At 45.5% G+C, this 57,671-nt stretch carries 44 protein-coding genes (1 of these 44 running past the window's edge); 24 read left to right on the top strand and 20 right to left on the bottom strand.

Features of this window, described 5'->3' with window-relative positions:
* On the top strand, positions 1–288 hold the end of the coding sequence (locus A37S_RS0112330) for a LytR/AlgR family response regulator transcription factor (RefSeq protein ID WP_028297247.1). It extends 450 nt beyond the left edge of the window; 288 of the gene's 738 nt are visible here — the last part of the coding sequence; its start codon lies beyond the left edge, outside the window; the stop codon is at positions 286–288.
* A gap of 114 nt (positions 289–402) precedes the next feature.
* Here A37S_RS0112330 and A37S_RS0112325 read toward each other — a convergent pair whose 3' ends face one another.
* Positions 403–1,149, bottom strand: a complete 747-nt coding sequence (locus tag A37S_RS0112325; RefSeq protein ID WP_028297246.1) for a hypothetical protein — start codon at positions 1,147–1,149, stop codon at positions 403–405.
* A 208-nt stretch (positions 1,150–1,357) separates the two neighbouring features.
* On the opposite strand from A37S_RS0112325, the gene A37S_RS0112320 reads away from it, so the two are divergent.
* Entirely contained in the window at positions 1,358–2,053 is a 696-nt protein-coding gene (locus tag A37S_RS0112320) for a PAS domain-containing protein (RefSeq protein ID WP_245586374.1), read from the top strand.
* A gap of 85 nt (positions 2,054–2,138) precedes the next feature.
* Here A37S_RS0112320 and A37S_RS0112315 read toward each other — a convergent pair whose 3' ends face one another.
* The 6 genes from A37S_RS0112315 to A37S_RS0112290 form a co-directional block, all read right to left on the bottom strand.
* On the bottom strand, positions 2,139–3,194 hold the full coding sequence (locus A37S_RS0112315) for a 2,3-butanediol dehydrogenase (protein WP_211229784.1): 1,056 nt from the start codon (positions 3,192–3,194) through the stop codon (positions 2,139–2,141).
* Positions 3,195–3,346: 152 nt separating this feature from the next.
* On the bottom strand, positions 3,347–4,801 hold the full coding sequence (locus tag A37S_RS0112310; protein ID WP_028297243.1) for an L-lactate permease: 1,455 nt from the start codon (positions 4,799–4,801) through the stop codon (positions 3,347–3,349).
* Between the two features lie 246 nt (positions 4,802–5,047).
* A complete protein-coding gene (locus tag A37S_RS0112305) occupies positions 5,048–5,626 on the bottom strand; it encodes a carboxypeptidase-like regulatory domain-containing protein (RefSeq protein WP_028297242.1) in 579 nt (192 codons plus the stop codon).
* A 531-nt stretch (positions 5,627–6,157) separates the two neighbouring features.
* The gene (locus A37S_RS0112300; RefSeq protein ID WP_036602376.1) at positions 6,158–8,332 is read right to left on the bottom strand and encodes a glycoside hydrolase family 97 protein; all 2,175 of its coding nucleotides are present in this window, start codon (positions 8,330–8,332) and stop codon (positions 6,158–6,160) included.
* A gap of 335 nt (positions 8,333–8,667) precedes the next feature.
* Positions 8,668–10,353 (bottom strand): RagB/SusD family nutrient uptake outer membrane protein, encoded by a 1,686-nt coding sequence (locus A37S_RS0112295; protein ID WP_028297240.1) that lies wholly within the window; start codon positions 10,351–10,353, stop codon positions 8,668–8,670.
* Between the two features lie 21 nt (positions 10,354–10,374).
* Positions 10,375–11,361: a TonB-dependent receptor domain-containing protein gene (locus A37S_RS0112290; protein ID WP_028297239.1), complete on the bottom strand. Its 987-nt coding sequence runs from the start codon at positions 11,359–11,361 to the stop codon at positions 10,375–10,377.
* On the opposite strand from A37S_RS0112290, the gene A37S_RS27770 reads away from it, so the two are divergent.
* Positions 11,356–11,838: a glycoside hydrolase domain-containing protein gene (locus A37S_RS27770; RefSeq protein ID WP_028297238.1), complete on the top strand. Its 483-nt coding sequence runs from the start codon at positions 11,356–11,358 to the stop codon at positions 11,836–11,838. The genes A37S_RS0112290 and A37S_RS27770 overlap by 6 nt on opposite strands.
* A 106-nt stretch (positions 11,839–11,944) precedes the next feature.
* Here A37S_RS27770 and A37S_RS0112280 read toward each other — a convergent pair whose 3' ends face one another.
* Positions 11,945–13,180 (bottom strand): MFS transporter, encoded by a 1,236-nt coding sequence (locus tag A37S_RS0112280; protein ID WP_028297237.1) that lies wholly within the window; start codon positions 13,178–13,180, stop codon positions 11,945–11,947.
* Positions 13,181–13,547: 367 nt separating this feature from the next.
* Here A37S_RS0112280 and A37S_RS26285 point away from each other — a divergent pair, with 367 nt between their 5' ends.
* The gene (locus tag A37S_RS26285; protein ID WP_051293103.1) at positions 13,548–14,306 is read left to right on the top strand and encodes a PIG-L deacetylase family protein; all 759 of its coding nucleotides are present in this window, start codon (positions 13,548–13,550) and stop codon (positions 14,304–14,306) included.
* On the top strand, positions 14,303–14,881 hold the full coding sequence (locus tag A37S_RS0112270; RefSeq protein ID WP_028297236.1) for a class I SAM-dependent DNA methyltransferase: 579 nt from the start codon (positions 14,303–14,305) through the stop codon (positions 14,879–14,881). The genes A37S_RS26285 and A37S_RS0112270 overlap by 4 nt, the downstream gene beginning before the upstream one ends.
* On the opposite strand, the gene A37S_RS24570 is transcribed toward A37S_RS0112270, so the two are convergent.
* The 3 genes from A37S_RS24570 to A37S_RS0112255 form a co-directional block, all read right to left on the bottom strand.
* Positions 14,862–16,022, bottom strand: coding sequence for an acyl-CoA dehydrogenase family protein (locus A37S_RS24570; protein WP_051293100.1), 1,161 nt, complete (start codon positions 16,020–16,022; stop codon positions 14,862–14,864). The genes A37S_RS0112270 and A37S_RS24570 overlap by 20 nt on opposite strands.
* Before the next feature lie 15 nt (positions 16,023–16,037).
* Positions 16,038–17,198, bottom strand: coding sequence for a glycosyltransferase family 2 protein (locus A37S_RS24565; protein WP_051293098.1), 1,161 nt, complete (start codon positions 17,196–17,198; stop codon positions 16,038–16,040).
* Positions 17,199–17,330: 132 nt separating this feature from the next.
* Positions 17,331–18,599: an alkaline phosphatase family protein gene (locus A37S_RS0112255; protein ID WP_028297235.1), complete on the bottom strand. Its 1,269-nt coding sequence runs from the start codon at positions 18,597–18,599 to the stop codon at positions 17,331–17,333.
* 216 nt (positions 18,600–18,815) lie between these two features.
* Here A37S_RS0112255 and A37S_RS0112250 point away from each other — a divergent pair, with 216 nt between their 5' ends.
* The 4 genes from A37S_RS0112250 (at position 18,816) to A37S_RS0112235 (ending at position 22,125) form a co-directional block, all read left to right on the top strand.
* Positions 18,816–19,580: a PASTA domain-containing protein gene (locus tag A37S_RS0112250; RefSeq protein ID WP_028297234.1), complete on the top strand. Its 765-nt coding sequence runs from the start codon at positions 18,816–18,818 to the stop codon at positions 19,578–19,580.
* A gap of 85 nt (positions 19,581–19,665) precedes the next feature.
* Positions 19,666–20,715: an endolytic transglycosylase MltG gene (gene mltG / locus A37S_RS0112245; protein ID WP_028297233.1), complete on the top strand. Its 1,050-nt coding sequence runs from the start codon at positions 19,666–19,668 to the stop codon at positions 20,713–20,715.
* A 4-nt stretch (positions 20,716–20,719) separates the two neighbouring features.
* Complete coding sequence (locus A37S_RS0112240; protein ID WP_028297232.1) at positions 20,720–21,136, top strand: acyl-CoA thioesterase; 417 nt, start codon at positions 20,720–20,722, stop codon at positions 21,134–21,136.
* Positions 21,133–22,125: a YihY/virulence factor BrkB family protein gene (locus A37S_RS0112235; protein ID WP_028297231.1), complete on the top strand. Its 993-nt coding sequence runs from the start codon at positions 21,133–21,135 to the stop codon at positions 22,123–22,125. Before A37S_RS0112240 ends, A37S_RS0112235 begins: the two co-directional genes overlap by 4 nt.
* An 11-nt stretch (positions 22,126–22,136) precedes the next feature.
* Here A37S_RS0112235 and A37S_RS0112230 read toward each other — a convergent pair whose 3' ends face one another.
* The gene (locus tag A37S_RS0112230; RefSeq protein WP_028297230.1) at positions 22,137–22,544 is read right to left on the bottom strand and encodes a hypothetical protein; all 408 of its coding nucleotides are present in this window, start codon (positions 22,542–22,544) and stop codon (positions 22,137–22,139) included.
* A gap of 407 nt (positions 22,545–22,951) precedes the next feature.
* Between A37S_RS0112230 and A37S_RS0112225 the strand changes: the two genes are divergently transcribed.
* From A37S_RS0112225 to A37S_RS28320, 7 genes are all read left to right on the top strand, one after another.
* On the top strand, positions 22,952–25,363 hold the full coding sequence (locus tag A37S_RS0112225) for an ABC transporter permease (RefSeq protein WP_028297229.1): 2,412 nt from the start codon (positions 22,952–22,954) through the stop codon (positions 25,361–25,363).
* A gap of 216 nt (positions 25,364–25,579) precedes the next feature.
* Complete coding sequence (locus A37S_RS0112220; protein ID WP_051293096.1) at positions 25,580–26,029, top strand: hypothetical protein; 450 nt, start codon at positions 25,580–25,582, stop codon at positions 26,027–26,029.
* A complete protein-coding gene (locus A37S_RS0112215) occupies positions 26,001–26,816 on the top strand; it encodes a tetratricopeptide repeat protein (protein ID WP_157278616.1) in 816 nt (271 codons plus the stop codon). Before A37S_RS0112220 ends, A37S_RS0112215 begins: the two co-directional genes overlap by 29 nt.
* Before the next feature lie 466 nt (positions 26,817–27,282).
* Entirely contained in the window at positions 27,283–28,119 is an 837-nt protein-coding gene (locus A37S_RS26280) for a hypothetical protein (protein WP_051293094.1), read from the top strand.
* A complete protein-coding gene (locus tag A37S_RS26275; protein WP_051293091.1) occupies positions 28,119–28,754 on the top strand; it encodes a S41 family peptidase in 636 nt (211 codons plus the stop codon). The genes A37S_RS26280 and A37S_RS26275 overlap by 1 nt, the downstream gene beginning before the upstream one ends.
* A gap of 245 nt (positions 28,755–28,999) precedes the next feature.
* Positions 29,000–29,230: a hypothetical protein gene (locus A37S_RS0112205; RefSeq protein ID WP_028297226.1), complete on the top strand. Its 231-nt coding sequence runs from the start codon at positions 29,000–29,002 to the stop codon at positions 29,228–29,230.
* A 76-nt stretch (positions 29,231–29,306) separates the two neighbouring features.
* Positions 29,307–29,570 carry a type II toxin-antitoxin system PemK/MazF family toxin gene (locus tag A37S_RS28320; protein ID WP_211229786.1) on the top strand — a complete coding sequence of 88 codons (264 nt, stop codon included), beginning with the start codon at positions 29,307–29,309 and terminating at the stop codon, positions 29,568–29,570.
* Here the strand turns inward: A37S_RS28320 and A37S_RS27495 are convergent.
* The gene (locus tag A37S_RS27495) at positions 29,505–29,708 is read right to left on the bottom strand and encodes a hypothetical protein (RefSeq protein ID WP_028297225.1); all 204 of its coding nucleotides are present in this window, start codon (positions 29,706–29,708) and stop codon (positions 29,505–29,507) included. The genes A37S_RS28320 and A37S_RS27495 overlap by 66 nt on opposite strands.
* A 170-nt stretch (positions 29,709–29,878) precedes the next feature.
* Between A37S_RS27495 and A37S_RS0112195 the strand changes: the two genes are divergently transcribed.
* The 7 genes from A37S_RS0112195 (at position 29,879) to A37S_RS0112160 (ending at position 45,203) form a co-directional block, all read left to right on the top strand.
* Positions 29,879–31,273 (top strand): HTTM domain-containing protein, encoded by a 1,395-nt coding sequence (locus A37S_RS0112195; protein WP_342663599.1) that lies wholly within the window; start codon positions 29,879–29,881, stop codon positions 31,271–31,273.
* Between the two features lie 367 nt (positions 31,274–31,640).
* Positions 31,641–33,998: an ABC transporter permease gene (locus A37S_RS0112190; RefSeq protein ID WP_028297223.1), complete on the top strand. Its 2,358-nt coding sequence runs from the start codon at positions 31,641–31,643 to the stop codon at positions 33,996–33,998.
* A gap of 540 nt (positions 33,999–34,538) precedes the next feature.
* Complete coding sequence (locus A37S_RS0112180; protein ID WP_157278614.1) at positions 34,539–35,276, top strand: peptidase associated/transthyretin-like domain-containing protein; 738 nt, start codon at positions 34,539–34,541, stop codon at positions 35,274–35,276.
* Between the two features lie 21 nt (positions 35,277–35,297).
* The gene (locus A37S_RS0112175; RefSeq protein WP_028297221.1) at positions 35,298–37,667 is read left to right on the top strand and encodes an ABC transporter permease; all 2,370 of its coding nucleotides are present in this window, start codon (positions 35,298–35,300) and stop codon (positions 37,665–37,667) included.
* Positions 37,668–37,816: 149 nt separating this feature from the next.
* Positions 37,817–40,186: an ABC transporter permease gene (locus tag A37S_RS0112170; protein WP_028297220.1), complete on the top strand. Its 2,370-nt coding sequence runs from the start codon at positions 37,817–37,819 to the stop codon at positions 40,184–40,186.
* A gap of 158 nt (positions 40,187–40,344) precedes the next feature.
* Positions 40,345–42,768, top strand: a complete 2,424-nt coding sequence (locus A37S_RS0112165) for an ABC transporter permease (protein WP_028297219.1) — start codon at positions 40,345–40,347, stop codon at positions 42,766–42,768.
* Positions 42,769–42,836: 68 nt separating this feature from the next.
* Positions 42,837–45,203, top strand: coding sequence for an ABC transporter permease (locus A37S_RS0112160; RefSeq protein ID WP_028297218.1), 2,367 nt, complete (start codon positions 42,837–42,839; stop codon positions 45,201–45,203).
* 89 nt (positions 45,204–45,292) lie between these two features.
* On the opposite strand, the gene A37S_RS0112155 is transcribed toward A37S_RS0112160, so the two are convergent.
* Together A37S_RS0112155 and A37S_RS0112150 are read right to left on the bottom strand one after the other, a co-directional pair.
* Positions 45,293–47,569, bottom strand: a complete 2,277-nt coding sequence (locus A37S_RS0112155) for a TonB-dependent receptor (RefSeq protein WP_028297217.1) — start codon at positions 47,567–47,569, stop codon at positions 45,293–45,295.
* A gap of 233 nt (positions 47,570–47,802) precedes the next feature.
* The gene (locus A37S_RS0112150; RefSeq protein ID WP_028297216.1) at positions 47,803–48,609 is read right to left on the bottom strand and encodes a response regulator transcription factor; all 807 of its coding nucleotides are present in this window, start codon (positions 48,607–48,609) and stop codon (positions 47,803–47,805) included.
* 196 nt (positions 48,610–48,805) lie between these two features.
* Between A37S_RS0112150 and A37S_RS0112145 the strand changes: the two genes are divergently transcribed.
* Positions 48,806–50,008, top strand: a complete 1,203-nt coding sequence (locus A37S_RS0112145; protein ID WP_028297215.1) for a Bcr/CflA family multidrug efflux MFS transporter — start codon at positions 48,806–48,808, stop codon at positions 50,006–50,008.
* 70 nt (positions 50,009–50,078) lie between these two features.
* Here A37S_RS0112145 and A37S_RS0112140 read toward each other — a convergent pair whose 3' ends face one another.
* The 5 genes from A37S_RS0112140 to A37S_RS24555 form a co-directional block, all read right to left on the bottom strand.
* A complete protein-coding gene (locus A37S_RS0112140; protein ID WP_028297214.1) occupies positions 50,079–51,617 on the bottom strand; it encodes a RagB/SusD family nutrient uptake outer membrane protein in 1,539 nt (512 codons plus the stop codon).
* Positions 51,618–51,647: 30 nt separating this feature from the next.
* Positions 51,648–52,532 (bottom strand): SusC/RagA family TonB-linked outer membrane protein, encoded by an 885-nt coding sequence (locus A37S_RS0112135; RefSeq protein ID WP_028297213.1) that lies wholly within the window; start codon positions 52,530–52,532, stop codon positions 51,648–51,650.
* Positions 52,504–55,161, bottom strand: coding sequence for a SusC/RagA family TonB-linked outer membrane protein (locus A37S_RS0112130; RefSeq protein ID WP_169719488.1), 2,658 nt, complete (start codon positions 55,159–55,161; stop codon positions 52,504–52,506). The genes A37S_RS0112135 and A37S_RS0112130 overlap by 29 nt, the downstream gene beginning before the upstream one ends.
* A gap of 240 nt (positions 55,162–55,401) precedes the next feature.
* Complete coding sequence (locus A37S_RS0112125; protein ID WP_036602370.1) at positions 55,402–56,592, bottom strand: FecR family protein; 1,191 nt, start codon at positions 56,590–56,592, stop codon at positions 55,402–55,404.
* A 70-nt stretch (positions 56,593–56,662) separates the two neighbouring features.
* Positions 56,663–57,256: an RNA polymerase sigma-70 factor gene (locus tag A37S_RS24555; protein WP_157278612.1), complete on the bottom strand. Its 594-nt coding sequence runs from the start codon at positions 57,254–57,256 to the stop codon at positions 56,663–56,665.
* Positions 57,257–57,671: the final 415 nt, after the last annotated feature.

Genomic DNA, 57,671 nt, shown 5'->3' with positions numbered 1-57,671 from the left:
TTCATTGAAGGGCTCGGAAACTATGTCATCATCCACACGGACGATGGGCAACGTATCCCTGCTTATCTCAACCTAAAAGATGTAGAGCGTCAATTGGTAAAGAGCGACTTCCTACGGATACACAAATCCTTTATCGTTTCGCTGAAACAAATAACCGCTGTGGAGGGGAATGTTGTCAGCGTATTGCATGGCGACAAAAATATCCCTATCGGAAACGCATACAGAGAAAATTTTTTTAAATCGATCAGCTCAAAAATACTTTCGTTTCCTCCCAAACCAAGTATGTGACGTCCCGTCCTCCTCCCCAATATATACCCGTTCACATGGTACAAGCATCAAGGTAAATCGGACCGCATAGGCCCCTGCCCGACACCAAAAGGACCCGGTTCGTGACGAGAGAATTTACTTTTGGTCAGTTTCTAGCTTGATTTTTTTCTTTTGTGCTTCGGTCAGCTTGTTGAATTTGCCATAAGAATCGATGACGTACAGACGCAGATCATCATCGGTCGCCTTTTTAATGAAATTGACCTTAGGTCTATAATTGACCATAAACAGCTCCAGGTCCTCGCCTTTCAACGGCGTGAAGCTCTGGACCAGAGCAGGGGTAAAACGCGCATCGATATCCCTGTTACTGGCTTCTTCCTCCATGAGCCTATAACTTCTTCGCGCATTTCTTCCTTCCTTGCCAAACATGCGGGATGGAGACAGGGCTATGCCGCCGCCGCTTACCGTCGTAGCCACCTGCCCTTGCGACTGGGCCTTTGCCCGCTCCTCTTCCAGACGCGAATTGGTCATGGCCGTTACGTTCACTTCGGAAAGCAGGCGCGGATCGTCCACGCCGGTAAGGTACACACGTTTGAAAGCAAAATCGGTCACCACCAAGCTGTCCGTTCTATAGCCCGGAAATGAAAACACCAGTATCTCATTGCTTTTTACGGCAATCGAAAAATCACCGTTACGGTCACTCCCTACCACGACACCGCTAGCCAGGTTCTTTATGTCCACTTGAGGCATCACCTCATTGCTGCCTAGTTCCAGCACCTTTCCCTTGAGCAATTGCTGGGCTGTACCTGATGTGCAAACAAAAAGTAAAGGTAAAGCAAATAATATAATGTAAATCGTTCTGTAGGTCATGCGTATTGGCTTCATGCGATAAATTTCTTATTCCGGTGTAAAGATGCAATTTTCTGTACTCTATTGCAATAAACAAGGGAAACTCCCTTTTGTGTGGACGTCACGACAAGTGATATGTGGCTTTTATGTGATAACAATCACATTTTAACATGACTAATATAAATATTTTGACAATCAATAGATTATATCTTTGGCCAAACGGAAATTCTAAAACACCCCTGTTATGGACATAGCGAACAAAGAAAATCACGAAAGTATGGAAAACGAACAAACACTATCGAAGGTATTCCCGGAGGGGGCATCTGAAAACACAAGGAACAGGCCCACCCCTATCGACAAGGAGGTAGCATGGGACAAAACCAAAACCATCATGAGCAAAACAGATCAATACGGCACCATCGAATATGCCAATGATGTGTTTATTGATGTATGCGGATACGAAGATTACGAACTGATGGGACAGCCACACAATATTATCAGGCATCCGGATATGCCTAAGGTCATTTTCAAGGTACTATGGGAAAATCTCAAAGAAGGGAACAACTTTCACGCCATCGTGAAAAACCTAGCGAAATCTGGCCGCTATTACTGGGTTATGACCGATTTTGAAGTAACACGCAATACTGATGGAGAGATAACCAACTATATTGGAAGGAGGAAAGCCGTGCCTACCGAGATAATTGACAAACATATAGCCCCATTATACAAAAGACTGTTACAAATAGAACAAACAACTAGTGTAGATGCCAGTGAGAAATACCTGATTGGTTTTCTAGAGGAACAGGGCAACACCTATGTAGGCTTCATCCAATCTATCTTGGAGGAGTATGAAGAACGCCATAAACCTAAAGTGGAGAAGGAACCGGAAGTAGTTAATGAACCCGTCAAAAGAGGTTTTTTCAGTCGCTTTTTCGGTTAACGATGGAAATGAGGCCAATGGGCAAACCCACTCTCTCTTTGTCTTATTGGCCTCTCTCCATCGAATCAATCAAAATCCACAGCTATTAACTGGCCGCGATATCTACCAATACCTTGATCTCGTTCCCTCCCAAAAGTGCTTCAAAGCCCTTATCGACGATATCATCCAGCTTGATCTTATTTGAGATTAACTTGGCAACGTCCATTTTCCCTTCATTTATCAACTGGATGACCTCTGGGAATATGTTCTTATAAGCCAGGCAGCCTATTATCTTCAACTCTCGCACAGCAATGTCAAACGCATCTACCTCTAGCGGTTTGGCAAATAGGGCAATGATGACACAGGTGCCGCCATTGCGTAGCGATTTCATTAAATTGGTAAACGTAGGCTGGACACCGGCCACCTCAAAACCGTATTGTACGCCACGTGCACCGGTAATCTCCTTGATCTGATCCACTAGATCCGTGTCCTTACCATTGATCACATGGGTAGCACCTACTTCTTCGGCTTTCTTCAAACGTGCCTCTGAAACATCTATGGCGATAATCTTGGATGCGCCAGCAGCTTTGACCGCTTGAATGGTAAGCAGACCGATAGGCCCCACGCCAAATACCGTACACGTATCGCCGATCTGCAAGCCGCTGTTTCTAACGGCATGCACCGCTACGGCAGCCGGCTCCACCAGTGCACCCAATTCGAAGCTCATGGAATCTGGTATCTTATTGACCATGTAGTCTTCTACAACCACATACTTGGCAAATCCACCATTGCTCGACAAACCTACGAAGCCAAAATGTTCGCCCAGATTATAATTCCCCTCTACATAAAAAGCACTTTCCTTATTGCGGTACATAGGTTCAATGGCGACCCGATCGCCTACCTTTATATCTTTTACACCCTCTCCTACCGCAGAGACCACTCCTGCAAATTCATGCCCCATTGTGGTCACACCCTTATGTCCCGTAAGTGGATAGGGCTCGTTAAAAGGGATAATCATGGGGCCATGGGTATATTCGTGCAAGTCCGATCCGCAAATACCGGCATATTTTACTTCTACCTGAACTTGATGTTTGCCCGGTTGCTCAATTTCGACTTCTTCCACGCGAATATCTTTCTCCCCATGCCATCTTGCAGCTTTCATTTTTTCCATGTTTTTTCTTTCCGTTATAAGTTAACTAGTTACTTCTATGTATATAGCAAAGTAACGACACGTTGACGGCAAAGTTTTGCGATTGACACAAAATGGTAAATTCTAATCTTGTTTTAATTCTCGGTCAACTTTATATCCCTAGACTAACCAACAAAGACCATAATGCCCATACCCAGCAAGCCAAGAAGCAGGCCAACGAGCAGCGTAGGCAACAGATTGTTCTTGAGGACTCCACTGTAATCCTTGATATCGGCGATGGCTGCTGCCGCAATGATATTAAACAGGCAAATGGCATTGCCCGTGCTGGCGCCGCTCAATTGCAAGGATAGAATGATATGTCTATTGAGCTCTAGATAATTGGCGGTTTCGTACTGCGTAGGGGCAAACACCAGATTGGAAATAGTAGTGCTACCGGTAATGAACGTACCAATAAGGCCAACAAAGGGAGCCAGCAAGGTATAGCTACGACCTATTTTGTTCATCATGTTGGCAATATACCCCACCATGGAAAGTTGCCCCACCCCCGAGTGTATCATCAGATTGGCAATTACTATGGTAGGCAGCAAGATGACCGATACGTTGGCCACTTTCTGCAGGGATATTTTCAAATGCAGGGATTTGCTCTTTTGTAGCCACGCCACACCTAGGCCTACCAGCAAGAAAGGCAAAAGCGGGGATTGCAATGGCCTTAGTTCACCGCTTATTCCCGTGTCAAGCATATTGGTCAATGTCAATTCCCAAGCCAGCCATTGTTTTAGGTCGGGGATCAGTTTGGGCAATAGCAAGAGCGAAGCTAGCACTGCATAGGGCAGCCATGGCCTTAGGTCAACTTTTCCACTTTTGCCTCTCAGATAGACTACCGATAACAGCAGCATCACCAATGCGCCCAGAACAGTTGCCAATTCTGGGGAAAACCAGGCGAACACGACATAGGGAACAGCAAAAAAGAGATACAATACCATCATTTTCCGTTTATTTTCGAGCGGACTGCGCTGTTTCCTGATCAGTCGAAAGATGAAAAACAGAAAAACAAGCCCTCCCAGCAGTATGAGTATAGCTGCCAATAGACTTATTTTCTGTATATCTATATGAGCAAGACGAAGTGGAATCTGAAGGCCCGTAACGATGGGCGTGCCCACCGCTCCGAACATGGAAAATAGACTGTCCAGCAACAATACCACCGAAACGGAAAGGATGGCCTCAAAGCCCATGGCAATCAGAATAAGCGGCACAATGGCTCCTGGCGTACCAAAGCCGGCTACTCCTTCAAAAAAAGCGGTGAGTCCAAAAGCGAGCAGAAAGAAACGGATATCGCGGGAAGCGTGCAAATCGTCCAGTGAGTGGCTGATTTTATGAATCTGCCCCGTCCGTGCCATTATGTTATAGAGAAAAGTCGCTCCCAGCACGATCATCAGGATGTTTGTAGTGGTAAGCAAAGATACCCCTAGCACGGCCACCAAATGGGAAAAACCTGCACCCCAGTAGAAAAACAGAGCCAGCGAGATGGTCAGTGCTATCATTACAGCTGTTTTCACGCCTTTCGTCAGGGAAAAAACCATTAGGGCAAGAATGGGTAAAAGCGCCAATATATAAATCATATTTTGTTAGGTATTATTAATCTCGCCTCGCAAAATAAGCACTTAAATCTATTTCATCCGTTTATAATTTCATTTTTAATAGTCAGATCGAGCTTACCATAATAATATCTCCTTGTTGGATACCATGGTCATTTGAGCCAGATATTAGACCGCATTGTCTTCCATACCTGTCTCTTGACCAATAGTCGAATAGGTCTCCAAGTTCATTGCTCAAGCTATTGGATATTCCCAATAGCCTATCCTCCCCTAGCTTTTAGTGGGTACTGGCGGTGCTACGCCGTCGACCAATATCAATGGATTTTGCGCACCACCCGCATAGGTACCGAAGCCGCGTATCACGATCCTTGCGGCATCTGCACCTGGTTCCCCGCTGTTCTGCACGGACAAAAGACCTGGCAGTCTCCCCGCCAAGGCATTGCTCAGATTGGCTACCGGGCTTTGCTTAAGCTGTTTGGAGGAAACCGTAGAAACAGATCCCGACAACGTGATGCGCTTTTGGGCACCATAGCCTATCACCACTACTTCGTTCAGGTCATTGTTCGATTCTACCAAGGTCACGTTGATCACGTTTTCTTTGTTCACGTTTATTTGTTGGGAGACATAGCCTACCATATAAAACTCTAAGGTGCTATTATGGGCTACCTCGATGATATACTCCCCATTTGTGTTGGTGACAGCCAACTTCGTACTGTCGGAAACGACCCGTACGGTAGCGCCCGGTAAAATGCCATTCTGATCTCGCACCACACCGCTTACGGTGATTACCGTATCTTGTAAGGAAGCAATAGCAGTATGGGCATGAACAGACGGCAAAAAAAAGATCAACGATAATAAACATAATATTATCAGTTGACAGGCAAGAGCACAAGACATCGTACCCTTATTGGGATCCCTCAGACCCTCATTAGTCACATATTCATTCATTATTGAACAATTGATTGATAAAATAATTAGGTTGTAGTTCATAAAATGGCCTAAAGGCCATTTAGATTGGTCGGTAATTTAGTATGCTATTCTTCCATAGGTTTGTTTTTTGGTTTACGTTAAAAATCGTTTTTTGTTCGGGAAATAAAGTCTATATGGATATGTTAGATTGGCTGAAGTAAACTCGTATGGAAAATTATTTAATTTGTTATACAATTGGTCATAATCACAATTTGGTTAAGCGTCCTATACGGCTAACTATACGACTGCTCAAATTTGACCAACAGGAAATTAATTGATAAATCAGATTGTATCAATTTAAAATCAAATCGTATCAATAAACGACAAACAGCTTTATTATCCCTTTAGCTAAACAAAAAAAGGGCGCCGCTCTAATTGAACAGCCCCCTTTCTCATACTTAAAGTAAGTTGCTAAAGCTTTTTCAGTCCTTTCGCCTGTCCCTTCTCTCCCACTTCAGTAATACTGATTGCATAGCCTCCACCTGGCGCGCTTTTTTGTTTCAAATGAGATTTGCTATTGACCAAGACTTTCCTAATGGCATAGGCTTGGGGATTGTCTTTATAGTGGGCACCTTCGGCATCGGCATATATAGTGGCAATATAGGATTTGCCAGGTTCCAGAAAATCAAAATTTATCTCTGAGGTGAAACCGTTCTCACCGGCAACATTCCCCACAAACCATTCATTTTTCCCCTTAGCCTTCCTTGCAACGGTAATATATTTCCCTGGTTCTGCCTCCAGATACCTGCTTTCATCCCAATCTACGGCAACGTCTTTGATAAACTGAAAGGCATCCATAAATCGCTCATAATGCTCAGGAAGATCGGCAGCCATTTGTAGCGGGCTATAAAGCGTCACGTACAATGCCAGCTGATTGGCCAACGTGCTGTTCACATGGGAGGTGTTTTCCGGGTTTATTTTGGAAATATCCATTTCAAATATACCCGGCGTATAGTCCATGGGGCCACCTATCAGGCGCGTAAAGGGTAGTACCGTCACGTGATTGGGCATACTCCCCCCAAAGGCCTGGTATTCCGTCCCTCTGGCAGATTCATTGCCTATCAAATTGGGGTAAGTCCGCGCAATGCCGGTGGGCCTTACGGCTTCATGCGCATTGACCATGATTTTATAGTCGGCGGCTTTTTCAATGGCATATTGATAATGGTTTACGATCCATTGGCTGTAGTGGTTCTCGCCACGAGGCAATATATTTCCCACATAGCCGCTTTTTACTGCGTCATAGCCATGTTGCTTCATAAATTTATAGGCAGTATCTATGTGCCGTTCATAATTTCGTATGGAGGAAGAAGTTTCGTGATGCATGATCATTTTCACGCCCTTGCTCTTTGCATAGTCATGTATTTCGTGCAGATCAAAATCGGGATAGGGTGTCACGAAATCGAAGACATAATCTTTTGAATTGCCAAACCAATCTTCCCAACCTTCGTTCCAGCCTTCTACCAATACCCCATCAAAACCATGTTTTGCCGCGAAATCTATGTAACGCTTTACATTTGCGGTATTTGCGCCGTGTGTTCCATTTGGTTTCAGGATTTTGTAATCGGTCTTTCCCAATTGTACGCTTGGCACGTCATTGGTATATGACCAAGAACTTTTTCCCGTAATCATTTCCCACCAAACGCCCACATACTTTACAGGTTTGATCCATGATGGGTCACCTATTTTGCTAGGTTCGTTTAGGTTGTAAGTAAGCTTGGAGGCCAAAATATCCCTGGCATCGTCGCTCACCATGACCGTACGCCAAGGCGTCGTACAGGGTGTTTGCATATACCCTTTGTCGCCGTTCACGTCGGGCGTTAGCCACGATTCAAAGACCATGTTTTTATCGTCCAGATTGAGGTGCATACAGGGATAGTCAATCAATGCAGCCTCGTGAAGATTGATATACAGGCCATCGCTGGTTTTCATCATGAGCGATGTTTGTACACCGGTAAGAGAGAATGAAGTCTGGGAAAGATTCTCCGTAATGGATTTTTCCATCAGCCCTCTTATTTCGGAAAGCTTCGATTCAGTGTAGTCATATTCTTGGGTATCGTAATCGCCAGGTATCCAAAAAGCGGTATGATCGTCTGCCATCGCAAACTGTGTACGCTCTTCCTTAATGACGAAATATATGAGCTTTTCCTGTTGGGGAAATTCATATCGGAAACCCAACCCATCGTTGAACAGACGGAAACGGATCAACACTTTTCGGGCTGTGTTTTTTTGCCGTATGGTGACGGCAAGCTCATTGTAATGATTCCGGATTTCGCTCACTTCTCCCCATACAGGTTTCCATGCTTCATCAAAAGTACTTGTTGCCTGATCGACAATTTCAAAATCGTCGAAAAGAGAAATTCCCTGATCATCCTTGCCTGTATCACCCTTCAACGTGAAACCAAGCTTGCTAGGCTCAATAACAACCTTTCCCTTATAATGTAGTTCATAGGTAGGTAGGCCGTTTCCTTGCAAGGAAAATTGCATGGTCATGTTGCCGTCAGGCGATTGGAGCTTCTGGGCCCAAGATAGCATCGTGCATAAGATCAGCACGATGAGATTGACTGCTTTTTTTGTAAATAAGTTCATTGGTAGCAATATCCAAAATTAGGTTTAAAAATCTATTTGCTTTATTTTTTTGTTCCGAAACGAAGATCGGCACGGAACAAAAATGAGATAAAATACAGCAGCAAGGGTAATCAAATAGTATAAATCAGGAATCAATACTTCTCAAAGATGCCTCGCTACTTCCACTTTCAGCTAATATACAGTAAAAATATCTCCAAGCCTTTTGAAAAAGGCAGGGAAAGTTTGAATAGAGGAAGAAAACATCAATGAAGAACGGTCTCCTATGCCTGTTTTGTACAAGCGTAGGAGACCGCCCTTTTTGCTGATAGAAAACTATCGGACTATATTGCAGTCAATTAATATCCTGGGTTTTGTTCCAAACTATTATTCCCAGCTATGGCTTCCGTAGGCACGGGAAATCTTTTTAAGTGATTGGAATTGGAGGGCTGATGGTCCCACCATGATTCTGTGGTAAACGCGTCCCACCTGATCAAATCGGTTCGCCGACGACCTTCTCCCAAAAATTCTATGCTCCATTCATCCAAAAAACGGTATTTATCTAGATTGGCCACGGTAACCGGATTTGGATCTACCTGATTGGGGAAATTGCGTTTTCTCACCTCGTTTATCAGTGTTGCCGCACCGGCTTGGTCGCCCAAGCGCCATTTGCATTCGGCCAGCATATAATAGATCTCTGCTAGCCTTATCACGGGATTGTCGGCACCCCAGCGCAAAGTATTCTCCGCCAAGGTTGGTATAGGTACTTTCACCAGACGTACACCCGTATTTTCCTCGCCGTCGGCCATTCGGGAAGTAAGCTCGTTCACGGAACCGAAGCGCCTGCCCGGCCCCACCTCCGAAAAGCGCCCTACCTGATCGCGGAACACTAAAGGCTGGTTATTATATTCCTCGCCTCCCACAATGACTGCGCCAGCCGAAGTTGTATGCGGTCCATTGATGAACATGCCCTCGTAATTGCCATTCCCCAAAAAGCGGTAAGGCCTTTTTCTTAGATCGCCGTCACTGAACTTTTCATAGGGCGCTCCTAGGTTGAAGGCACTTCTATAAAGTGTACTATCCGGCCTACGGGACGGCGTCAGGTGAGCACCGTTGTTGCCCCCCATGTCCTGATTGAAGTACAAACGCGAATTGTAATGGTAGAAATCGGCATAAAACCAATCATACTGCAAGCGATTGAATGCCGAAGGTATGGACCAGATAATTTCTGGCGAGCGATCATTGTTGAAACCATGGGGCCCGTTCCATGAAGCATCTAAAGCATAAACTCCGTACTGCCCATCAACGATTCCTTGGGCAAGCTCCAAGCTTTCCTGATACATGGGCCTGCCTATATAGGCCTCTGCGTTGAAATACAGCTGTGCCAACATGGCCACGGCAGCGGCCTGTCTAATCGCGCCTTGCTCCGGTTCACCACCTTCCTTTTTGTTGAGCAAGGGGATGGCTTCCTGCAATATGCTTTCTATATGGCTAAATAGCTCTTGATCCGTGCTACGCGGGAGATTTTCTCCTTCCAAAGTAGTAAATATGGGCATACCTCCAAAGTAATCGAGACCGCGCATGTAGAAATATGCCACAAGGGTATTCAATTGATTCAAGTGGGCGGCCTTGTCCTCGTCAGTGAGGGCGAAGCGGGAATAATCCAATGGTTCCAGATCCGTTTTTGCATCCAAGGCCAGTGCTACCCCCATTAGGGTGCCGCGCCACGCGCCCCATATCCAGCCTTCGTCCACTGTCCAGCGATGATAGTGATAGCGTTCGTTCTCGCCGCCATTGTACCAGTGCCTGCCTTTGGTGGTGATGGCGAAATTATCTGCCGTATATTCCTGTAGCCGCCATCGATCTTCTCCCATATACCATCGCGCATGTGTAAATGGCCGATTCACCGCGGCGAGTATATCTTTCTCACTTTGGAAAAAGGTTTGGGGTGTAACCTGACTGTAAAACTCCTGTTCGAGCTTGATGCAACCGGCAAAGACAGCCAAGAAACAGGCGGTTATGGTTATTTTTATTGTAGTTTTCATCGTAATCTAAACAAAAATCGGTTAAAAATTAGCCTGCAATCCTACCATGAAGGTCCTTGTTTTGGGATAAGCATTCCGTTCTTCAAAGCCTGGCTCCAATCCATTTATATTCACCTCTGGATCCAGACCGCTGTATTTCGTAAACACAAACAAATCCCGCCCTGTGGCATAGAGCCGTAGGTTCTGCAGCGGCCCAATCCAACTCTTTTTGAACGTGTATCCAAGGCTGATCACATCAATTTTCAGGAAATTGCCCTTTTCCAGCCAATAGTCGCTGAGCTCTTTTTCACCGCGAATGTCACGATGTTCCTCATAGGCCGTGCGAAGCACGTTCTGCCCTTGTACATTGGATAGGCTATAATACATGTTGATCATGTTGAACACATCGTAACCAAGCCAGCTTCGCATGTACACGCTAGCGTCCCAGTTCTTATAAGAAACGGCATGGTTCCACGATAGTTGCAAACGCGGTATACCGTTGCCGATAAAGCGTTTGTCCGCGATGGTTTTGTTCCTTTCGGTGACGTCAAAGGCATCTCCATTTTGGTCGTAGAGCATCCATTGGCCGTCGTCCGTAAATCCGGCAAACTGCCATATAAAGAACCTACCTATATCTTGTCCGGGAAACAGACGTACGGCATTTCCCGGTGATCCCGGGGCCGGAAACCACTTCCTGTCAGAGAATGTCTGGCTTCCCCAAAGAGAGTTCAATCTACTCTTGTTATGGGACGCTACCAGCGTTGTGGTATAATTCCAGTCGCTGGTATTCACGGCATTGTAATTTAACTCAAACTCATAACCTTCGTTTTGCATACTGCCGATGTTCATGGTGGTCCTATCGTGAATGGCAGGCGGTTGGGACACACTGATATCGTAGATGAGGTCATCCACCTTCCTTTTGTAATAGTCAAAACGTCCACGCAACTTATTGTTTAGTATGGCAAAATCCAGTCCCAGATTGTATTCCTTTTTGACCTCCCAACGAATGTTCTGATTCTGGTTATGCATCACGCCATAAGTACGGTTTCAGTCTCCCGCAAACAACCACCAAGTGTCCATGCCGTACATACGGGTGGAGGTATAGGCGTTGAACCCCTCGTTGCCGGTTTCGCCATAACCCGCCCTGATCTTGAGATCATCGAACCATCCGTTTTCCATGAACGATTCCTCGGTAAGTCTCCAGCCGGTGTCATGGCAGGGATAGGTTTGTTTGATGTAAAGGGGTTGACAGCGATCGATCCTAAGTTCCAAATAGGAAGCCCGATATTTGACAAAATAGAGATAGAACTAAATAAAGACTACTACCGAGGAGGGAAGTTTACTATCGAGGTGGAAAACAACTCGACGGAAAATATATACGTACAATCCATAAGCAAAAACGGAAAAGAACGCAGCTCCGTATTCATGCCATTTGAAGATATCGTAAATGGAGAAATATTAAAAATAAAGATGGGGAATGAGCCGAATCTTAATTTAAAAAACTAGATATCATTCTACCCCTGATGATGGAATAGGTCGTTATATTATGGCCGTTCAGGCCAGACAATTACCGCTTTACCCATACGGATGCCGACAGCGTGTTCCAACGATATTATTCTTCCAGAAAATCAAGGTCCCTATCGTGCGTTTCGGGTATGGTAAGTACGGCAAAGAAGCCCAAGGCAAAAGTAATGGTTCCTACTAGCGCTCCCGAGAGCAATATTCCCAGCGATGGCTTGGCCGCTCCATATAATGAGGTCATGAGCACCAGCGCTCCCCTCACCATATTGGGTATCGTAGTAGCCACCGTGGCCCTTAGGTTGGTACCGAATTGCTCGGCGCCGATGGTCACGAACATAGCCCAATAGCCTATCCCCAATCCCATCCACAGGCAGGTGCCATACAGCATAAAAGAGCTGTCTATCAGGCCAGAGAGATAGAAAACGCTCCCCACCAGCGTAAAGAGCATCATATAGGTAACCGCCCGCTTACGCGAGTGCAGCGCATGGCTGATGAGCCCGCTCATCAAATCCCCACATGCCAGGCCCACGTAGCACCACATAATGCTCAGCCCCGGCTTTATCTCTTCTGCCAGGCCAAGCGCCCGGCCAAACTCATTGGAAAAAGTAGATAGGATACCGATGACAAACCAAGTAGGCAAACCCAGTGCGATGCACTTGAGATAGAGTACTAGCCTGCGCCTACTCGTAAAAAAAGCCAGAAAATTACCTTTCTGCACACCGGAGTCATGCCTGATATTGGCAAACATGCCCGATTCGAATACCCCCAATCGTAGCAGGAGTAGGCAGATTCCCATTCCTCCACCAATGAAATAGGCCTGCCGCCAACTGAACAGTTCGACGGTGATGTAGGCTACCACCGCTCCACAGAGCCCCACACCGGCCACCAACGAGGTGCCGATGGCCCGCAAGCGCTTGGGCAGTATCTCCGAAACTAGGGTGATCCCTGCCCCAAGTTCTCCGGCAAGCCCAATACCAGCCACGAAACGCAAGACCTTGTACACATCGGGGCTGGACACGAAACCACAGGCTATGTTGGCCGCAGAATAAGTCAATATGGATCCGAAAAGAACCGACAACCTCCCCTTTTTGTCGCCAATGACACCCCATAGTATGCCCCCTAGGAGCAATCCCGTCATCTGCCAGTTGAGGATGGCCCTGCCGACGGCAGAGACTTCCTCCTCGTCCAGCCCTAAGTCCTGTAGGCTGGGAATGCGAACGATGCCGAAAAGGAGCAGATCGTAGATGTCCACAAAATAACCAAGAGCCGCCACCAAGACCGGTATACTGGCCAGATGCTGAAATGTTGTTTTTTCCTGTTGTTGCATATTTTGTTGCAGGTTACTAATTGATTGGTTTTACAAGATTGGCATTATACCCTTAGCTGGAACAAGGCAAAACCGCTCCCAATAGTTCTCAGCCTGGCCTTTAACATCGAAAAATCTCGATCCAACATAGGAGAAATATACTAATCGGTTTATATTAATTTTATTTGCTAAGCCATCTTCCACAGGTACGTTTTACTCTCCTATAAAGGCCCCCTGAAGGATTAGCTTCTTGGCTAAATTGCCCAAAGCTAATTAAAATAATGCTATTTCAAAATGAGTATTTAGGGGCCGCAAGGAATTATCATGTACACAAAACAATACCCCGTTTGTCCATGTATCTATTAGTGGTGGCATCTATAACTTGGTAATGAAAACAAAGGAAAGAATAGTGGATTTATTGCAGGAGGCTAGGCCACTAACGGACGAGCCCATGCACCAATATCGCCATGTGCTGCTGCTAGCTCCGCATCAAGACGACGAGACCTTGGGCTGTGCTGGGTTGATTCAACGTTTTATGGCACTAGGCTCAAACGTATATGTGGTCTTTCTGACAGATGGTAGTATGTCCCATCCGCATTCGCGCCTGTTTGATGCCAAGAGCCGTACCCAGATACGTAACGAGGAGTCTATAGCTGCTGCCAGCATATTAAATATACAGGCAGATCACCTTTTTTTCTTCAATGGGCCAGATAGTCGCTTTCCGCATCGCGGTGAAGAACAATATACCAGTTACCTAAATGCATTGGAGCAACTGACTAGCAATCTTCACATTGATCTCCTACTGGCACCCTATCAGTTAGACCCACATTGCGATCATCGGGCCGCTTACCAGCTAGCCTTCGATTTGTCGGCAACGAGCCATATCAGCCTATGGCAATACCCCATTTGGGTATATGAATTGGGAAAAGAGGAAGATCTGCTGGCGCTACAGCATGGCGATATCCGTTGCTTGAAACTCACACCAGAAGAACAATCTTTTAAATGGGCAGCATTGCAGTGCCATCGATCCCAATTGGATGCCCATATATTCAATGATCCCACTGGATTCCTGTTGACAGCCGATGTATTGCAGCATTTCAATCAGGGAAACGAATATTTCATTGTAGACCACAAAACTACCTTATGAGCAAACGAACGGACAAACTATATTTCGACGCGTTATATGACAAGGGATATGATCCATGGAACTTTGAGGGAAGCCCTTACGAAAAGGCAAAGTACCGGCGCACCATGGAGGCCATACCCGACAGGCGCTATTCTTCTGCCTTGGAGATCGGTTGTTCCATCGGTGTATTCACTCAGCTGCTAGCCCCTAGGTGCGAGCGACTGCTGGCCGTCGATATCAGTGAAAAGCCCCTAGCACAAGCAAAAGAACGTCTGCATGAACAAGACCATGTAGATTTTATGCTCGCAGCAGTGCCGCAAACATTTCCAGATGGCACGTTCGACCTGATCGTCATGAGTGAAGTAGCTTATTATTTATCGGCATCTGAGCTATATGAAACCTTGCAAAAAATCATCGGTAGTCTAACTGCACAAGGCATTTTTGCTGCTACACATTGGCGCCCAGCCATTGAAGATTGTTCAATGACTGGAGATGAAGTACATGAGGTCATGCTAGGGCACGAGGAATGGCAAGCCATCTATCACTATCAAGAAGATTCTTACCGGATAGATGTCTTCAAAAAACGCGTGCTGTAGCACCTTCTAACGGCCCATCGAATATATCTACTATTTTGGTCCCCTTATCGACCACAAATGTCCCCACCTGCTGCAAGGTGGCATCGGGAGCGGGTTGGCGTAGATAAAACAACAAATCGCGGTGTAGATTTTCTATGCCTTCTTCGGCCATCAGCCCCCTGGCTCCTACGCATATGGCACTTTGTTCTATAACATAGAGGCCTATTCGTTCTACGGCTAGCCTGGTCATATGCGCATGCATTTCCAATGCTTCCCCGTATTGGTCGGCGTCAACTGTAGCCTTATCAAACCATGCCGCAGCCTCGCGAAGCCATAGATCTCCGGTCCGGAGGGCCATCTCCATATGGGCCAAGCGTGCTTTTTGAAAAACGTCGTCCGTTCTACCCATCTTGATGAGATAGCTCAACGTGGCCTGCAAAATGGCCTCGGCCATACCTGTATGCACGGCCGCAAAACGGATAGCTCCTCCCAAAAAGAAGGGCCTTTTGGTATAATCCTCCGGTCGGCCGAGCAATGATTGCTCCTCCATCTTTAGCTTTGAAAAATCTATGGTATAGCTTATACTGGCTCGCATGCCCAGGGTATTCCAAGACTCACGGTCTATTCGTCCTTCTTCTACCATGTACATAGGCAAAATGGCCATTTGCCAAGTATCCTGCCCATCTATTTCCCATTTGCCTCCCATAAGGGCGTGATCTACCAAGTCTGCCCCCGAGCAAAAAGCCTTGCTACCTTGCAAGACTATACCCTCTGCTGTCCGAACATAGCGCAAGCCATCTTGGGCATCGGTATTCCAAACCCCGAAAACGGCTTGGTCCTCCAGCACCAAGCGATACCAGTGCTCCTTTTGCCGTGCCATGCCATATTGATGAATCAAGAATAGCGCATTGATATGCCCTTCGTATATACGCCCCATGGCACCATGCGCACGGCCAAAGCGTTTGAGCAAGTGCAATATGGAGGGCATATGCCCATCCCGAAAATCATAGGGCATGTTCGGAAGCACAATACCGAGCAAACCACTGGATTTCAGCAGCGCAATCTCTTCGCTGGGAATACCCGATCCTTGAGCAGTTGGCCCATTGAGTTGCCGCATGCTGTCGAAAAATCCATTTATATTTATTTCTTCAGATGTCCACATATTACGCTGATCTACTTATGCGGCCGAAACCTTGGCCATTCTGTTGATTTCTTGTCTAAGTTGCGCGATTCCTTCTTCAATGGACACCAAGGGATACTTATTTTCCCATCCCTGTCTATCGATTCCCTGTTCTATGATCTCCCAACATAGGCCAAAAAAATGGCTTTCGCACAATGCTTTTGATAGCAGAAAGGGATTTGCGACAAGCTGTTTGGCCAGTTTGTTGATTTCCTCCACGCAAAGCTCTTCATCTTTTTTCAAGAACAATTGCCTTAGTTGGTGCCTGGCATCGTATTTTATTTTGAGCGCCTGCACATTATCTACAAGGACATTACGCCCTGCTTCATACATTTCTTTCCATTGCTGCAATTGCCCGGAAAAACCGAAATCCACTTTCCCTTCCAGTCTTCCCGATGTATAGACCTTCACCTTGGGTGAGTGCCGCAGTTTGGCATCGATGCGCAAAAGCCCCTTCCGGAAGTTCTCGTCTTCCAAGAAAGGTAAGGGTGGTATTCCACCCGCCTTCTTGTATATCTCGCACCGCACCGCCGTACTCGGGCCAAAACATTGGAAATGCCTAGGCCAGGGATCGTGATTACAGGGGTCTATCAGCGATTCCAATTGACAGGTCAGGTAACGGTAGCAGACATTGCGCAAATGATACTTATAGGAATGAGGTTCCCCGTTCTCGGACAAGATACGCCCCCCTACCACGTCGCAGCCCTTATCAAATTCCTCCAGCGTATGGTGAAGCCAATGGATGTCCACCCGTGTATCCCCGTCAGTGGAGATGATGATACCATCGCCCCTTCCATTTTGAGATATGCGCTCACAGGCTTTGTCCATAAGAAATCCGCGAATGGTGCCAATATGTGCCTCTTTGCCTGTCAAATCTATGTCCTCCACCTGCAATTGGAAATCGGGGTGTATTTCCTGAAATTGCCTGGCAAGCGCATAGGTTTGGTCGTGGCTGTTATTTACCAGTAAGAGGACTTCATAAGTTTCCCTATCCACCAACATGCCGTCAGGTGTATATTGGCTGTATAAAGCCGTCAGGGCATCGGCAATCAGGACTTCCTCATTACGTGCCGGTACAATGATACATGCACGTAATTTACAGTTTGTCGGTGCTGCAAACAGATGTTGCATCTGAGCAACCGTTGTATAAGTATTCATAGATAGATGGTAGCAAAAAAAAAAAGATTGATCGTTCTAATCCCATTTTTATATAGCAACACCGTAAGTGGTATTTGGTTTGCTCCTCAGTCTATGTGATACCGATTTAGCCTTTCCCGAAAAATCGAGCATTTAGTTCTTCAGGACTCCCTCCAGCACTTTCATCTTGCCATCGATAGCATGGTGTTCATAATGCAGTCCCAACATTTTGGCCAATAAGGGATAGATATGGATGTTTTCAAATGCAGGAATGTGGGCACCTTCTTTGAAGCCAGGTCCCCACGCCAGGAAAGTAGCTTTCATATCCGGCGTATCGTACACATAATAGCCATGCGCGCCGGGATTGGGACGCTTGATAGAGAAATAATAAGGTGCATTGGCGATCAGGACGATGTCGCCAATGCGCTTAAAGCGATCATCCTTCTTACCGTAATGGTATTTGGAAGGGACTTTCTTTTTGAGGTAGGCCCTGTAATGCTCCTCCCCTGCCTTCAAGACGTTGTATATGGCCTTGATTTCCTTTTTATCGCGTACATGTACATCCACAATGGTGCCATTGAAAGCCACATCCACCTTTGTGGTATCCAGTAAGGGCGACAGATTAATCGGCTCATCTTGATTTATGGTAGTCATGCCGTGGTCGGAAACAAAAACAAAGTTGACTGGCAAGCCCGTTTTTTGCACCGCCAAGCTCAGTGCATATACCGCAGAATCTACGAAATGGACGGCCTGCGCCGTTTCCGGTGCATCGGGGCCATATCGATGTCCTGCATGATCCACCTCTGGGAAATAAAAATTGATAATATGTGGTCTTTTTTCCTCGGGCAATGACAGCCATTCCACCACCGCATGAATACGTTGCGCAATGGGTATTTTTTCGTTATAGGGATAATAGTATGAAGGCAATAAGCCTGCTATGGGAGCCTCCGATCCTGGCCAGTAAAAGGACGCACTCAAGAGGTGCTGTTGCTCTGCCAGCGTCCAAATGGGTATACCGCCGTACCACGAGGGGTCTTTCACCGCTTTGGCATTGCTCATGTTATACCTGCTCTTCTTCGCAGGGTCATAGATGGTATTTCCAATAAGGCCGTGGTGTGCCGGATACATGCCTGTGACGATGCTATAATGGTTAGGAAAAGTAACAGAGGGAAAGGAAGGCAGCAGCGCATCTGCTTCTACGCCCTTACTGGCTAGTTGCTGCAAGTGCCTTGCCTCATATTTCTCCATGTAGTCATAGCGAAAGCCATCCACGGAAATCAATATCACATAGGGTTTGGTCAACTGATCGGTACCATTAAGCCTGTTGGGAATTACTTGCTGAGCGGTATCCGTTTGGGCAAAACAGGCAAAGGAGACTAGCCATAAGAAAATAGCCAGTGCAAGGTTGTAGCATTTTTCCATGACGCTATATTACGTATTTTTGTTTATATTGTTGCTAGGTTAATTTATCGGGAATTCCAGCCAAATACTGTTGATTTAACAACTAAAAGCAAAAATTCAATGATACTCTTCGTTTTTATCCCTAAATTCGTTGCCTAGTGAATTTGAAATAGTAAAAGAAGCAAGAAGCTGGTATTCAGTTTTTTGTGTTTAAAAAAATATTCATAGCTATATTAGATGAATAAATTATTGCAATATCTCAAAACGATCACGTTCAGAAATAACCTTATTATTGCGCTCGTTACGGGTTTCGTGCTCCTGCTCCTGACATTTTTTGTTTTACGTTTCTATACCCGCCATGGGGAGTCGATTGCGGTTCCCAATCTGAAGGGAATGGAGATAGAAGAGGCCATAAGAGCGCTGGAGGCCCAAGGGTTCCGTTATCAAATAGATTCAGTGTACCAAGCGGACAGTCCTCCCGGATTGGTTATTGAGCAAGATCCGGATATGGGCACCAAGGTAAAAAACAATAGGACCCTGTACTTGACCATCATTACCAAAAGTGCGCCTGAAGTGCAGTTTCCAGATTTGGTGGACATGGCCCTTGTAGAAGCCTTAGCTACCTTGAACAACTACGGACTGAAACTGGGCGATACCACCTATATACCCGACATCGCACGTGACCGTGTGCTGGAGGTAAATTATGGTGGGCAAGATATACAGGTGGGCCAACTTATCCCCAAGGGCTCGAAGATAGATCTGATACTGGGCGATGGGCGTGGGGATAGTGAGGTAGAAGTTCCGGATCTCAGGGGGTTCACGCTGGATGAGGCTCGATTCACACTTCAAGGGGCATCCTTGTCGCTTGGCAATGTGACCTATGTGGGGTCTGTGACGGACTCGAGCGCTGCTAGGATTATCCGGCAAACTCCTGCTGCAGATTCCACGGGGCAAAAGAAAGTTAGCATTGGCACAGGCATCAATCTCGAATTGAGCAACTGATTCGCTGTTAGCTATTAGCTATTAGTTGTTGTGGAGCATATGCTGGAACCCCATCTACGGGAGTAAATCATTGAAAAAACGTTTAATGGAAACAAATAAGAAAAAAAGTAAAGGAAAAAAAGTACTATTGGCCTTCCTACTGGCCGTTCTGGTGGCTGGGGGAATTATTGCCTATCGCTACTATGAGCGGTATTTTGCTCCAAACGTAACCGACAGCGAGCAATACCTATATGTACCTACCGGGTCTACCATAGACAGTGTCATTCACAATTTGGCTATAAATAACATCGTAAAAGACACAGCCACCTTCCGCTGGGCAGCTACAAAAATGGAATATCCCAGCCGTGTAAAGGCGGGAAAATACAGGCTCACACCAGGTATGAACAATAGGGCTTTGATCAATATGCTGGGCGGTGGTCTCCAAGAGCCTGTGAAGCTACGTTTTCAGAACGTGAGGCTCAAAAGTGATTTTGCGGCATTGGTGGCCTCACAGCTAGAGCCAGATTCGGCTATCGTCATGCAGCTTTTCTACGATGAAACGCTCGCCCATAAATATGGATTCAATACGGACAACTTTTACAGCATGTTCATTCCCAATACCTATGAGCTGTATTGGAATACTTCCGCTCCCGATTTTTTTGAGCGTATGCACAGCGAATATGAAAAATTTTGGACAGAAGAAAGAAGGGCAAAGGCAAGCGACCTGAACCTTACGCCCATACAGGTAAGCATATTGGCATCTATAGTACGTGGAGAGGCCTTGCACAATGACGAAATGCCTGCCATAGCAGGACTATATCTCAACCGTTTACGAAAAGGCATGCTGCTGCAGGCAGATCCTACGGTGATTTTTGCCACCAATGATTTCACCATTCGCCGGGTATTGAACAAGCATTTGTCCACGGATTCGCCTTATAATACCTACCTTTACAAAGGTCTTCCACCAGGGCCCATCAATATGCCCAGTATAGCTGCCATAGACGGCGTACTGAACTACAAGAAACACAATTATTTGTATATGTGCGCCAAAGATGATTTTTCTGGCTATCACAATTTTGCACAGACCGTGAGCGAGCATCTTGTAAATGCCCGGAAATTCCAGCAGGCACTTAACGAAAGAAATATAAAGAAATAACGTCATGTTTGTATTTGAGACTTCCATCAGGGTACGATACGGAGAAACCGACCAAATGGGCTATATGTACTATGGTAACTATGCCGAGTACTATGAGGTAGCCCGTACGGAAATGATGCGGAGCTTGGGCACCTCTTATAGTGCTATGGAGCAAAATAAGGTGATGCTTCCGGTCATTGAACTGCACTGCAAGTATATCAAGCCGGCCCATTACGATGAGCTCTTGCGTGTGCGCGTCATCCTGAAGGAAATGCCCAAGGTGAGGATGCGGTTTGAATACGAGGTATACAATCCCAAGGATGAATTGATCAATACGGGTGAAACCACCTTGGTATTTGTGGATATGATGAAGAACAAACCCTGTCTTTGTCCCGCGGATTTTGCCAGCATGCTGAAACCCTATTTTGAAGATAATACATGAATTGGCTAAGAAAAAAACTGGAGGATTTTAAGCCCTATCAATATTTCATTGAGTGGACGAAGATCGTTGTGCTGCCCGGTTTCGGGAAACTGCCCTTGTACACCGTGGCCTTGTTCTTCTTCCAGGAAATAGCGAGGGAGTCTCTCCTAAATAAAGCCTCTTCCCTAGCCTATTCATTCATGTTGGCCATTTTTCCCGGCATCATCTTTCTCTTCACGCTCATCCCTTATATACCTATTGACAACTTTCAGGAGCAATTGCTGGAATTCATGAGCATGATATTGCCGCACAATGCCTACCTCGCCATCCAGTCGACACTCGAAGACATTGTGAAAAACCAAAACAGCCGATTGCTCTCCGTCGGTTTTCTCATGGCCCTCATCTTTTCCACCAATGGCATACACAGTCTGATGGTAGCCTTCAATAAGTCGTCGCTCATTACGGAAAGTAGAAGTTTCATCAAACAGCGGCTGGTATCCATCGCGCTAAGCTTTATGATGGTAATGGCACTGGCAATAGGAATGGGTATCATTACTTCTGCCAATTATATTATCCATTACCTGGAAACGAATATCGAGATCAACAATAGTATTTGGACCTGGCTCATTGGCCTCACCAGATGGATCATCCTGCTGGCCATTTATTTCTTTACCTTGAACATGCTCTATCGTTTCGGCCCGTCCAAACCCATGGCGTGGCGTTTTTTCAGCCCCGGAGCCACCCTTGCCACTATTTTGGCCGCGCTGACCTTTTGGGGCTTTGCCTATTACATCAACAATTTCAACACCTACAACAAGCTCTATGGCTCCATAGGCACGCTCATCGTCATCATGGTGTGGCTCTATATCAACTCGCTTATCCTACTACTGGGCTTCGAACTGAATGCCAGCATCATGCTTTCCAAAAACAGCATAAAAATCGTGAAACCCAGGTTCAACAGCTTCAAGTCTGACGATAAAGTGCAAGACAAATTGATAAAGAAAAGATAATGCCCCTCTCCTTATCTAAACTTTCTGCTGTTTATATCTTCAGTTTTTGGAGACATTTTTAACAATGTCACTTCTCTGTTGTTGTAATGGAGCTTGATATAGTTCTTGTGCATGATGGTTATCTTCACAGGTGTGCTCTCTACCACACGACCTACGATGTCTAGGTATTCCATACGTCCCTGCAGAAGGGAATCTACTACCTTGCCCTTTCCTTCGTCCATGATAAGACGCTGAAAAATACTGCCATTGGCAGAGATGAACTGGATGCGTTGGTTGGGATAAAACACCACGCGTTGTACTTTGGAATCACCAGACACTTTTACCCAGCTACCTACGAGCGATTCAAATTTAGAAGATCTGGAAGCTGCCAATAACGGCAGCAAAAACAGGGTGAATAAATAGAAACTCCTTTTCATCATATACTTGTTTTAAAAAATAAACCATGAAATTAGATTCTTATTCGTTAAAGAACAGCTATTCTTGCCATTATGTATATTTCAAATTTATAGCTTTTGTGTTTGACAGTCAAGCAAAAAAGATATTCGTTTGCGTCCCCTGAGAAGATTAGAAGACGATAGCTGCCATGCTCCACTGTCCATAAATGAACAAGCAGTGTCCGAAAACGTACATTATCAAATAAATAAAAAATACATAACAAATTATAAATCAATAAATTGCATTTATGGAATAAAAAAGGCGGCAGGAAATTAAAGACCAAAGCAGTATAAGCTGCCCGCTGTGTGTTACGAGTTATGAGCTATAAAAAGGCCGATATACGTAGAAACGAGTCTCAAATCTCATATCTAATGTCTCAAATCTAAATACTATGATAAAGAACTACTTCAAAATTGCCATTCGGAACCTTTGGAAGCATCGGCTCTTTACAGCCATCAACGTGCTTTCGCTGGTGCTGTGCCTCACAAGCGTCATTGGAATCCTGCTATTGGTAAACAAACTGGTCACTTTTGACGATTTCCACGAAAAGGGCGATCGCTTATATGCTTTAGAGGAAGGAAACAAAGACAATGCGCTGTCTCCCGGAACTGTTTTTCCTATTGCCAAACTATTGCAGACAGATTTTCCAGAAGTGGAAAAATCAACCAGAACTCTCACTTGGGACACCTATATATTGAAGTATGGCGGAGGAGATTGGTCTATCACCCCAGACTTTGTGGATCCCGACTTTCTGGAGATGTTCACCTTCCCCTTGCTGTATGGCAATGAACAAACTGCCCTGAACGACGTTAATAGCATTGTCCTCTCAGATGAATTGGCCCAGCGCATATTCGGCAAGCTCAATCCAGTGGGTAGGGAAATCCAATGGAACGATTCGCTCCGGCTCACGGTCACGGGTGTGCTCAAGAAGCTTCCCGGTGCATCTTCCCTGCAATTCAGCGCTTTGATGCCCGTGCAATGGCTCTACATGCAAACACCTTATTTCAGACAAATGGCGGACGGATGGGAAAATAGATTCGTCACTTCTTATGTCTTGTTGAAAGAGGGTGTCAACAGGGAAGCTTTTGAAAGAAAGCTAAACCAGGCGGCTGGCCATTACTTTCCGCGAAAGGATTTGGAACCACAATTGGGGATTCTTCTGTACAGGGACATCACGCCCCGCTATGAACCACAAATCAACTACTATATCGGCGGTTTACGCCTGATAGTCATTTTCCTGGTATTGATTGCCAGCGTCAACCTCATTAACCTTAGCTCTGCCGCGGCCTTCTACCGCATTCGGGAAGTGGGCGTTCGGAACGTATTGGGATCGTTCAAGCGGCAGATCATGGCTCTGTTTCTCACGGAAACCTTTTTGCTGGTTTCCATGGCCCTCGCCATCAGCCTTTCATTGATCGCCCCATTAATCCGCTACTTCAACAGAGAATTGCTCACCGAGTTCTCGGTCGATTTCATCTGGCATATGGACTATCCCGTGGTACTACAGGTCTGCCTGCTCTTTATCCTATTGGCTTTCATTTCCGCTTGGATTCCGGCCAAACGCCTGCTACGCACGCCCGTCGCCCTGGCCTTGAAAGGAAAGGCCTCTAACCTCCCCAAAAGAAACCCTTTGCAACAGGGCTTAATTGTACTCCAATTTGCTTTGGCAGTTGTATTTGTGTTCCTTACGGTGACGGTTCAGCAACAAATGCGTTATATGAAAAATGCCAACCTGGGATTTGATAAGGATCAGGTGATGGTCGTAGACACATACCTCGGGTTCAAAGATAGGGAAAAAGCATACCAATCCCTCGATCAGGCCATTCGCCAGCTTGCTGATTTCCAGAACATCCAACATTATACGACTAGCCAAAACATTCCCGGTCAATATCGTAACTGGTTCAATACCTATACCGCAAGAAAAGACCAAGCCGATGCATCGGAAGTTTACTGCAGGGTAAGCTATGATCTGGACAGCGCTTACTTTCCCACATATGGCATTGATTTTTTAGCTGGCACCAATTTTCATGACCCCAAGGCACTGGCAAAGACCAATGCGGTGATACTCAACCGACGGGCAGCATTGGCCTTCGGCTGGCAGCCAGAAGAGGCAATAGGCGAATCTATCTACGGCAAGGGAGAAACAGGTGAAGCCTATACCGTGATTGGCGTAACGGCCGATTTCAACTATAGGGCGCTCAACAGCGGCATAGAACCCTTGGCTCATTTCGGCAATAATACAGGAGCGGTATCCATGCAAAGTGGTCATCAATTCCTCAGCATACGCATTGATCCTACCAAGGCACAACCTGTTGTACAATACCTAAGGAATGCATTTGCCCAAATACCCGCCACGGGTACCTTTGCCTATTCGTACAGCAATGAAGTATTCGACAAGCAGTACGAGCGGGAAGATGTGGTGATGACTCTCATTGCCACGGCTGGTGCCATTGCTATTTTTGTGGCCTGTGCGGGTACCTTCGGACTGACGGCCCAATTGGCCCGACTGCGCACGAAGGAAATCGGTGTCCGCAAGGTGCTTGGCGCGTCCGTGCGGCAATTGGTAGCGCTTCTTTCCCTTCGTTTCCTGATTTTGGTGGGAATAGCTGTTGTGCTAGCACTGCCACTTGGTTACTGGGGAGCTTCCCTTTGGTTGGAAGAATTTCCCTATCGCATTGCCATCAGCTGGTGGATGTTTGCCTTAACGGCCGCGGCCGTATTGGCCATTGCTTTTGCAACGGTCAGCTTTCAGGCCATCAAAGCCGCTTTGGCCAATCCGGTGGAGTCTTTGAGAGATGAATAGGAATGGCTGTCAGCTATCAGAAATCGGCTATCGGCTGACTTTCTGATCGCTGACCGCTGATGGCCGAAAACTGACTACTGATAGCTTAATCGAGAGATTGCAAATTGATATATTACACACACAGCTCACAACTGGAAACTGGCAACTCACAACTATACAATGCGTATCCTTCTTTTCATATTACTATTTGTTCCGATTAAAGGGCTTTCCCAGGAAATGAGTTCGCTAAGGCCGCAAAACGGTGGCAAGGTAGGCTATATCCCTTATGACGCTGCATTGGACGATAGTACATTTAACTTGTGTGGAGCAAAGGAAATTCCCGAATACTATGGCGTTTCCGGTGGTTATCGCGGCGGTAGAAAGAAGTTGTTGAGTTTGTTGAAGCAGCTCAAATTTCCCAAAAGTGACGTCAAGCCATTATCAGGCTACATCACCATTCGTTTCGTTGTGAACTGTGAAGGCAAGACAGACCGTTTTAGGGTCTTGCAGGTAGATGAAAACTACCATAATAGCCATTTTCATCCCAGCCTCGTGGACTCCATATTGTCGTTCACCAAGAAATTGGACGATTGGTTGCCTGCAACTATAGACAATCAACCCTATGCCTATTTTCAATACTTGACCTTTAAAATAAGAAATGGGATACCCGTGGATATTTTGCCTTAGTCTCTGCTTGGTTATAGCAGCGTGTAATGGTCCCAAAAAGGCCGATCCAATCACAGATTGTGAACTGGCAGAAGAATTGTATGAGCGGCACGGGAGGCAAGGCAGCCACCGTTCCCAAATTTATCTCGATAGTGCCATCAAGCTATGCCCTAGTCTTGCCAAGGCTTGGAGAGAAATCAGCGTGCCCTATCTAAAACGGGGTGATTACGCCACTTGGTCACACTACATGGATAGAGCCGTTGAGCTGGAACCAGCGCATTATTTGAACGTTCGCGGATGGTGCAAGATAAAATTCCTGCACGATTATGAGGGCGGATTGGACGATCTCTTGCGATATGATCAATTGATTGAAAGCGATCTCAAGATAGCAGGTGAGTACAATCTCTATACCTGGATGGCTTTTGCCAAACTGGGGCTGGGTGATTCGCTAGCTGCCTTGGAATACTTCAATAAAAGTATTGAATCGGCATTGGCAAAAGGGGAAGAATGGATAGGCCAATATGATTACCTCTATCGGGGTATATTGAAATTAGAGCTAAAAAACTATGATGGGGCTATGCAAGATTTTGACGAACAAATTCGCCTGTATGACAAGTTGGCGGATGTACACTACTATAAAGGATTGACGTGGCAACGAATGGGACAAGGATCCAAGGCACAGGCCGCTCTCCGGAGGGCTCATCAATTGTTTACAGATGAAGGCAACCATATAAGCGATCCTTATGTAGAAATGCCCTGGGAAATCTATTTGGAGGATATTGATAGTTTACTAAGTTTTAGGAGGTAAATAATCCTTTTTATATTTACGTTGCTGGAAATTGTTGATTTCAACGACGGTAAATGTATTTTACCTCTGCAATGCTTCTTACATCCCATCCTTACTCCCTTAAAAGTTTAATACTGGGAAATGGAAAGTTCTCATTGGCCAAAAATCTCACGTTAAGCTATATGTGCCAAATCTATATTTTGGACAACTGCCATCACAAAACATGCATTAAACCATTTGTCCACATATGAACAATGAGTGTCCGAAAACGAACATAGCAGCTTAGGTCAAATTGCACAACCCATTAAAAAACAGCATATTATTTTTTTGGAACGAAATCGGCTATTAGGAATCCGAAATTAGTTGTCGGCTGATGTTCAAGTCAAGTATATAAAAGGTTATATTTCGTCTTTTAGACTGCCGTGTAAGGAAACGAGAAAATCAGTATTGGAATAACAATTTTACCGAGCAACAGCTAAAAACAAATATGATTCATAAAAATCAAACTATGACCAAAATCACTATTTCAATTTTAATAGCCATTTTAATTTCGACATTCAGTTTTGGGCAAAACTGTAACTGCGAAAGCAATTTTAAATGGGTGAAACAAACTTTTGAAGAAAATGATGCTGGTTTTCAATATGTGATAGACCAAAAAGGAAGAGATGCTTATGAAACTCATAACACAGCGATATTAATAAGGGTTCAGGCCGCTAAGACACTGCAAGAATGTACGCGTATTTTATATGACTGGTTGAGATTTTTCCGTAAAGGGCATTTTGGGATCGCATTGAAGCAACAAAGTACACCACAACCCATAGCCGCAGAAATCAACTTAGCTTCGAATCAGAAGAGCTTAAAAGTTGACGATAAAGCATTTGAAGATTATGTAAGCTCGTTAAAAGGCATGACACCTGAAGGTGTATGGGTCTCTGGACCTTATACCATAGGTATTATCAAAACCGAAAATGACTATACGGGGTTCATCGTCGACGCACCTGGAACCCAATGGAAAAAGCATCAAATTAAACTAAAACTATATCCTGACAGCAATACCCACACCTATACAGGCGAAATGTGGATGAGAAATTTCTCTAAGATAGAAGGCCAAAATGTAGAGCTAATAGGCAAAAACCATATCAGAATAGGGAACACATTTTTGTTGAAAAGAGAAAACCCTGTTTATGAAGACGCACAAAAGGTAAAAGACTATCTTGAGTTCATAAATAGCACACAACCGTATTTTAAAAAGATATCGGATAAAACCAGTTATCTGAGAATTCCGAATTTTAACATTTCACAAAAAAAACAATCGACAGTGTGATGAACGCCAATCATCGCACAATTCTTGGCACCTTAAATCTTGTAATTGACTTGCGCGGCAATGGAGGGGGTGCCGATGGTTCCTTTCGAAGCCTTATACCCTATCTCTATACCAATCCAATTAGAACTGTTGGTGTCAAATTACTCTCTACTAAGCAAAACAACCAGGCTATGCTGAATTATTCGCAAGACGATAATTTTAACGAGTCGGATAGAAAATGGTTTAAGGATGCCTACGAAAAGTTGGACAAGAATCTCGGTAAATTCGTTCAACTTAACGACGATATTATTTCCATACAGAAACTCGACACTATATACCCGCAGCCTAAGAATATTGCCATTATTATAAATGAAGTCAATGCCAGTACAACCGAACAATTTCTTTTAGCCGCTAAACAGAGTAAAAAGGTAAAATTATTTGGGACCACAACTTTTGGCGCTTTGGATATTTCCAATATGACTGGCGCTCAATCTCCTTGTGGTGAGTTTGAACTATGGTATTGCGTTTCAAAAAGTCATAGAATACCAGATATGGCTATTGATGGAAAAGGAATTCAACCTGATTACTATATAGACAAAAGTATTCCTCCATATAAATGGGTTGACTTTGTAAATAAAGTAATAAGTGAGAACTAAATATGGAGCGCACGATATCAGTTCCGTTCAATACCGTGAAGCGTAGTAAGAAAATAGGGATACGGAAAGTATTGGGGCCATTTAGTTGCCAGTTATGTGCCTCGTCCGACTACTGACGGATTGTGAGCTACGAGAGGAACTGACAACAACAATGCACAACTAAATAATGACACACTAGTATTTGTAAAAACATAATTGCATTTCATATCAACAAAGTATATATTTATAGGATATCTAATAAAGCTATGAAAACCGTATCCCTTAAAATAGATGATTCCATTTTTGGAGAGACCGAAAAGATTCTTGCGGATATGTGTATTCCCAGAAATCGTTATATCAACGAAGCACTGGAATACTACAATAAGATTCAAAAACGGAGAATGCTGGAGAAGCAGCTCAAAAGCGAATCCCATCTAGTGAAAATAGATTCCATGAACGTGCTTAAGGATTTTGAGAATATAGATTATGGAGATTAATCAATTCGAAATCTGGGTTGCGGATCTAAATCCTCAAATTGGCACGGAAACTTAAAAAACAAGGCCAGTTTTAGTCATCCAAACTAATCTCCTAAATCAAATTCCCCATCCATCAACAATCATTTGCCCAATAACGACAAATGTTCAAAAAGATGCAGCTATTTTAAGGGTACATGTTAAAAAGGGTACTGGATATCTATTGGAGCATTGCGATATTATGATTGATCAAATCAGGGCAATAGATAACAAAAGATTAATTAAGAAAATAGGAAAATTACCCGCCCATCTCATAGAGAAAGTAAAGGAAAATGTACTGGTTGTCCTCGATATTGAAGCATAGATTAAGTTCTATGATGTTTTGTACGGATAGATGATCGTATGCCCAGCCAGTGCGGAGGAAAGGGGGAAGAATTGCGTGAATGTATTTATCAGTCTCACCTCCCCCTACCCCCTCCAGAGGGGGATAGCGATCCACCATGGCAGTGCTAAAGCAAGGTAGTGCAAATGACGATTGTATCGCTTTTGCCAAGCAAATGTAACATACCGTTGCCCACACCATCCATCATAGAACCAATAAATTAGCTCTTCGAAATGCCCCGGTGAACCTGGTATAACCACATTTATTCATAGATTTGTTGCCACACAAGCATGCTTATGTTGGCCAGGTTCCTTTTCCAAAAAATCGACAATGCGCAGATCATCGTTTTCAGGATCTTTCTAGGGATTTTGATCATGGCTGAATGCTGGGGAGCCATACTGACCGGTTGGGTCAAGAAAGTATTTGTGGACCCAGCTTTTACCTTTACCTTTTTTGGCTTTGAATGGACCCAATTCCTATTGGGACAAACCATGTATTATTATTTTGTCGTTTTGGGCATATTGGGCCTGCTGATTGCCTTAGGCCTGTTTTACAGAGCATCTATGCTGCTATTTGCCATAGGCTGGTCTATAGCCTATTTGATGCAAAAAACACATTATAACAACCATTACTATCTCCTCATGCTCGTATGCTGGATCATGGTTTTTATACCTGCTCACCGCTACCTATCGCTTGATGTAGGCCGTCATCCGCACATGAAATCACCGTACACCTGTCATTGGAATCGGCTGTTGTTCATTGCACAACTACTCATCCTCTATGTTTTCGCCGCCATTGCAAAGATCTATCCGGGTTGGTACACCGGACAGTACCTACACCTTCGTTTTGGGCAGTCGGCTCACTGGTTCAGGCAGCAACTCGACTGGCAAAAGATGGCTTCCTTGTTGGAAAACGAGCACTTTGCCTTGATCGTATCCTGGATCGGAATCGGTTTCGACTTCCTGATTATCCCGCTACTACTCTGGAGGCGAACGCGCGTAGTCGCATTTGTGGCCGCATTGATCTTTCACCTGTTCAACTCCATTACCTTGCAAATTGGGATCTTTCCCTACTTCGCATTGGCCCTTTCCATCTTCTGCTTTCCTCCCGAAAGTATCAGAAAGCTGTTTCTTCCGCGAAAAATCCCGTTCAAAACCATCAACCAAAAGCCGGATACATCCCCATCGCGGCGACAAAAGGCTATTACCTTGGCACTATCGATCTACATTTTGTGGCAGGTTTACCTGCCGCTACGCCATTGGTTTATACCGGGCGATGTGCTATGGACAGAGGAAGGTCATAGACTGGCATGGAGGATGATGTTGAGAACGAAATCGGCCACTGTCCAGTTCTGGATAACCGATAAACACACAGGTAAAAAGGAATTGGTAGATTTGAACAAATACCTGACGAGGGATCAACGGCATGGCATGGGTGCGGCTCCGGACATGATCTGGCAATTTGCACAGCACCTAAAGAAACAATATCGGGAGAATGGAAAGGATATTGCCATTTACGTACACGCCAAGGTATCGATAAACGGAAGTGCTTATTATGACTTTATCAATTCAGAGACTGACCTTGCCCATGTGAAATGGGGCTATTTTTCCCATCAGGATTGGATTCTCGATCCACCTGAAAAACTCGAAAAACCGAGCGAAGGCAAGCTGCACCGTATATATTGACATCCTTTTGTAGAGAGGAATACACATCTTTTAGACCTACCTAGATTAAATTGTCCAAAAGTGAACATGAAGTGTTCGTTTTCGGACACTTACACGAAAGCAAAAACTTATAAAATCTTATTTATCAATGAATTGCTATTTTGGAATGAAATCGGCATATCATAATCCAAACTCGGCGGGACGGATAGGAGAAGTTGTAAGTTGAAATTGTTAAGTCGAAAGCTTTAAGTCAACAAGTGGCGTAGCCACCAGAAAATTTAGAACTTACCTGCCTGCGGTAGGCAGGATACTTACCACTTCAAACTCAACGAGATTTTCTGATGTCTGACATCTCATATCTCAATACGCATATCTCAATACTAAAAAAATGATAAAGAACTACTTCAAGATCGCATTCCGCACCTTGTTTAAGAACAGGACCTATTCCGCTATCAATATTACCGGATTGGCCGTTAGCCTCACAGCTTCCGTCCTATTGCTGCTTTGGGTATGGGATGAGTTGAGCTACGACCGTATGCACAGCAAGGCAGACCGTATCTACATAGCGGCGGCGGCTATTGGTAAAAGTAAAGATCAAATCTGGCCAGTGACCAACGCGCCATTGGCCATTTTTGGCAAAGCGGAAATCCCCGCCATAGAGGATGCTTGTCGTACATCAACTTTCAACGGTGATATATTGCTGGAATATGGGGACAAAAAATTCAACGAAAGCCGAGTCTATGTAGACGGCAATTTTTTTCAAATCTTCGACTTCAAGCTGCTGGAAGGCGATCCCGCTAAACCATTCCCGGATAACCGATCTATTGTGTTGGACAAGACCACGGCAGAAAAATACTTCGGCAAGGAACCCGCCATAGGCAAGGTATTACAAGTGAAAGATGGCAATAGTTATAAAGTGACCGGTGTGATGGAAGATATGCCCAAAAACTCCGATTGGCAATTCCCTTTAATCTTACCTTTTGATATATTGGCAGAAAACAGGCCGAATAATCCACTGAATGCCGATTGGGGCAATCTCAACTATCAGACCTTCTTCTTGCTCAAGCCTGGCGCCGATGCAGCCGCAGTGGGCAGGCAATTGGCCGACATTCACCGGAAAAACCAACAGGCCGATTTCTGGAAGGATCTCAATTACCTCATGCAGCCGCTCACCAAATACCACCTGTATTCGGCAGATGGTGATGAGCAGGGCATGAAACAAGTCAAGATTTTCGCCCTCGTGGCCGTGGTCATCTTGCTTATTGCCTGTATCAATTATGTCAATCTGGTCACCGCGCGCTCTACCCGCAGAAGCAAGGAAGTAAGCGTGCGCAAGGTGGTAGGTGCCAATAAAGGTCACCTTTTCTGGCAGTTTATCTCCGAGTCTTTTGTGGTATTTATTATCTCCATGCTGATCGCCATCGGACTGCTGTTTGCCTTAATGCCGCTGTACAATAGCCTGTCCGGAAAAGAAATGGTATTCAGCTTATTTGATGGCAAGGTATGGGCCATCTTTGGCTTGGCCTTACTAGCCGTGTTGGCTTTGGCTGGCGTATACCCTGCCTTGATGCTCTCCTCCTTCAATCCGGCATTGGCGCTCAAGGGCATTATACCGGGACTAGGAAAGAACAGCGGATTCCGTAAAGCGCTTGTGATCATTCAATTCACCTGTTCGGTCGTATTGATTGTATCTACGATAATCATTAGTAGGCAACTGGAATACATCAGGAGCATGGACTTGGGCTATTCTAAAGATAATACCTTCACATTTAACAGCTACAATTTCAGGAAAAATTACGAAAATATCAGCCGACAATTGGAGCAACAACCCGGCATACTGGGCGTAACCACCTCCAGCCAACGCATATTAAACGTGCAAAGTTCAACCGGCGATTTGGAATGGGAAGGCAAGCCAGCCGATATGAGCAACTTCATGATCAATCAACTGTCGGTAGACCGTACGTTCCCAGAGGTGATGGATATGCAATTGATAGCGGGCAAGGGCTTCACCGGAACCGCGGCAGACAGCAGCTATTATCTCCTAAACGAAACGGCTATCAAGGTCATGGGGCTGGAAGATCCCGTAGGTAAGCCCGTCACGTTTCATGACAATCCGGGCATTATCGCCGGAATAGTGAAGGATTTTCATTTCAAGGACATGAAAACGGCTATTGAGCCCTGCATCCTATTTATGGATCCCAGCTGGGGTTGGAACACCATGTACGTAAAAACCACGGGAAAAGATGCCAAAATAGCCCTCGCAGCGGTAGAGAAAATTTGGAAGCAGTACAATGCCGACTATGAATTCAATTACAATTTCATGGACGAGTCGTTCGACAATATGTACAAGAGCGACATCCGCTCGGGCAAATTGTTTAATATTTTCGCAGGTGTGGCCATCCTGCTCTCCTGCCTTGGTCTGTTTGGTCTGGTCACGTTCACCGCCGAGACCAAGTTCAAGGAAATCGGCATACGCAAGACATTGGGTGCCAGCGTGGGCAACATCATATTGCTGATTTCAAAGGATTTCCTTAAGCTAGTAGGAATCTCCTTCGTGGTTGCTTTCCCGCTCGGTTGGTGGATGATGAACAAGTGGCTGGACAACTATGCATATCGTACCAGTATAGAATGGTGGGTATTTGGCATAGCAGGCCTTACTGCCTTTGCCATCGCGGCCATCACGGTCTGCGGTAAATCGCTGAAAGCCGCGCAGGAAAATCCGATCAAGGCGATCAGGACGGAGTAAATGGCTATAAGCGGTCGGCGTCATAATTAAATTATATGTAAATCAATCTATTGCATGATAATAGCTTCTTTGAGCATTTCGGTGGGTTGCACGTTTTGGGTGTTATGTGGACTTTGCCTGAGTATAGCAAATAGTTGCTATATGCTTGCTATATACTTACTATAAGGTTGCTATAACTCCTATTTCCTATGTACGAAAAATATGAGAGAATTCAAAGAGATAAGGGAGATTTAAAGGCTAATTGCCTAAGAGCTTGTTTAAAATTTTAACGAAATTTTTGTTATACTGATTTTGAATTTGTCTTTGCTAAAATTTAAACAGGCTCTAAAACATTGTTCAAAAACAAATAAATTAAACCATAAACGCAAACACCTACAACAGGTATTTGCTGTCCGATACCGAACATAAATTGTCCGATATCGGACATCCGAATGAAAACACCCAAACGTAATTCATTAAAAATAAATAGTTTGTGAAATTGGAACAATATCAGCTTTAGCTACCGCAAATCTCGTTTGAATCAACATAATTGGTCGGCTTATGCACAGCGTCAGTTCCATCTTACAGCTTTTACCACAAAAACTTGTCTTATTGCTGATCAGTTGCATGGTCTCTGGTTCACTGGTTTATGGAAAGGCAAACATAGATAGCCTTGGCACAGCTTATCTAGCTGGGCTGGTAGTCGATGCCGAACAACTTAAGCCCATTGTTGGAGCATTTATTTATGACTCGAATGGTAAACTTCTCGGGCACACGGATGACAATGGATATTACCATATCCAAGTCGGGTCGACCAAAAATGAGGCTATCCGCTTTGAACTTAAAATCGTCAAGGAAGGTTTTAAATCCATGCTACAGAAAGAAAACTGGGCAAATGCACCGTTCTTGGGTGCTATTTTCCACTTTGCCCTACAGCAATCCGACAGCAAGACCAAAGCTTTTTCGTCCCTTATCCCCTATACCTATCACGACCTGAGTTATGATAAGGCTATCCAAACCTTTGATCAGAAGGTAAGAAAGGATGTGGCGTTCCGTGAAAAATTGGCGGAGGCCAAGGCTGGCAACGAAAAGGCCTTCATTCAAGTCGACACAGCATACTACCTGGTGAGCAGCAGCTCCTGGGTAAAGGTCGATGCACCAGACGACCTCGTTTCCATTGACGATGGCGTGACGATAAAAGCCCATGAACTAAATGAGCAGATCAAAAGAAAACAAATTAAGGGCATGACACCTCTGGGCGACGCAAAGCCAGCAAAATATGCTGTCTATACCCGATAAATCAACTTCAACACGAATACCATGATCAAGAACTACCTCAAAACCGCTCTCCGCAACCTTTGGAAGACAAGGGGCTACAGCTCTCTCAACATCTTTGGCCTTGCCGTGGGCATTACGGCTGCCTCGCTCATTTTCTTATGGATAGAAGACGAGATGAGCTATGACCAACACTTCTTAAATAAGGCTGATATTTATTCCGTTAAATCGCAGCAGACCTACGATGGCGTCACTTACGTCATGGAAGCTACCCCTGGAATATTTGCTCCAACCGTATTGGAAGAAATTCCAGATATAAAGGCCGCTACCCGAACAACCGATTCCCAAAAAAAATTGTTTTCGTTGGGCGATAACAGCATCTATCAATCTGGTTTGTACATAGATCCCAGTTTTATCGATATCTTTTCGCTCAACTTCGTTGCGGGTAACATCCGTAATGCCATGGCAGGTATCAACTCTTTGGTCATCACCCAAAGTATGGCTAGCCGGGTATTCGGCAACGAGCCCGCAATAGGCAAAAACCTGAAAGTAGATAATGGAGAAAGCTACACGATAACGGGCGTTGTGGAAGATATGCCCAACAACAGCTCAATCCGATTCGACTGGCTCATCCCATTCAAAAACTATGAAAAAGACAACCAATGGCTGCAACAATGGCGCAGCAATGGCGTGTACACCTATATCCAACTACAACCAGATGCCGATTTGCAAGCCGTCAATAAAAAATTATTTGATTTTGCCGTGGTAAAAACAGAGGGAGGAGTCGACTTCTACCGGAATTTTTTATATCCCATGGAGCGCTGGCGACTGTACAATAGCTTCTCTAGGGATGCATTAGAACAAGAAGGACGCATCAAATATGTCCGGCTATTCAGTATCATCGCTTGGGTGGTACTTCTCATTGCCTGCATCAATTTTATGAACCTGGCTACTGCCCGCTCTGAGAAACGAGCCAAGGAAGTCGGTATGCGAAAGGTCGTAGGTGCAACCAAGGCCTCACTTGTCGGCCAGTTCCTTGGCGAATCGCTCATCCTCGCCACCTTGTCGGCATTGCTGGCCATCGCATTTACCTACCTGTCGATTGGCGCGTTCAACGGCCTTGTCGAAAAAGAATTGACCATCGGGCTGTTCGATCCATTACATTTAGTATTTCTCGCAGGCATTATTCTGGTCTGCGGCTTGTTGTCAGGAAGCTATCCGGCGTTCTACCTGTCCGCCTTTAACCCCATCACGACGCTAAAAGGCGGCAAACAGAAGGCGGGTGCCGCAGGCTTCGTTCGCCGTGGATTAGTCATCGCCCAATACGCCGCTTCCATTACGCTAATCGTCTGCACCGTTATCATCTTTCAGCAGATCCAGTACGTGAAAGGACGCGACATGGGCTTCGACCGCGACCAAGTGTTGACTACTCCCATAAGGGGTACGATGGCCGAGCACCTGGACCTGCTCAAGCGACAACTAACGGAAATCCCCGGCGTAGAACAAGTTGGCGTAAGTAATTTTAATATTCTGAGCATCTACAGTAACGGTAATGCCCCCGATTGGGAAGGGAAAGACCCGAATATGACGGCACTTGTAGGCTTTATGCAAACGGATGCCGATTTTGTCCCAACCATGGGCTTGCAGTTGGTCGATGGTCGGAACTATCATCCGCAGCAGTTGGGCGACAGCACGAGCATCATCATCAATGAGGCCTTAGCCAAACTGATCAAACCGGATGGCAAGGTAGCGGGGCAAACCGTCCGCTATGGAAATGATGCACCATTAACCATCATCGGCGTTGTCAAGGATTTCGTTTACAACAATGTCTACACCCCTTCCGAACCACTGCTCTTCTTCCCATTTAGTGGCAGTACGGGGCTATTGAATATCCGCACCGGAGCTGGCGTTGATCTGGGTAAAACCGTGGCGCAAATCGAAGGTGTCATCAAAGCCCAAAACCCAGAATATCCTTTTGAATACAACTTTCTTGATGACCTATTCGACAACAAGTTCAAATCCGAAATGCTCATACAGAAATTGGCCGGCGTATTTGCCGTACTGTCCGTCATCATTTCTTGTTTGGGCTTGTTTGGCCTTGCAGCGTTCACCGCTGAACGGCGCACCAAGGAGCTGGGTATCCGCAAGGTTTTGGGAGCCTCGGTCTCTTCCTTGGTGGGCCTCCTGAACCGGGAATTTGTAGCGCTGGTGCTGATTTCCTGCGCCGTAGCCTTCCCCATTGCCTGGTGGATTATGAGCGACTGGCTAAAAGGCTACCAGTACCGCACGGAACTGCACTGGTGGGTATTTGGCCTGGCGGGATTGGGTGCTTTGCTTATCGCCTTATTTACCGTGAGCTCGCAAGCGATCAAGGCGGCACTGGCCAATCCGACTAAGAGTTTGAGGGATGAATAATGAACAGCATCGGCTATCAGAAATCGGCTATCAGCTGCCTTTCTGACTACCTGAAGCGAAATACAGATGTAAACAATATAAAGTCGACTACTAAAGGTTAAAATAAATAATAAACTATATAGGAACCGACTGCCGAAAGCTTAAATACCATGCTAAAAAACTATTTCAAAACCGCTCTCCGCAACCTTTGGAAGACAAGGGGCTACAGCTCTCTCAACATCTTTGGCCTTGCCGTGGGCATTACGGCTGCCTCGCTCATTTTCTTATGGATAGAAGACGAGATGAGCTATGATGCACATTTTCCAAACAAGGAAAATATCTATATCACCAAATCCAAACAAACCTTTGATGGTGTGTCTTATGTGTTTGAAAGTCTGCCGGGGCCATTTGCACCAGCCATTAAGGAAGAAGTACCTGGCATCAAATATGCCGCGCGAGTGAACTGGCCATCCAGCCTGCTCTTATCAAAAGGAGATGACAATAGCATCTATCAAACGGGATACTATACAGATCCGGATTTTATGGATATCTTCTCACTGGAGTTCATTGCCGGCACCAAGGCCTCTGCCCTATCTAATATAAATGATATCGTCATTACGGAATCGACCGCCAAACGGATTTTTGGCAATGATGCAGCACTGGGAAAGACTATACGCATTAACAATAAAGAAGATTATACCGTAACGGGTGTGGTGAAAGATCTTCAAAAGAACAGCTCTTACCTTTTTGATTGGATTATTTCTTTCAAAAACTACGAGCGGGACAAAGACTGGATCCAACAATGGGGTAGCAACAGCTTTATGACCTTTGTAGAGCTGGAACCTACGGCCAACCTGACGGAAGTAAACAAAAAGCTCTACGATTTTGCCAAAATCAAATCTGGCAACGAAGATCTTGTAGCACGCAATTTTCTTTATCCAATGGAACGTTGGCGACTTTATAACAGTTTTGACAATAATGGCAATGAGCAGGATGGAAGGATTAAGTATGTTCGTCTTTTCAGTGTGATAGCCTGGGTGGTACTTCTAATTGCCTGCATCAACTTTATGAATTTGGCCACGGCACGCTCTGAAAAGCGTGCCAAAGAAGTAGGTATGCGCAAAGTCGTTGGCGCGAGTAAACTATCCCTAATAGGGCAATTTTTGAGCGAATCGCTCATCTTGGCAACTTGTTCTGCCCTATTGGCTATCGGGCTCACATATCTTTTCATGGGGTCTTTCAACGACCTTGTGGAAAAGAAAATGATCGTAGATCTTTTTAAGCCTACTCATCTGATCTTCCTCGCGGGCATTATATTGGCGTGTGGGCTACTGTCTGGTAGCTACCCTGCCTTCTACCTGTCTTCCTTTAATCCAATCACCACTCTGAAAGGAGCTAAGCAAAAAGCTGGCGCGGCAGGTTTCATTCGCAGAGGTCTAGTAATACTGCAATATGCTGCATCCATCACACTGATTATATGTACAGTAATTATATTTGAACAAATAAAGCATGTGAAAGGAAGGGATATGGGCTTTGACCGAAGCCAAGTGTTAACAACAGGCATGCGAGGGAACATGTCCCAGCATCTAGACGCTATCAAGCAGCAACTGATAGGTACAGGCTACGTGGAAAATGTGGGTGTAAGCAATATGTATGTGCTGAACATCGGTTCCAATACTTGGGGAATGGATTGGGATGGCAAAGATCCCAATCAGCAAACCTTAATTGGCATGCTGCAGACAGATGCAGGTTTTGTTCCCAGCCTCGGCATGCAACTAGTAGATGGCCGCAACTTCCGTGAGCATATGCTGGGCGATAGCAGCAGCATAGTCATCAATGAGGCTTTTGCCAAGCTCATCAAGCCCGATGGCAAGGTAGCTGGCCAAATCGTACGTTGGGGCGAGACACCTTACACGGTGGTGGGTGTGGTAAAGGATTTCGTTTACAACAATGTCTATACGCCCGCGGAACCTGTCTTTTTCTACCCAATGCAGTCTACTTCTGGTGTGCTCAATATTCGTACGAAGGCAGGTATTGACCTTTCAAAGGCGGTGACAGAAATAGAAAAGGTGATTAAGGCCGAAGCGCCCGAATATCCTTTCGATTATAATTTCCTAGACAACCTATTCGACAACAAATTTAAATCGGAAATGCTCATACAGAAATTGGCCGGCGTATTTGCCGTACTGTCCGTCATCATCTCTTGTTTGGGCTTGTTCGGCCTTGCAGCGTTCACTGCCGAACGGCGCACCAAGGAGCTGGGTATCCGCAAGGTTTTGGGAGCCTCGGTCTCTTCCTTGGTGGGCCTCCTGAACCGGGAATTTGTAGCGCTGGTGCTGATTTCCTGCGCCGTAGCCTTCCCCATTGCCTGGTGGATNATGAGCGACTGGCTAAAAGGCTACCAGTACCGCACGGAACTGCACTGGTGGGTATTTGGCCTGGCGGGATTGGGTGCTTTGCTTATCGCCTTGTTTACCGTGAGCTCGCAAGCGATCAAGGCGGCACTGGCCAATCCGACGAAGAGTTTGAGGGATGAATGATAATTTCGTATTGCGACGCGCGATATACGAATTGCGATAAAATTGGAAAATAAAAACAAGATAAAAATAAGGAATAAAGATGAAGAGCAAAGACACCTATCCTCTCAATACCTTCCTGCGGCAGACAGGTGCAATACACATATCTCAATACTAAGAATATGATAAAAAACTATTTCAAAATCGCACTGCGTAATATCCAAAAGCGAAAAGTATTCACTACGATTCATATCTTTGGATTGGGTGTAGCCTTTTCTGCGGCCATTATCTTGTTCCTGACGGCAATGTATGAGCTATCTTATGACGATTTCCATACTAAGCTGAATCGCATAGGCACCTTGTACGATTCGTCCAATCCAGTCAGCGGCAAGGACGAGGGTACCGCCATGCCCATACCCATGGCACCTACACTCCTACAGGAAGTCGCCTCTGTTGAAAGCGCAACAAGAGTGGGCGAAAATCCGACGACCATCCGTTACGGAGAAAAGACCTTCTCTCCTACTACCTATTATGTCGACCCGTCCTTTTTTGAGGTATTTGATTTCCCGCTTGCTAAGGGAAGCAAAGGCACGGCCCTTGCCGGTCTGGACGACGTGGTTATCACCGAAAACATGGCCAATAGCCTGTTTGGTAAGGAAGAAGCGGTAGGCAAGCAGATAGAAGTAAACCAAGGTGGCCAATGGGAAAGCCGTATGGTATCTGCCGTGCTGGCCAAGATACCTTCCAATTCCAGTGTACGCATGGGGGTATTGATGCGATTTGAGCATTTTTTTGCCTATGAACGTGACAAGGATAAGTGGAACAACAATACGCACAATGTCTATGTATTGCGCCAAGAAAATACCAGTTGGGATCAACTGAACACCCAACTCCGCCCGTTCACCCAGAAACATTTTGCCAACAGCGTTGAAGATTTAAAGCGAGACGGTGCCCAACCCGACAAACTGGGTGACTACTACAGCCTGCGAGTATTTCCCTTCGCCCAATACCATTTCAGCCCATTGGGCGGCTCGGTCAGTGTCCTCTATCCGTGGATGCTATTGCTGTTGAGCGGCCTTATCCTGTTTATCGCGGGTTCCAATTTCGTCAACCTCACCTTGGCCGATTCCTTCAGCCGTTCCAAGGAAATAGGTATGCGAAAGACGCTGGGCAGTGGCAGCAGGCAGCTGATTCTTCAGTTCTGGGGCGAGTCTGCCTTGATCTGTATGATTTCCATCTTAGTAGGTCTGGGCTTGGCCTGGATACTGTTGCCACAATACAATGCCCTGATGCGCTACGAACTGCAATTGTTCACCCTGTTCAATGCCAAAAACTTTGGCTTCTTCGCCTTGGTATTCCTATTTATCACCGTCGTGGCTGGCGGCTATCCCGCATGGATCATGGCACGTTTCAACACCATCCAAATACTAAAGGGCAAACTGAACCTCAACTCGGGCAATTCCCTAAAACAGGTGCTGACAGTCGCCCAATTTGCCATTGCCATTTTGTTGATAACGGGTACCATCATCATCGGCAAGCAAATCCATTACCTGCAAAGCAAACCACTTGGTTACAACAAGGCCGAGGTGATCAGCATTCCCGTGGGGCAGCACATGGACGGTGAACTGGCACTACAGCGCATGCGCCAAGCACTGAACGGGAGGCCCGAAGTATTGAGTGTGAGTGGTACCGATATCAATATGGGCCGTGGCAGGGATGGCTCCTCTTCTACTTCTAGGCTGGGCTTTGAGTACGAAGGCCGAAACGTGAGAAGCCACCTGCTACGGGTGGACTATGATTACCTCAAGACCATGGACATGCAGTTACTGGAAGGCAGGGATTTTTCTACCTCTTTTGCCACTGATGTATATGCGGTCATCATCAATGAGCAAATGGACCAACAGCTAGGGAGCCACAGTCTGGGGAAAACGCTACCTATTCGAATGGGGGCAGATAATGATTCCATACCGAATGCACAGATTATCGGGATAGTCAAGGATTTCAACTTCAAGAGCCTGTACCAGGCCATCGAACCGTTGAGCTTGTTCATCAATCCAGAGGAATCGCCCATTCAGTATATTTTTGTACGCGTAAGGCCGCGCAATCTGCAGGCTTCCATCCAATCTATAGAGGCCATTTGGAAAGGAATAAATCCCAAGGCCACGGACGAAGCTTCCTATTTGGACGAGAACACCAATAACGAATACAGAAAGGAACAACGTTTTGCAAGTATCATTACCAGTGGTGCCACTCTGGCCACCGTTATTTCCTGCATGGGCCTGTTTGCCTTGGCGCTATTGATGATCAATAGACGGGTCAAGGAAATAGGTATTCGCAAGGTATTAGGTGCTAGCGTGGGCAGCGTAATGCTTTTACTGTCTGCCAGTTTTGTCAAAATGGTACTAATTGCTTTCGCCATAGCTGCTCCCATCGTTTGGTGGGCCGCTTCCGATTGGATGGAAGGCTTTGCCTACCATATTGAACTACAGGTTTGGATGTTTTTAGCCGGCGGATTGTTGGTATTGGGCATTGCGCTCTTGACCGTGTCGGTACAGTCGTTGAGAGCAGCAATGGCCAATCCAGTGGAGAGTTTGAGGGATGAATGATAATTTCGTATTGCGACGTACGCAATACGCATGACTTGTCCCGTTTTCGGGATCTCAATACTAAAAATATGTTAAAAAACTACATCAAAATCGCTTGGCGCAATCTCGTGCATAACAGTTTTTTTTCCGCCATCAATATATTGGGTATGTCCGTTGGGATAGCCACCGTGATACTCATAGGTCTTTACCTGCATTCTGAACTGACATTTGATGACTTTCAGAAAAATGGCAAGCATATATACCGAGCGGGATTTAGCCTTGTAAAAAATAACGAACCAGGGATGTCATCAGCGCCTTTTATTGCTGCTTTTGGGCCAGCGGCAAAGGAAACCTTTCCTGAAATTCAGCGTTTTTGCCGCATTGCTGCCGACAATAAAGCGTATGCCACCTCTGGCGAGATAAGCCTGAAACTGGACAATATCAATTATGTTGACAGTTCATTCTTTCAATTGTTTTCCTTTCCCCTATTGGCCGGCAATGCACAGACAGCCTTGCAAAACCCGTATAGTCTTGTACTGACAGAAACAACGGCAAGGAAACTATTCAACGATATAGATGTAATAGGAAAAACGATCCAGTTAGATGGCAAGGATAATTACCTGATCACCGGTATTGCAAAAGATGCTCCGGAGAACTCCTCCATTCAATACGATGCCCTAGCTTCCCTATCCACGCGATATACAGATTCCACTCATTATTTCATGGGATGGAACGGAGGAAACCAATACGAAACCTATTTTCAGCTAGCCAAAGGAGTTTCTCCTATCGCTTTGGAAAGAAAATTCGTTGATTTCATGTGGGATAAAATCAACGCCGACTATGCTGCTTTTGGTATGCGCATAGATGTTTCCCTGCAGGCCTTGCCCGATATCCATTTGCTGCACAGCGATAATGCGACAACCCTCAGGACCAATTTATATGTTTTTGCGCTTGTTACCGTTTTGATCCTAGTCATTTCGTGTTTCAACTACATCAACTTATCCACGGCACTTGCTTCTACCAGATTCAAGGAAATAGGCGTCCGAAAGGTACTCGGGGCAAGACGCCTACAACTTATTTGGCAATTTTTGGGCGAGTCTACTCTGTTTAGCACCATTTCCCTCTTGTTAGCTTTTTTTCTGGTCATTGCTATTATGCCCATCTACAATTCGTTTTGGGAACGCCAGCTATCCATTGCAAGCTTTGGCTGGTTTAATACGATACTGCTATCGATGGCCATCGTATTGATTGTCGGCTTGGGAGCTGGAGCCTACTTGTCTTTTTATCTTTCATCGTTAAATGTCATCAAAACAATGAAAGGGGCGGTGCTCAAAGTACAGCAAGGTGCATTTGGCAAAGCACTTTTAGTCTTTCAGTTTGCCGTAGCCACCCTGTTGATAGGATGTACGCTAATTATCAACCTTCAGCTACGTTACGCCAAGGATAAGCCCATCGGATTTGACAGGCACAACCTATTGGTATTTCCGCTTTCTGGAGAAGATGTACGTACAAAGGCAGAAATTCTCCGGCAACAGGCGGAACAGCTGCAAGGTGTGCAGCAGGTGAGCTTGGTTTCGGAAGTTCCTTATGACGGTATTACTTCCAATGGTTTTATCCCCGAGGGCAGCGAGCAACCTTCTATGTTTCATCAATGGGATGTAGACCACCGCGTATTGCAGACGATGGACATGCAGCTTGTTGCCGGCACTTTCTTTTCTCCGGATAAGCCAAGCGATGCTGAAGGTTATGTTATCAACGAAACGCTGGCCAAGACACTGGGCTGGCGGGACCCGATAGGAAAAACCATAAGCCGTGACGGCAACCATCGCGTAATAGGCGTAGTTAAAGATTTTCACTTCGCTTCGCTACATGACAAAATAGCGCCACTTATTATAACCAATAGGCCCTGGCAAGGAACTTTTAGTTACATGGTCGTACGGTATGAATCCGGCAATCCGTCACTTGTACTTTCTCAGGTGGAAAAAGTATGGAAGGACGTCTTTTCCGAGGCGGCTTTTGATTTTTGGTTTATGGACAATGTCTATGACTACCTATACAAGGACGAGCAACGTTTCCAGCGCTTGTTTTCTTTTTTTTCCATGTTGTCTATTATCCTTTCCGTGAGCGGGGCTTTCGGTTTATTGGCCATAGCGATTCGTTCCCGTACCAAGGAGATCGGTATCCGCAAAGTGTTGGGGGCATCCGTATCCGGCATAGTCGGCTTGCTGTCGAAAGACTTCATGAAATTGGTATTGATTGCGGTAGTCATCGCCTCGCCCATCGCGTGGTGGACGATGAACAGATGGTTGGAAGACTTTGCTTACCGAATAGAAATACAGTGGTGGATGTTCGGGTTGGCAGGCTTGGCCGCGGTGGTGATTGCGCTGATTACGGTTAGCTGGCAGGCCATCAAGGCGGCACTGGCCAATCCGGTGGAGTCTTTACGCGATGAGTAGATCGCGTAATAGCGACATCCCGAAATTCTTCGGGATGAAGAGTTTGAGGGATGAGTAACGTAGTGGCTGGAAAAACCCCAGTGGCTCGCCTATAGTCTTTCGGTTTCTTCTTCCATACTGGTTTTTTGTTGTCTACGTGGTGTATTTCCATGGCCAAATCGGTAAGTGAAGGAAAGTCCGACCCGGCGACTATCGAATTGATAATGGTAGTAGTTGGTAAGCCCCTGGTAATACGTGTCTGACTTATACTGCTCCGAAAAAAATGGATCCAATAGCTGCAAACGAACCGCACCTCTATTTTGAAGGATTTGTTTGCTGACAGTCAAATTCGATCGAAATAATTTGCGCATTACGCTTATCGCATCGCTTTGCGAGGGAGACATGTAGGAGATGGTGGCTTCCGCACTCCAGTTACGGCCAAGAGCGAACTGGTTCACGAGCTGAACCATCCATGAAAACCGGCCGACATCAATGGGTACTCCATTTAGTTCCCCTTGGAATCCAATGTGATTTGCCAACAACTCTGCCGATAGGTCATACCAGCTCGTCACTTGATCACTGTAAGCCATGGATAGGCTGTAAAGGTATTGATTGGCTATGTTTGCCATTCCTTCCACGATAACCAAATCGCCAGGTACAGATTCGAGTGTTCCGCTGAAGAAGTCGTTCAGCTGTGAATAGCCAAATGTGGTGGTTAATTTGTCGGCAAAGGTATGCGATAGGTCTACCGTGTTCATGATTTCCGGCCTTAGGTAGGGATTTCCAGTCTGGTAGAACAGCAGGTCACTATAAAAGGCAAACGGAATAAGCGACTCATAATGTGGGCGATTGACCCTTCGGCTATAGTTCAGCGCCCAACTGTGCTGTTCACTGGGCGTGTACGAAAGTAGTAGCATAGGAAACCATTGCATGTAATCACGGTCAAATGCCTCTCCGGTACGTATTTCTCTCCCATGATTGTTAGTACGTTCCACACGTAGCCCAGCCCGTATCTCCATACTCGAGCCGATGGGCTGAGCGTAATTGACATAAGCTGCATATATAGCCTCATCGAAGAGATAATGCACGCTCCTATACGGATCAATGACATAGGAGCCTGACGACGGCGAAAATTGCTGGAATAGGGCTTGGTTGTTCATTTCCGAATAGGTAGATTTCATCCCGACGTCCAACTTCTTGTCTCCTTTAAAAGGAATTGTATAGTCTACTTTGACACCATAGATATTGATGTCGCTAGGAATATCCTGCCTGATTTGGCTGAAAATACTGTTTTCCGGTGTCGCCAGTTCAATAAAGCGATTTTCCAAAAAATATTCCACGTTGCGGTCGTAGGCCATATAATCGGCCACAATGTTGAGTGATTGTCCTTTTTTACCTATTTGCTGCTGGAAGTACAGGTTAACGGTTTGCCTCGGATTACTGGCTTCGCGGGTGCGGGTGGCGTCGTTGCTTGCTACGAGGTTGCTCCCAGCATCGAAAATGCCCGTATAACTGGTTTTGTATTGAAATGGATGAAGGATGAACGTCCCCGAATAGGTGACCCCGATGCTGGTCTTAGGAGTCATATAATCCATACCAATACGTGCACTATGCGTGTGGTTTGTTGTCCACGTGCGGATTGCCTGATCGCTCCTATTTCCGATCATGCCGTCACTGTTAGCAAACAAATTCTCCGACACGATATAGGTGTACGGTCGGTCGAGTATGTATCCATAACTGCCTGTCGCATTGAAGTTGTTTTTGCGGAAATTGACGCTGAGGTTGTTAACTTGACTATAATAGCGACCATGCCTTCCTGTGGCACTTACCGTGCCATTGAACCCATTTAGTTGGCCTTTTTTTGTTTTGATATTGATTACACCGCCTGTACCGGCGGCGTCATATTTTGCAGACGGCCGGGTTATGATTTCCACCTGATAGAACTGATCGGACGGCAAGCCTTTCAAATAATCTCTTAGTTCCTCACCTACAAGGAATGTCTGGCGGCCGTCGATTAAAACCAGGACACTAGATTTGCCACGGATACTGATACCGCCGTCTGGGCCAACGGTAATCCCTGGAGATTGGCCCAGGAGATCCATGACCGTACTACCTTGGCCAGAAAGTAATTGATCTACGTTAACGATATATCGATCGACCAATGTTTCGACAACGGGACGTTTGCCCTTTATCTCCACGGCATCCAGTTGAATAGTTTCCTTTTCCAAATGGATGACACCGAATTCGTAAACCAGAGTAGCGTTTAAATCAATAACGTGGCTTACATAAGGCATGTAACCTAATGCCGTGACTCGGATATAATAGAGGCTAGATGGAAGCGCTGAAAACTGGAATTCGCCATTTTCGCCCGTTAATTCGAGCTTCATAATACTCGAATCAGGTAGGGAATGTAGAAAAACCGTAGCTGCATGGACAAATTGGCTATCGGTTGACAATATGTGTCCTTTGAGCGAACAAGAACCCGCATCCTGCCCCAAACAGGGGAGGAAATTGCAAAGAAAACAAATAAACAGTAGGTATAGATCTTTCATAGAGCAATTTTAGCTCTATTGAAAAACCATATCAATAGTCCAAAAGACTAAAATTGACAAGCATTAGATTAAAAGGTTGGTGGCAAAATGCCAATGAGCGTACAAAGCAAAACCAATGATGAATTATCTCGTGCAAGCATCCTTTGACGCGCATTGGCAAGCTGATTCTTGACAGTGAATGTACTAATACATACCCGATCTGCAATTTCTGGAATCGAAAGCCCAGACCTCCATAACATTATAAGTTCAATTTCCCTGGGCGATATAATATCCTTCATGATGAGTTTACCAGTGTTGGAATGCCAATAGCAGATATGTTCATCGGCCGAAAGCCGAATCCAATATCCTCTTTCGGTTACCATTAGTGGCTTGACATCAGAAACACAGTCAAAGGCTACCGCTACATCGCCAGCGGCATCATAGGTAAGTGGCCTAGAGCGGTAAAAGCCACGCAGTTGCTTGCCTTCTAGGTTCGTAGAATAGCAGCCACAAGCGACAAATTGAACCGCTCGGTAATCGGAAAGCTTGAAACGCGAGACAAACTGTTTTCGTAAAAAGAGAAACTGATGTATCGGCTTTCGATCTGTCAACATGGCGACATAGGATGAGTCCCATCTGGGCGAAGTTATGCCTGGATTTAGGCCGATCAGTGAAAACAAGGTTTTGGTATGAAAAAGGTAACGATAAGCGTTAAAATCAAACAATGAATACACACAATTGTCCTGCAAGGCTATCCTCTCTAAAAAAGCGAAATGGCCCATGATTTCCGGGAGCGCATTTACTTCCGTAGTGGGATCTTGACATCTTTGTAGAATCTCTGCTAAATCAACCAATAGATCCCGGTCGTATAGGTCGATTGAGTAGGTTCTTGTCATGTTTCGAATGTTAAACAAACAAATATAATACTTTACCCTAAATATTAGGTGGCGCAATTACCTTTTAAGTTTCCCCACCGATTGCGACAATTTAATATCCACAATATTTCATCGAACGACCCGTTCCAAAGGGCATATCTAAGCATACATAGCACGCCACTCGAAACCCACAACTTTTGCTACCTTTGCACCCTGTATGCATCCTGTAAAAAACAAAACGCTCACTATATTCATCCTCGGTTTATTATCTGCCATAGGGCCATTCTCCATAGACATGTACCTCCCAGCCTTCAAGATGATGGCGGCAGATATGCAGACAGATGTTTCCCATATTCAATTGTCGCTTACCAGCTTCTTCTTCGGCATTGGCATTGGTCAATTGGCCTACGGCCCATTGCTCGATCGCTTCGGGCGGAAGAAGCCCTTGCTTGCAGGACTCCTGCTATACCTGTTGGCTTCGCTGGCTTGCGCATGGACAAAATCGGCCGATCACCTCATTTTCTTCCGTTTTGTGCAAGCGCTGGGCGGTTGTTCGGGCATGGTAGCCAGCCGGGCCATGGTGCGCGACTTTTTTCCACCGGCCGATTCGGCCAAGATTTTTTCCTTGCTGATGCTGGTCATCGGCATCTCCCCTATTATTGCTCCCACTGTCGGTGGCTATGTCGTCAACCATTGGAACTGGCACGTCATCTTTGTTATCATGGTAGCGTTAAGTATACTGCTGTTATTGTCTGTCATCCTGTTCTTGCCCGAAGGACGACCTGCGAACCGATCTATATCCCTGCGGCCACTTGCCATTGCCAACAATTACCGGCAGGTGTTCAGCATAAGGCAATTTGCCACCTTTGCGCTTAGCGGAGCGTTCGTGGCATCGGGCATGTATGCCTACCTATCGGGATCGCCTTTTGTGATGATGGAGTTATATCACATCTCCGAACAACATTATGGCTGGATATTTGGCCTATTGGCCACGGCCCTGGTGGCTTCCAGCCAGCTCAACATCCTCGCCTTGCGCCATTTTTCCAGCCTACAGATTGCACGTACCGCTTTGATCTGCCAGATCTCGGCCAGCACCTTGCTCGTGCTGCTCCACGTGACGGGTCATATCGGCTTGTACGGCACCATAGGGTTTATATTCATTTTCATGAGCTGCCAGGGTTTTGTCTTTCCCAATACCTCGGCCATGGCCATCAACCCTTTTGCACGGATGGCAGGCAGTGCCTCTGCCTTGTTGGGTTGTCTACAGATGGGAATAGGTTCCATCTCATCGGGCATAGTAAGCCTTCTGCACAATAGCACGGCCATCCCCATGACGGGCACCATGGCTTTTTGTAGCTTGATTAGCCTTTTGTTTTTGTTGGCAGCTCCCAAGGAGCTCTTGAAAAGTGGAAGTTATTGATCGCATTTGTCTAAAAAAAAGGGGTAGAACAAAGCATGTCCTACCCCCAGGTTAAAAGGAAAAATCGTATTTACGGATTTTGTTCCGTAATCATGGGATTGAGCAACAGCTCACTTTCCAACGGTAGTTGGAAGGTATAGTCTTTTTGCGGTGTCAATTTCACCTCCTTGTACAGGTGATTGGGCGAGCTGGTTCTATCCACCGCGATGTTCCAGCGCTTGTTGTCATAGAACTCAAATCCACCTTCACCCCACAGCTCAATACGCCTCTGAAGCTGAATCTCGGCCAGCAGGTCTTCACCTGTCTTCGTAGATTTCACATATGCCGCATCGCGTTTGGATGCCAACTGGTAGAGGGTAGTTTGTGCATCGCCACTACGTCCCGCACGGGCTTCTGCCTCTGCTTTGACCAAGATCAGCTCCGAAGCCCGCATATAGATTTCGTTCTGAAAATACGCAGCAGTCTGCCCACTTAGGATGTTGGCGGCAAACTTGGTGCTGTTGTACTTTGGATATTGAATCTTGGCCCCTGATGAGGGATAGGTGAACTCGATATAATCCTCCTTAACGAAATTCTTCTTGCGGTAGTCGGTTTCAGCTATCTGGTTATACAAACGCTGATCGATAGCCAACCATGAACCTTGCGAACCGCCATATCCACCCTCACCCCAGGGGTTCATCCAACCCGGAAAAGACGATGTACCTTTGCTAGTGGCCACATCAACCTTGTAGCCCAATATGGCTTCGTTATCCAAAATTGTCATGCCGGAAGTAGTATATTGTTCTTCGGTCATCAAGGTAGGATAAGCCTCCAATACGTCGGCAGCAGCGGCTATAGCCGTTTCCCAATCGCCAATAGTCAATGCCGCCCTGGCGAGTACCACCGATGCAACGGTACCATCAAAATCCGTGCGGTCTTCTGTTTTGAAATAATTCGATGCCCGAAACAAACGAACAGCTTCCTTTGCATCTGCCATGACTTGGTTCCAAACTTCTTGCGATGGTGCCCTATCCTTTAAGGGGTTGTTGTTGTCCAGATGGAGCGGCACTCCGGCCTTATCCTTGCCACCGCTCAAATAGTCGTCTTGATAAAGCCACATCAGATAGGTGTACGAAAAAGCCCGCATGGTGAGTGCGGCGGCTTTGTACATCATGATTTTTTCATTGGTGCCATCAGCAGCTTCCAGGTTGACATCTGGGGGGATTAGGCCCAAGATCTCATTGGCATAATAAATATACTTGTAGAAGGTGCCCCAATAAAGATTGACGCGTCCCGTACTCTGTTCTCTGTAGGCTCTTAGTTCATAGTCATTCACTAACCATGCACCATTCCTATTGGCCAGCACGATGTCATTTCCCTTTAGGTTCAACAGCATGTTGATGACAGGTAGGTTGCGCGAGTCGACCGAATTGACATACGTATAGTTGTTTATCGCCGTCACCATGGTGTTCAGCATGGGTTGAAGCACCAGATCAGGGTCTTTCTTAACCAGCGCCTGAATATCGGCTTCTGTCAACGTACTCCCCGTGGGGTCGATATCCAGCTGCTTGCTGCAAGCTCCCAGCAACAACAAGGCGGTTCCCAATATGATATTTAAAAACTTATTCATTTCTTTGATTGCTATAAATCCGCTGTTCGTTTAAAGATTGATGTTGATGCCAAAAGAAATGGCCTTCGTCTGTGGATAATTGAAAGGATTGATAGTTGTACCGTCAATTACCTGACGGGGATCCAAACCTTTTTTGGCCGACTTGAAGAAAATATTCTCGGCAGCCACATAGACCCGCAGTCCTCCCAAATACAATTTTTGTGCTAATGTATTTGACAAGGTATAGCCGAAATTAACAGTCTTTAGGTTGAAATAATCGGCGTTAAACAAGCTGAAATCCGAATATTGTCCTTCACTGCCACCGATGGTCCAGTTGCCAAAGTCCGTCCCTCCCAGCATACGCATAGGAATATTTGAGTCGGTATTTTCCGGTGTCCAGGCATCCAATAGATCTACGTGTACGCCACGTCCTATTGTTTGGGTGGTCAAGTATTGATAGGAACGAGACACGACTTTACCTCCCATTTGCCAACTGGCTATAACGCCTAAATCGAAATTCTTGTACCGGAAATTGGTACCTAAACCACCTACCAAATCTGGTGTAGCCGTTCCCAGTTCAAAACGTGTTGCTTGTGAACCTACAGTTGTAGTGACGATGTCGCCTACCGATTGACCTGGGTAATTGGCCAAATCGGTCTCCGTAAGCTTCTTGTAAAGCATGCCCAATCCGGTCTCCTGATCTACACCTGCATAGCGATACATGTACAGATTGAAGTAGTCCGTTCCTTCCCGGCGAAGGTAGTTGCCAGAGAGGTAACCTCCGTCCAAGCTGGCAGATCCCATGTTACTAGGTATTTTCAGGAGCGTAGTACGATAGCGTGACGCATTCACGTTGAAAGACCATGAAAAATCACGATTTTTGATGATATCGACGCCGAGGTCGATTTCAAAACCCGTGTTCAGCAATTCTCCCACATTTTGGAGCGCCCCCGCACGTCCAGCAGAAGCAGGCAGGGGACACGCTTAGCAACATGTCTACCGTTTTGCGCCTGAAATAGTCAAACGTTCCGTAGAAGCGGTTCCAAAGACGAAAATCCAGTCCGGCATCGAACGCTTGGTTTGATTCCCAAGTGATGGACGGATCGCCCCAAGTGCTCGCCTGCAATGCAAAATCGGCATCGGTCAAACCACCAGAAGCAGCAAGCGAATAGGTGTTGGTCCAGGCATATTGAGAGGACGAGGGTATGCCATTATTTCCTTGTATGCCATAGCTTGTCCTCAGCCGCAAATCGTTGATCCAATTTGTATTGTTCTTGATGAAGGCTTCTTCCGAGAGGCGATAGGATCCACCCAAAGACCAGAAGGTACCCCAGCGGTTGTTGCGGAAATAGGAAGAACCGTCTTTTCTGACACTGGCAGACAGATAGTACTTACCAGCATAGTTATAATTGAAACGACTAAAATAGCCTTCAAGGGCGGTTTCCGATTCGCCACCGGTCAAAGCTAGCACCCGTACGGCGTTGCCCATGGTAGGGTTGTCCAAAGCGAACATTTTGTACTTGGTGCCATTCATGTAGTCATTGCGGTATTTATTGAATTCGTGACCGAGCAAGGCATCTACATGGTGCAATCCAAAGTCTTTGTCCCAAGTCAATACTTGCGTCAGGTTGATGGTCATGGCCTTCGAGAATTGTCCTGTTATAGAGCCCTCGTAATCCCTAGCAGCCGTTCCACTCTCGTTATTTCCGTAGTTCCTGTAATTTCTATATTGGTTGTCTACGGCGATATCGGCCTTAAACTTAAAGTCCTTTAAGAAGGTAGCCTCTAGGTATCCCCTACCTGAAAAATAATCGTTGGTGGTTTCCGTTAAGTCTTTTTCAAAGTAAACCGCTGGTGAGTAACCATTAAAGGACCCTCTAGCGGTTCTTCCGTACGGAGAATAAGTCTGGTTGGTACCCATATCATACGTGGGGTTGCCATTGGCATCCAACACGATATTACCTTGCGCATCGTAAGCATAAATGGGATAGGTAGGCGAAAACAAATTCATAAAAGTGAAAATGTTAGTATTTACAGCTCCGCCTGTATAACTTGCAGGTGCATTAGTATAAGTCTTTGAATAAGACATGTTACCCCCGCCTTTCAACCAAGAGGCGATCTTCGTGGTCAAATTAAGGCGTGAAGAATACCTGTTGAAATCCGAACCCATCACGAAGGATGGATTTTTCAATAGGCCCAAGGAAACGAAGTAATCTGTATTGGAAGTAGCACCGCTGATGTTTGCGTTGTACTCCTGGCGGAACGTGGTTTTCAGGAAATAATCCTGCCAGTCGTCGTGATACAGCAATTGAGCATCGGAACGAATCTGGCCCGTAGCTGGATCTATCAGAGTAGTCCCCTCAGGAATGCTATAATTCATGTAATTGCCTAAGCCATTGCCTGAATTGCTGGAACCACTGGCCGTAAACAAATTGTTGCTTGCATATTGTCTGGCATCTGCATCGCTGTAGCCTTGGTTGTATCGCATATAGTTGTAAATCCCCTTCCAAGTATATTCATAATAGGTAGCGGGATCCCTCACCACCTCATAATCGGACACGCCCTGGCTAATGGCGCCACCTCGGAAGTCCAAGGAAATTTTAGGCTTTCCTTCTTTTCCCTTTTTTGTCGTGACCAAGATTAACCCATTGGATGCCCGGGAACCATAGATGGAGTTGGCCGCTGCATCCTTGGATACGACGATAGACTCAATGTCGCTGGGATTCAAGGCGGACAATGGCAGATTGGAAACCGCACCGTCTACTACGATAAGTGGATTATTGGAAGCATTGATACTCCCCATGCCACGGACACGCAAGGTGGCGTCATTGCCTGGTTGTCCGGAATTGTTCGAAAGCTGCAAACCGGGAACCGCACCTTCCAATGCTTGTGAAATAATCGATACCTGCTGCATCTTAATATTGTCTTCCCCAATGGAAGCTATAGATCCGGTGAAATCCTTTTTCTTGACAGTGCCATAGGCCACTACGATCACCTCATCCAATCCCTGCAATTGTTCCTTCAACACTACCTGATAGCTGTTTCTGCCATCTACCTTGATTTCTTGTGAAACGAAACCGGTATAAGAAAATGTTAAGATGGCACCATCATTCACATCGGCTAGGGAAAAACTGCCATTTTGGTCGGTCATCGTTCCCAAACTGCTGCCTGCAACACGTACGCTGACACCAATCAAGGGAGCGCCAACGGTATCCCTAACGGTCCCGCTAATCCGTTTTTGAACCGCTATGGGCGCTTTTTCAACTTTTGACTTTGGTCGGATAGTGATGAGCTTATCTTTCACCTTATAATCAAAATCTTGTTCTGAAAATAGTTGTTCAAGTACCTTGCTTACCTCCATTTGGGTTACGTCGATGGTGACAGGCTTGAACTTACCTATATACTCTTCTTTCATCAGGAAATCATATCCGCTCTGCTTGCGGATATCGGTGAGTACTTTCTCTAAGGGGGTATTGCTTACATGGATGCTCAGTTTCTGAGCCAGCCCCGTGCCAGCATAGGCATTCAAAGCAAAGACCAACAAGCAAATTGGGGTCAATTTCATAGCTAAAGAAAATTGATTGAGCTTCTTGCGGAGGATCTGGGATGCCATAGCTATTTTGGGCACAAAAGTCCTCCTATACGAAACATATTTCATACATTTGTTAAAGTTTGGTTGTTGATAAAATCTATTAAATTGAGTAATTGATGATTTGGATAACCTTACCTTAGGCTGGATTTGTTGGTAGCATTTCCAGCCCTTTTTATGATCTGGTAAAAGGATGATCCATTGGTTTAGGTCGCATTATTTTTTCACGATCACCCTCCTTCCTTCTATGATGAATTTCAATCCAGTATTTTCCTCCAGCGCATCAAGCACTACCGAAAGCTTTTTGTCGCGCGAAATCTCACCGTACATGCTTCCCGTGTTAGGCAGGCTCTCGTACACGAATTGTACATCATACCAGCGTTCTATCTGCCGAAGCATGGTGGGCAAGTCTACATGGTGAAAAATAAAGAGCCTGTTTTTCCAAGCTACGGACGTTTCGATGTCCACTTTCTTTTTGGAGAGCATCTTACCTTCTAGATTGCTTTGTTCGCCAGGGATCAACACCTGCGATTGATTGGACAACTCGTTCCATACCCGTACGGCTCCCTTTAAGAGCGTGGTTTTCAGTGTAGGTTCGTCTGAATAGGCATTGACATTGAAATGGGTACCCAATACCTGCACTTCTTGCCCTGCCGATTTGACAACAAAAGGACCTAGATTGTCGCCACGGGAACGCCCCGCATGCTCGATCTCAAAATAAGCCTCGCCAGACAATTCTACGGTGCGTCTCCCGCCATCAAATTGCACCGGAAAGCGAAGGATGGATGCGGCATTTAACCAGACGGATGAACCATCTGGCAATACCAGCTTGTACTGACCACCACGGGGTGTCTCAATCGTATGGTAGCCAATTTGTTTATCCGAATAGGTCTCTCTTCTTTTGTTTCCGTCCGCTTCTGTCGCTCTATTTCCCTTGAACTTATAGATCAATTGACCATCGTCGGCCTTGGTTATTTGTACGTTTTCGTCGTTTGCCAAGTCGCCATTTGCAGCCTCATCCAATATGATCTTGGAACCATCAGCCAAGGTGAGGATGGCTACATCTTTTCCCGGGTCTATATCCGTTTGGGTACGGACCATTATGGTCTGCTTAAATGAACTACCCTTTTGATGCCAATAAAAGTAGCCCAAAGCAAAACCAAGGAACAGCACCGCGGCGGCGGATGCCCACCAGCGGTAGTTGGATGGACGCGAAGACCTATTGATGACTTCGAAAACAGATGCACGCATGGAGGTTTTCGCCTCTTTCCAAGCATCTATATCCGGAAGTGCGTCGTTTTCCTTTATGTAATGCGTGAAATAGCGTTCTACCTGTATTCGTTCGCTTTCAGTACATTTGCCATCACGATACCTGTCCAAAAGGCGCTTAATCTCTTTTTCTTCCATGGTAAATACCAAATATTATGTGGCAATTTTACCTATTGGAAGCTAAAGCCTTAGAAAATCCCGATTTTTTTTAAAAAAAATAATAGAAAAATATTTTTAGCAGAAAAAATAGAAGATAAAACGGTTTAATCTTGTGTTTTATTTTTTTCAAGGCCTCGCTGGACAGGTTTCTTACCGTCTTTACAGACACATGGAGTTTTTCAGCTATTTCTTCATTGGTAAAGCCTTGGTACTTCATGGAGAATACCACCCCCATTTTTTTTGATTGTTTTGCTACTATCCTATCGAGCATACCTATCAACTCCTTTTCTTCTATTTCCGAATCGACGGCATGTAAGTTGGTCTTTGCAAAAGACTGGAAATGCTGTGCAAAGCGCGCTCTCACTTTTCTATGATCGGATAGATTCAGAAAACGGTGTCGAACACATTGGTATAGATAAGGTAGTAATGCCTGGTTTATATGTATTTTTGATCTACTCTCCCATAAATAGACAAAAACTTCCTGCACTATGTCTGCGGCTTCCGGCTCATCCTCCACCAGTTTAAAAGCATAGAGAAAAAGATTGTCGTGGTATTTGTTATAGATGACCGTAAATGCGTGCTTATTACCGACACGCAATTCACCCAACAAGTCTTGGTCACTTACCGGCTTAGGATCATCCATGTCAATCGCGAGATTATAATTTGCTTGTTGATAAAGTTGTGAAGCAAAGCTAAAGAACGGCTTTCTATTTAGCAACAAAAATCACATCAATTACGCTACATCGCTAAAAATAGTTTAAAAATAAAGCAAAAAAGCATTTTTTTTTCAGCAAACCACTCCTTTGGATTAACACTTCGCAATAATTAACGAATCATATTAGGATTAGCATTGGCTTGCGTCAGTTCTTTGCTAGTTACTGATTCAAGTTTAAGGGCTGGGAAGAGCGATGGCCTAACTTGGATCAAGTAAATGGAAGGAAGCTTATAGCTTTCTAGACACATCAAGCTGCAAGCTTGTCCTTATTTCAAGGCACAAGCTAACCCGTCCGCACTTGGCCTTTACCCCGAAGCTTGCGCCAGTTCTTTGCCAGATACTG

This window comes from Olivibacter sitiensis DSM 17696 (assembly GCF_000427965.1).
Taxonomy (GTDB): Bacteria; Bacteroidota; Bacteroidia; order Sphingobacteriales; family Sphingobacteriaceae; genus Olivibacter; species Olivibacter sitiensis.
The sequence above is the reverse complement of the archived record's forward strand: the minus strand, read 5'-3'. Positions and strand labels throughout refer to the sequence as shown.

Excerpts from the sequence above, each read along its gene's own strand:
- A37S_RS0112255 (WP_028297235.1), bottom strand. The coding sequence starts at position 18,599 with ATGGAAAAATGCTACAACCTTGCACTGGCTATTTTCTTATGGCTAGTC.
- A37S_RS0112175 (WP_028297221.1), top strand. The coding sequence starts at position 35,298 with ATGATCAAGAACTACCTCAAAACCGCTCTCCGCAACCTTTGGAAGACA.
- A37S_RS24555 (WP_157278612.1), bottom strand. The coding sequence starts at position 57,256 with ATGGATGATCCTAAGCCGGTAAGTGACCAAGACTTGTTGGGTGAATTG.
- A37S_RS27770 (WP_028297238.1), top strand. The coding sequence starts at position 11,356 with ATGCATCACGCCATAAGTACGGTTTCAGTCTCCCGCAAACAACCACCA.
- A37S_RS0112125 (WP_036602370.1), bottom strand. The coding sequence starts at position 56,592 with ATGGAAGAAAAAGAGATTAAGCGCCTTTTGGACAGGTATCGTGATGGC.
- A37S_RS0112225 (WP_028297229.1), top strand. The coding sequence starts at position 22,952 with ATGATAAAGAACTACTTCAAAATTGCCATTCGGAACCTTTGGAAGCAT.
- A37S_RS0112280 (WP_028297237.1), bottom strand. The coding sequence starts at position 13,180 with ATGCAACAACAGGAAAAAACAACATTTCAGCATCTGGCCAGTATACCG.
- A37S_RS26280 (WP_051293094.1), top strand. The coding sequence starts at position 27,283 with ATGATTCATAAAAATCAAACTATGACCAAAATCACTATTTCAATTTTA.
- A37S_RS0112290 (WP_028297239.1), bottom strand. The coding sequence starts at position 11,361 with ATGCATAACCAGAATCAGAACATTCGTTGGGAGGTCAAAAAGGAATAC.
- A37S_RS27495 (WP_028297225.1), bottom strand. The coding sequence starts at position 29,708 with ATGGTGGATCGCTATCCCCCTCTGGAGGGGGTAGGGGGAGGTGAGACT.
- A37S_RS0112215 (WP_157278616.1), top strand. The coding sequence starts at position 26,001 with ATGGGATACCCGTGGATATTTTGCCTTAGTCTCTGCTTGGTTATAGCA.
- A37S_RS24570 (WP_051293100.1), bottom strand. The coding sequence starts at position 16,022 with ATGTGGACATCTGAAGAAATAAATATAAATGGATTTTTCGACAGCATG.
- A37S_RS0112300 (WP_036602376.1), bottom strand. The coding sequence starts at position 8,332 with ATGAACTTATTTACAAAAAAAGCAGTCAATCTCATCGTGCTGATCTTA.
- A37S_RS0112320 (WP_245586374.1), top strand. The coding sequence starts at position 1,358 with ATGGACATAGCGAACAAAGAAAATCACGAAAGTATGGAAAACGAACAA.
- A37S_RS0112270 (WP_028297236.1), top strand. The coding sequence starts at position 14,303 with ATGAGCAAACGAACGGACAAACTATATTTCGACGCGTTATATGACAAG.
- A37S_RS0112160 (WP_028297218.1), top strand. The coding sequence starts at position 42,837 with ATGTTAAAAAACTACATCAAAATCGCTTGGCGCAATCTCGTGCATAAC.
- A37S_RS0112240 (WP_028297232.1), top strand. The coding sequence starts at position 20,720 with ATGTTTGTATTTGAGACTTCCATCAGGGTACGATACGGAGAAACCGAC.
- mltG (WP_028297233.1), top strand. The coding sequence starts at position 19,666 with ATGGAAACAAATAAGAAAAAAAGTAAAGGAAAAAAAGTACTATTGGCC.
- A37S_RS0112190 (WP_028297223.1), top strand. The coding sequence starts at position 31,641 with ATGATAAAGAACTACTTCAAGATCGCATTCCGCACCTTGTTTAAGAAC.
- A37S_RS0112310 (WP_028297243.1), bottom strand. The coding sequence starts at position 4,801 with ATGATTTATATATTGGCGCTTTTACCCATTCTTGCCCTAATGGTTTTT.
- A37S_RS0112155 (WP_028297217.1), bottom strand. The coding sequence starts at position 47,569 with ATGAAGCTCGAATTAACGGGCGAAAATGGCGAATTCCAGTTTTCAGCG.
- A37S_RS0112220 (WP_051293096.1), top strand. The coding sequence starts at position 25,580 with ATGAGTTCGCTAAGGCCGCAAAACGGTGGCAAGGTAGGCTATATCCCT.
- A37S_RS0112150 (WP_028297216.1), bottom strand. The coding sequence starts at position 48,609 with ATGACAAGAACCTACTCAATCGACCTATACGACCGGGATCTATTGGTT.
- A37S_RS0112230 (WP_028297230.1), bottom strand. The coding sequence starts at position 22,544 with ATGATGAAAAGGAGTTTCTATTTATTCACCCTGTTTTTGCTGCCGTTA.
- A37S_RS0112250 (WP_028297234.1), top strand. The coding sequence starts at position 18,816 with ATGAATAAATTATTGCAATATCTCAAAACGATCACGTTCAGAAATAAC.
- A37S_RS26285 (WP_051293103.1), top strand. The coding sequence starts at position 13,548 with ATGAAAACAAAGGAAAGAATAGTGGATTTATTGCAGGAGGCTAGGCCA.
- A37S_RS0112145 (WP_028297215.1), top strand. The coding sequence starts at position 48,806 with ATGCATCCTGTAAAAAACAAAACGCTCACTATATTCATCCTCGGTTTA.
- A37S_RS0112130 (WP_169719488.1), bottom strand. The coding sequence starts at position 55,161 with ATGAAATTGACCCCAATTTGCTTGTTGGTCTTTGCTTTGAATGCCTAT.
- A37S_RS0112195 (WP_342663599.1), top strand. The coding sequence starts at position 29,879 with ATGCTTATGTTGGCCAGGTTCCTTTTCCAAAAAATCGACAATGCGCAG.
- A37S_RS0112165 (WP_028297219.1), top strand. The coding sequence starts at position 40,345 with ATGATAAAAAACTATTTCAAAATCGCACTGCGTAATATCCAAAAGCGA.
- A37S_RS0112315 (WP_211229784.1), bottom strand. The coding sequence starts at position 3,194 with ATGAAAGCTGCAAGATGGCATGGGGAGAAAGATATTCGCGTGGAAGAA.
- A37S_RS0112295 (WP_028297240.1), bottom strand. The coding sequence starts at position 10,353 with ATGAAAACTACAATAAAAATAACCATAACCGCCTGTTTCTTGGCTGTC.
- A37S_RS26275 (WP_051293091.1), top strand. The coding sequence starts at position 28,119 with ATGAACGCCAATCATCGCACAATTCTTGGCACCTTAAATCTTGTAATT.
- A37S_RS0112205 (WP_028297226.1), top strand. The coding sequence starts at position 29,000 with ATGAAAACCGTATCCCTTAAAATAGATGATTCCATTTTTGGAGAGACC.
- A37S_RS0112325 (WP_028297246.1), bottom strand. The coding sequence starts at position 1,149 with ATGAAGCCAATACGCATGACCTACAGAACGATTTACATTATATTATTT.
- A37S_RS0112235 (WP_028297231.1), top strand. The coding sequence starts at position 21,133 with ATGAATTGGCTAAGAAAAAAACTGGAGGATTTTAAGCCCTATCAATAT.
- A37S_RS24565 (WP_051293098.1), bottom strand. The coding sequence starts at position 17,198 with ATGAATACTTATACAACGGTTGCTCAGATGCAACATCTGTTTGCAGCA.
- A37S_RS0112140 (WP_028297214.1), bottom strand. The coding sequence starts at position 51,617 with ATGAATAAGTTTTTAAATATCATATTGGGAACCGCCTTGTTGTTGCTG.
- A37S_RS0112180 (WP_157278614.1), top strand. The coding sequence starts at position 34,539 with ATGCACAGCGTCAGTTCCATCTTACAGCTTTTACCACAAAAACTTGTC.